40 protein-coding genes and 1 rRNA gene (1 of these 41 running past the window's edge) are annotated in these 44,809 nt (G+C 74.2%); 27 read left to right on the forward strand and 14 right to left on the reverse strand.

Going from position 1 to position 44,809, the window contains the following annotated elements:
• Positions 1-340, reverse strand: partial view of a phosphotransferase gene (locus tag G446_RS18265; protein WP_084779271.1) — the 5' portion only. The gene continues 884 nt to the left of window position 1, outside the view; 340 of the gene's 1,224 nt are visible here — the first part of the coding sequence; the start codon lies at positions 338-340; its stop codon lies off the left edge, out of view.
• Positions 341-591: 251 nt separating this feature from the next.
• Here G446_RS18265 and G446_RS0114050 point away from each other — a divergent pair, with 251 nt between their 5' ends.
• From G446_RS0114050 to G446_RS0114080, 7 genes are all read left to right on the forward strand, one after another.
• Positions 592-1,866, forward strand: a complete 1,275-nt coding sequence (locus tag G446_RS0114050; protein WP_026410596.1) for a TadA family conjugal transfer-associated ATPase — start codon at positions 592-594, stop codon at positions 1,864-1,866.
• Positions 1,866-2,717, forward strand: coding sequence for a type II secretion system F family protein (locus tag G446_RS0114055; protein WP_026410597.1), 852 nt, complete (start codon positions 1,866-1,868; stop codon positions 2,715-2,717). Before G446_RS0114050 ends, G446_RS0114055 begins: the two co-directional genes overlap by 1 nt.
• Positions 2,714-3,646: a type II secretion system F family protein gene (locus G446_RS0114060; RefSeq protein ID WP_026410598.1), complete on the forward strand. Its 933-nt coding sequence runs from the start codon at positions 2,714-2,716 to the stop codon at positions 3,644-3,646. The genes G446_RS0114055 and G446_RS0114060 overlap by 4 nt, the downstream gene beginning before the upstream one ends.
• 68 nt (positions 3,647-3,714) lie before the next feature.
• Positions 3,715-3,978, forward strand: coding sequence for a hypothetical protein (locus G446_RS0114065; RefSeq protein ID WP_156916707.1), 264 nt, complete (start codon positions 3,715-3,717; stop codon positions 3,976-3,978).
• Positions 3,968-4,420: a TadE/TadG family type IV pilus assembly protein gene (locus tag G446_RS18270; protein WP_245574729.1), complete on the forward strand. Its 453-nt coding sequence runs from the start codon at positions 3,968-3,970 to the stop codon at positions 4,418-4,420. Before G446_RS0114065 ends, G446_RS18270 begins: the two co-directional genes overlap by 11 nt.
• Complete coding sequence (locus G446_RS0114075; RefSeq protein WP_026410600.1) at positions 4,417-4,851, forward strand: hypothetical protein; 435 nt, start codon at positions 4,417-4,419, stop codon at positions 4,849-4,851. Before G446_RS18270 ends, G446_RS0114075 begins: the two co-directional genes overlap by 4 nt.
• A complete protein-coding gene (locus G446_RS0114080) occupies positions 4,848-5,312 on the forward strand; it encodes a hypothetical protein (protein ID WP_026410601.1) in 465 nt (154 codons plus the stop codon). Before G446_RS0114075 ends, G446_RS0114080 begins: the two co-directional genes overlap by 4 nt.
• Positions 5,313-5,385: 73 nt before the next feature.
• Here the strand turns inward: G446_RS0114080 and G446_RS0114085 are convergent, their stop codons facing one another.
• The gene (locus G446_RS0114085; protein ID WP_026410602.1) at positions 5,386-5,736 is read right to left on the reverse strand and encodes a CBU_0592 family membrane protein; all 351 of its coding nucleotides are present in this window, start codon (positions 5,734-5,736) and stop codon (positions 5,386-5,388) included.
• An 85-nt stretch (positions 5,737-5,821) separates the two neighbouring features.
• On the opposite strand from G446_RS0114085, the gene G446_RS0114090 reads away from it, so the two are divergent.
• Together G446_RS0114090 and prfB are read left to right on the forward strand one after the other, a co-directional pair.
• Complete coding sequence (locus tag G446_RS0114090; RefSeq protein ID WP_026410603.1) at positions 5,822-6,733, forward strand: LysR family transcriptional regulator; 912 nt, start codon at positions 5,822-5,824, stop codon at positions 6,731-6,733.
• 84 nt (positions 6,734-6,817) lie between these two features.
• Positions 6,818-7,939, forward strand: coding sequence for a peptide chain release factor 2 (gene prfB / locus G446_RS0114095; RefSeq protein WP_026410604.1), 1,122 nt, complete (start codon positions 6,818-6,820; stop codon positions 7,937-7,939).
• Positions 7,940-7,978: 39 nt separating this feature from the next.
• Here prfB and G446_RS0114100 read toward each other — a convergent pair whose 3' ends face one another.
• Positions 7,979-8,800, reverse strand: a complete 822-nt coding sequence (locus G446_RS0114100; RefSeq protein WP_026410605.1) for an alpha/beta fold hydrolase — start codon at positions 8,798-8,800, stop codon at positions 7,979-7,981.
• Positions 8,801-8,890: 90 nt separating this feature from the next.
• Complete coding sequence (locus G446_RS20710; protein WP_156916708.1) at positions 8,891-9,370, reverse strand: TetR/AcrR family transcriptional regulator; 480 nt, start codon at positions 9,368-9,370, stop codon at positions 8,891-8,893.
• Positions 9,371-9,617: 247 nt separating this feature from the next.
• On the opposite strand from G446_RS20710, the gene ettA reads away from it, so the two are divergent.
• The 6 genes from ettA (at position 9,618) to G446_RS0114135 (ending at position 15,624) form a co-directional block, all read left to right on the forward strand.
• Positions 9,618-11,300, forward strand: a complete 1,683-nt coding sequence (gene ettA, locus G446_RS0114110; RefSeq protein WP_026410606.1) for an energy-dependent translational throttle protein EttA — start codon at positions 9,618-9,620, stop codon at positions 11,298-11,300.
• Between the two features lie 31 nt (positions 11,301-11,331).
• A complete protein-coding gene (locus G446_RS18965; protein WP_026410607.1) occupies positions 11,332-11,958 on the forward strand; it encodes a restriction endonuclease in 627 nt (208 codons plus the stop codon).
• Positions 11,959-12,118: 160 nt separating this feature from the next.
• Positions 12,119-12,544 carry a DUF4418 family protein gene (locus G446_RS0114120; RefSeq protein WP_026410608.1) on the forward strand — a complete coding sequence of 142 codons (426 nt, stop codon included), beginning with the start codon at positions 12,119-12,121 and terminating at the stop codon, positions 12,542-12,544.
• A gap of 53 nt (positions 12,545-12,597) precedes the next feature.
• Positions 12,598-13,722: an FtsX-like permease family protein gene (locus G446_RS0114125; RefSeq protein WP_245574730.1), complete on the forward strand. Its 1,125-nt coding sequence runs from the start codon at positions 12,598-12,600 to the stop codon at positions 13,720-13,722.
• Positions 13,723-13,736: 14 nt separating this feature from the next.
• Positions 13,737-14,945: an ABC transporter permease gene (locus G446_RS0114130; RefSeq protein ID WP_026410610.1), complete on the forward strand. Its 1,209-nt coding sequence runs from the start codon at positions 13,737-13,739 to the stop codon at positions 14,943-14,945.
• Position 14,946: 1 nt separating this feature from the next.
• On the forward strand, positions 14,947-15,624 hold the full coding sequence (locus tag G446_RS0114135; protein ID WP_026410611.1) for an ABC transporter ATP-binding protein: 678 nt from the start codon (positions 14,947-14,949) through the stop codon (positions 15,622-15,624).
• Positions 15,625-15,658: 34 nt separating this feature from the next.
• Here G446_RS0114135 and G446_RS0114140 read toward each other — a convergent pair whose 3' ends face one another.
• Both G446_RS0114140 and ptsP read right to left on the reverse strand, forming a co-directional pair.
• Positions 15,659-16,654, reverse strand: a complete 996-nt coding sequence (locus G446_RS0114140; RefSeq protein ID WP_026410612.1) for an acyl-CoA thioesterase — start codon at positions 16,652-16,654, stop codon at positions 15,659-15,661.
• Complete coding sequence (ptsP, locus tag G446_RS0114145; protein WP_026410613.1) at positions 16,651-18,348, reverse strand: phosphoenolpyruvate--protein phosphotransferase; 1,698 nt, start codon at positions 18,346-18,348, stop codon at positions 16,651-16,653. The genes G446_RS0114140 and ptsP overlap by 4 nt, the downstream gene beginning before the upstream one ends.
• A 226-nt stretch (positions 18,349-18,574) precedes the next feature.
• On the opposite strand from ptsP, the gene G446_RS0114150 reads away from it, so the two are divergent.
• Together G446_RS0114150 and malQ are read left to right on the forward strand one after the other, a co-directional pair.
• The gene (locus G446_RS0114150) at positions 18,575-18,805 is read left to right on the forward strand and encodes a PTS sugar transporter subunit IIB (protein WP_026410614.1); all 231 of its coding nucleotides are present in this window, start codon (positions 18,575-18,577) and stop codon (positions 18,803-18,805) included.
• 226 nt (positions 18,806-19,031) lie between these two features.
• On the forward strand, positions 19,032-21,227 hold the full coding sequence (malQ, locus tag G446_RS0114155; protein ID WP_026410615.1) for a 4-alpha-glucanotransferase: 2,196 nt from the start codon (positions 19,032-19,034) through the stop codon (positions 21,225-21,227).
• A gap of 46 nt (positions 21,228-21,273) precedes the next feature.
• Here the strand turns inward: malQ and G446_RS0114160 are convergent, their stop codons facing one another.
• The 3 genes from G446_RS0114160 to G446_RS18285 all read right to left on the reverse strand — a co-directional run bounded on the left by G446_RS0114160 (position 21,274) and on the right by G446_RS18285 (position 22,924).
• Positions 21,274-21,732 (reverse strand): PTS sugar transporter subunit IIA, encoded by a 459-nt coding sequence (locus G446_RS0114160; RefSeq protein ID WP_026410616.1) that lies wholly within the window; start codon positions 21,730-21,732, stop codon positions 21,274-21,276.
• On the reverse strand, positions 21,729-21,959 hold the full coding sequence (locus G446_RS0114165; RefSeq protein WP_026410617.1) for a PTS sugar transporter subunit IIB: 231 nt from the start codon (positions 21,957-21,959) through the stop codon (positions 21,729-21,731). The genes G446_RS0114160 and G446_RS0114165 overlap by 4 nt, the downstream gene beginning before the upstream one ends.
• A 170-nt stretch (positions 21,960-22,129) precedes the next feature.
• Positions 22,130-22,924: a GntR family transcriptional regulator gene (locus tag G446_RS18285; protein WP_051286043.1), complete on the reverse strand. Its 795-nt coding sequence runs from the start codon at positions 22,922-22,924 to the stop codon at positions 22,130-22,132.
• A gap of 280 nt (positions 22,925-23,204) precedes the next feature.
• Between G446_RS18285 and G446_RS18290 the strand changes: the two genes are divergently transcribed.
• Positions 23,205-24,698 carry a PTS transporter subunit EIIC gene (locus tag G446_RS18290; protein ID WP_051286046.1) on the forward strand — a complete coding sequence of 498 codons (1,494 nt, stop codon included), beginning with the start codon at positions 23,205-23,207 and terminating at the stop codon, positions 24,696-24,698.
• Positions 24,699-24,859: 161 nt separating this feature from the next.
• On the opposite strand, the gene pepN is transcribed toward G446_RS18290, so the two are convergent.
• From pepN to G446_RS0114190, 3 genes are all read right to left on the reverse strand, one after another.
• Positions 24,860-27,439: an aminopeptidase N gene (gene pepN / locus G446_RS0114180; protein ID WP_026410618.1), complete on the reverse strand. Its 2,580-nt coding sequence runs from the start codon at positions 27,437-27,439 to the stop codon at positions 24,860-24,862.
• A 70-nt stretch (positions 27,440-27,509) separates the two neighbouring features.
• Positions 27,510-28,598 carry an LCP family protein gene (locus G446_RS0114185; protein WP_245574731.1) on the reverse strand — a complete coding sequence of 363 codons (1,089 nt, stop codon included), beginning with the start codon at positions 28,596-28,598 and terminating at the stop codon, positions 27,510-27,512.
• 15 nt (positions 28,599-28,613) lie between these two features.
• Complete coding sequence (locus G446_RS0114190) at positions 28,614-29,576, reverse strand: hypothetical protein (protein WP_026410620.1); 963 nt, start codon at positions 29,574-29,576, stop codon at positions 28,614-28,616.
• A 257-nt stretch (positions 29,577-29,833) separates the two neighbouring features.
• Between G446_RS0114190 and G446_RS18295 the strand changes: the two genes are divergently transcribed.
• A complete protein-coding gene (locus G446_RS18295; protein ID WP_051286044.1) occupies positions 29,834-30,988 on the forward strand; it encodes a glycerate kinase in 1,155 nt (384 codons plus the stop codon).
• On the opposite strand, the gene G446_RS0114200 is transcribed toward G446_RS18295, so the two are convergent.
• Entirely contained in the window at positions 30,975-33,068 is a 2,094-nt protein-coding gene (locus G446_RS0114200; protein WP_026410621.1) for a M13 family metallopeptidase, read from the reverse strand. The two genes, G446_RS18295 and G446_RS0114200, sit on opposite strands and share 14 nt — an antisense overlap.
• An 84-nt stretch (positions 33,069-33,152) precedes the next feature.
• Between G446_RS0114200 and G446_RS0114205 the strand changes: the two genes are divergently transcribed.
• The 3 genes from G446_RS0114205 to G446_RS0114215 all read left to right on the forward strand — a co-directional run bounded on the left by G446_RS0114205 (position 33,153) and on the right by G446_RS0114215 (position 36,013).
• Entirely contained in the window at positions 33,153-33,611 is a 459-nt protein-coding gene (locus G446_RS0114205) for a ribose-5-phosphate isomerase (RefSeq protein WP_026410622.1), read from the forward strand.
• A gap of 39 nt (positions 33,612-33,650) precedes the next feature.
• Positions 33,651-34,625, forward strand: coding sequence for an Fpg/Nei family DNA glycosylase (locus G446_RS0114210; RefSeq protein WP_026410623.1), 975 nt, complete (start codon positions 33,651-33,653; stop codon positions 34,623-34,625).
• 74 nt (positions 34,626-34,699) lie between these two features.
• Entirely contained in the window at positions 34,700-36,013 is a 1,314-nt protein-coding gene (locus G446_RS0114215) for an alpha/beta fold hydrolase (protein WP_026410624.1), read from the forward strand.
• 40 nt (positions 36,014-36,053) lie between these two features.
• On the opposite strand, the gene G446_RS19615 is transcribed toward G446_RS0114215, so the two are convergent.
• Positions 36,054-38,444: a L,D-transpeptidase gene (locus G446_RS19615; protein WP_084779273.1), complete on the reverse strand. Its 2,391-nt coding sequence runs from the start codon at positions 38,442-38,444 to the stop codon at positions 36,054-36,056.
• Positions 38,445-38,672: 228 nt separating this feature from the next.
• Between G446_RS19615 and gatC the strand changes: the two genes are divergently transcribed.
• The 5 genes from gatC to G446_RS0114245 form a co-directional block, all read left to right on the forward strand.
• Entirely contained in the window at positions 38,673-38,978 is a 306-nt protein-coding gene (gatC, locus tag G446_RS0114225) for an Asp-tRNA(Asn)/Glu-tRNA(Gln) amidotransferase subunit GatC (protein WP_026410626.1), read from the forward strand.
• A complete protein-coding gene (gene gatA / locus G446_RS18300; RefSeq protein WP_051286045.1) occupies positions 38,975-40,543 on the forward strand; it encodes an Asp-tRNA(Asn)/Glu-tRNA(Gln) amidotransferase subunit GatA in 1,569 nt (522 codons plus the stop codon). Before gatC ends, gatA begins: the two co-directional genes overlap by 4 nt.
• A 1-nt stretch (position 40,544) precedes the next feature.
• Complete coding sequence (gatB, locus tag G446_RS0114235) at positions 40,545-42,041, forward strand: Asp-tRNA(Asn)/Glu-tRNA(Gln) amidotransferase subunit GatB (RefSeq protein ID WP_026410627.1); 1,497 nt, start codon at positions 40,545-40,547, stop codon at positions 42,039-42,041.
• 176 nt (positions 42,042-42,217) lie between these two features.
• Entirely contained in the window at positions 42,218-43,603 is a 1,386-nt protein-coding gene (locus G446_RS0114240) for an NAD-dependent malic enzyme (protein ID WP_026410628.1), read from the forward strand.
• 1,066 nt (positions 43,604-44,669) lie between these two features.
• Positions 44,670-44,809 (forward strand): 16S ribosomal RNA (locus tag G446_RS0114245); the annotation flags it as partial.

Here is a 44,809-nt window from a genome sequence, read left to right on the forward strand (position 1 = left end):
CCACGGCCCGGCCGATGCGCCGCAGGACCCCCGCCTCCGACTCCAGCAGGTCCCACTCCTCATCGGTGCGGGCCTGGAGCACCTCCCAGTGGCGGCCCTGGGTGTCGATGACGCCGACGACGCGCAGGGCGGGCGACTCCTCCTGGGGCAGGGTCAGGCGCACCGGGTCCAGGCCGGGCACGGCGACGGCGGCCAGGGCGGCCAGGGCCAGCGGGGAGGGGTCGCGGCGCAGCTCGTGCACGGCGGCCGTCCGCTCCCGCCCCGCCCCGGTATCCTCGCCGCCGGAGGGCGCGGCGGACTCGTCGACGGTCTGGTTCGGGTCGGACGGGGAGCTCGGCATGGCCCAACCGTAGGCGACCGCGGGCGCAAGAGGACACTTTTCCGCTCCATTCGGTGCGTCGGGGCCCGCCGCCCGGCGCGCGGCCCCGAGTTATCCACAGGATCGGCCGACCCCCTGGTCCGGGGCGGCGCCGTCGCCTAGGGTAGAGGCGCGATCCCGCGCAGCGGTGCGCGGGGCCGCCATGTCCCCACGGCGCCCAGGCGCCCCGCCCCGGGTCGACCGGCCCCTCACTCCCACGAGGTCTTCCGCCCATGGATGCTGCCACGCTGCTCCACACGGAGATACGCGAGCTCGTGCGCCGGCGCGGCCTCGACCCCCTCACCCAGACCGAGGCCCTGGAGGACCTCGCGGCCCAGGCCGGGGCCGACTACGTCCGCCGGGCCGACGCCGGACTCGTCCCGCCCCTGCCCGACCCGGCCGGCGCCCAGGCCGCCGCCGTCGACGCCCTGGCCGGCATGGGCCCCCTCCAGCCCTACCTCGACGACGAGTCCATCGAGGAGATCTGGGTCAACTCCCCGGGCCGCGTCTTCGTGGCCCGCTCCGGCCGCCCCGAGCTGACCACGACGATCCTGGAGGACGAGCACCTGCGGATCCTCGTCGAGCGGATGCTGCGCGCCTCGGGCCGGCGCCTGGACCTGTCCAGCCCCTTCGTCGACGCCCAGCTCCCCGGCGGGGAGAGGCTCCACGTGGTCATCCCGCCCATCACCTCCGGGCACTGGGCCGTCAACATCCGCAAGCACTCCTCCCGCGCGGCGCGCACCGCCGACCTGGTCCGCATGGGCTCGCTGACCCCCGCCGCCGCGGCCTTCCTCGACGCCTCCGTCCAGGCCGGGCTCAACATCCTCGTCTCGGGCGCCACCCAGTCCGGCAAGACCACCATGCTGCGGGCCCTGTGCGGCGCCATCCCCGCGGGCCAGCGGATCATCACCTGCGAGGAGGTCTTCGAGCTGGCCCTGCGCAACCGCGACTGCGTGGCCATGCAGACGCGCGCGCCCAGCATCGAGGGCGTCGGGGAGGTCACGCTCAGGCGGCTGGTCAAGGAGTCGCTGCGCATGCGCCCGGACCGCCTGCTCATCGGCGAGGTCCGGGAGGCCGAGGCCCTCGACCTGCTCATCGCCATGAACTCGGGGCTGCCCTCCATGTCCACCATCCACGCCAACTCCGCCCGGGAGGCCGTCATCAAGGCCTGCACCCTGCCGCTCCTGGCCGGGCAGAACGTCTCGGCGGACTTCGTGGTGCCCACCGTGGCGGGCGTCCTGGACCTGGTCGTCCACCTCGGCCTCGACCCCGAGGGGCGCCGCCGGGTGCGCGAGATCGCCGCCCTGTCCGGCCGGGTCGAGGGCGGCGTCGTCGAGCTCGCCCGGGTCTTCGACCGCGACCGGAGCGGACGCCTCGTGCGCGGCCCCGGGGCGCCCGGCTGCCCCGAGCGCTACGCCCGCGCCGGCCACGACCTGGCCGCGCTGCTGACCGGGGCCGGCGCCGCGCCCGGACCCCGCCCGGTGGTCGTCGGCGGGAGGCGGTCCTGATGGGCGCCGTCGCCGGGCTGCTCGCCGGCCTGGGCCTGGTCCTGGTCCGACTGGCCCTGACCACCCCGCCGCCGCAGTGGCGCTCGGAGCGCTCGCGGCGCCTGGGCGACCTGCTCGTCCAGGCGGGCGCCGGGGGGACCAGCCCGGCGGCCTTCCTGACCGGCACCGCGGTCCTCGGGCTCGTCGTCGCCCTCGTCTTCCTGGGCGTGTCCAGGGCCTGGACCATCGCCGTCGCCTTCGGCGTCCTGGCCACGGGGCTGCCCTACCTCCTGCTGTCCTCGCGCGCCCGGGCGCGGCGCACCCGCCTGCGCGAGGCGTGGCCGGAGGCGGTCGACACCCTCGTGTCCGGCGTCCGCGCCGGCATGAGCCTGCCCGAGGCGCTGGGCGCCCTGGCCGAGCGGGGGCCGGAGGCGGTGCGCGCCCCCTTCGCCGCCTTCGCCGCCGACTACGCCGCCACGGCCCGCTTCGGCGTGAGCCTGGACCGCCTCAAGGACCGCTTCGCCGACCCCGTCGCCGACCGGATCATCGAGGCGCTGCGCCTGGCCCAGGAGGTCGGCGGGGCGGAGCTGGGCGCCCTGCTGCGGGCCCTGTCGCGCATGCTGCGCGAGGACCTGCGCACCCGCGGCGAGCTGCGGGCCCGCCAGTCCTGGACCGTCAACGGCGCCCGGGTCGCCGTGTGCGCCCCCTGGCTCGTGCTCGCCCTGCTGTCCACGCGCCCGCAGGCGGCGCAGGCCTACGCCACCACCGCCGGCGGCCTGGTCCTGCTGGTCGGCGCCCTGGTCTCCGCGATCGCCTACCGCCTCATGCTGCGCCTGGGGCGGCTGCCCGAGGAAGAGCGGGTGCTGCGATGAGCGCGCAACCGATCGGGGCGGGCGCGGGGCTCCTGGCCGCCGTCGGGATCCTCCTGGCCCTGTCCGCCCTGCGGCGGGGCCGCATCGGGCTCGCGCACCGGCTGGCGCCCTACGTCCACCGGCGCGCGCGGACCTCGGGCCTGCTGCGCGCGGCCGCCCCGCCGGAGGACTCCCGCACGGTCCTCGCCGCCCTGGTCCGCGCCCTGGTCCGCGCCGCCCGGGTCCTGGAGCGGGGCGGCTCCTCGGCCGCGTCGGTCAGACGGCGGCTGGAGCGCGCCGGCGGGGCGCTGGGGTACGAGGAGCTGCGCCTCCAGCAGCTGGTCTGGGCGGGCGCGGGCCTGGTGGCGACCCTGGGCGGCGGCATGCTCCTGGCGCTCGTGCGCCCGGTCAACGCCCCGGCCCTCATCGCGGCCTCGCTGCTGGCGGCCCTGGCCGGGGCGGCGGGGCGCGACTGGTGGCTCAGCCGGGAGGTCGAGCGGCGCCGGGCCCGCATCGAGGCGCAGCTGCCCGACGTCGTCGAGCTCCTCGCGCTGGTGGTGGGCGCGGGCCAGGGGCCGGTCGCCGCCATTGAGCGGGTCGTGGCCCTGGGGCGCGGCGCGCTGGTCGACGAGCTGTCGCTGGCCCTGGCCGAGGTGCGCGCCGGCACCGTGCTGACCACCGCCCTGGTGCATCTGGAGCAGCGGGTCGCCTCGCCCCGGGTGGCGCGCCTGTCCGAGGCGATCGCGATCGCCCTGGAGAGGGGCACGCCCCTGGCCGACGTCCTGCGCTCCCAGGCGGCCGACTCCCGCGAGGCCGCCCGCCGCGAGCTCATGGAGGAGGGCGGCAGGCGGGAGATCGCCCAGATGGTCCCCGTCATCTTCCTCGTCCTGCCCATCACCGTCGTCTTCGCCCTCTTCCCGGGCCTGTTCGTCCTGCGGATAGGCCTGTGAGGCCGCTCCGCCCGCAACCCCCGTCATCCCCCGTCCGCAATCGACCCGGCCACGACAAGGAGAACGCCGTGAACGCCATATCCCCCGCCCGCCGCGAGCGCCGCGCCCACCCGCACCGCCCGCGCCATCCGCGCCTCGCGCGCCTCCGCCCGCGCCCGCATGCGCGCCGCCGCCCGGCGGCGGCCCTGGCCGCCGAGCGCGGGGACGTGCCCGGCTGGGTGCTCGTGACGCTCATGACCGCCGGCCTCGTCGTGGCCCTGTGGGCCGTGGCCGGTCCGGCCCTGACCCAGGTCTTCCTCGACGCCATCGCCAAGGTCACCGGTGCGATCTGACCCGCCCGCGGCCCGGGGCGCGCGGATCCGGGGCGCGGGGGCGGGCGAGGAGGGCTCGGCCGTGGTCGACTTCGCCCTGGTCGGCGCGCTCGTCGTGGCCGTGGCCCTGGGCCTGCTCCAACTCGCCCTGGGCCTGCACGTGCGCAACGTCCTGATCGACGCCGCCGGGGAGGGGGCCCGGCGCGCGGCGCTGGTCGGGGGCACGACGGCGGAGGCCGAGGCGCGGGTGCGGGCCCTGGCCGGCGCGGCGCTGAGCGAGGACTGCGTCCAGGCCGTCGAGGTCCGGCGCACCCGCGCCGGGGGCCTGGCGGTGGTGGAGGTGCGCGTGGCCGCCCGGCTGCCGGTGCTCGGTCTCCTGGGGCCCGGCGGGGGGCTGGTGGTCACCGGCCACGCCGTCGACGAGGCGGCCCTGGCCGACCCGCCCGGGGCGGGGCGGGGATGAGCGCGCCCGGCCCCCGCTCGCGCGGGGCGGAGGAGGGCAGCGCGACCGTCGAGTTCATCGGCTGGACGGTCGGCGTGGTCGTGCCCGTGCTCTACCTCATCGTCGCCCTCGCCCAGGTCCAGGCGGCCTCCTTCGCCGTGGCCTCCGCCGCCGACGCCGCGGCCCGCGTCCTGGCGGTCGACGCCGGGCCCGGGGCCCTGGCGCACGCGCGCGCCGCCGTCGGACTGGCCCTGGGCGACCAGGGGATCGACGCCGATCCGGCGCAGTGCCTGAGTGTGGAGTGCGCCGAGCCCGGCTGCGGGGGAGGGGTCGTGCTGCGCGTGGAGGCGGGGGTGTCGCCGCCCCTGCTGGAGGGCCTGGTCGGCGAGGCCGTCGTCGTCCACAGCGAGCGCGCCGTCACCCCCGCCGGCGCGCGGGGGCCGCGGCGATGATCGCGCGGGCGCGCGCCGCCGCGGCGCGGGAGGAGGGCCGGACGCTCCTGCTGGGCGTCGGCCTGGTCGCCGTCGTCCTGGCCCTCGTGCTCGTCGTCGCCTCGGCGACGGCGATCCACCTCGATCTCAAGCGGCTCACGGCCCTGGCGGACTCCGCCGCGGCGGCGGCCGCCGATGCGGCGGAGCCGGACGGCTACTACGGCGGGGCGGGCGGCGGGGCCCCGCCCGGTCTGACCGAAGCCGGGGCGCGCGCGGCGGCGCAGGCGGACCTGGGCCGCCAGCCCGCCGCCGGCGGCCTGGAGGGCGTGGAGGTCGCCGGCGTCGAGATCGTGGACTCCGCCACCGTCGTCGTCACCCTCAGCGCCCGCTCGCGCCCGCCCTTCCTGCCGTGGGGCGTCATCCCCGCCCGGGGGTTCACCATCCGGGCGGCCGGCTCGGCGCGGGCGGTCGTCTCGCCGTGAGGCCGTCCCGCGCCCGGCCCGGGGGCGGGCGCGCCGTCCCGCCGGCTCAGCGGCGACGGCGGGACGGGGCGGGTCAGGCCGCGCTCAGGCGGGAGCGCCGGCCGCGGTGCAGGCGGGAGCGGTGCAGGCGGGAGCGCACCCCCGCGCCGCGGCGCCGGGCCAGCTGGGCGATGCGGGCGCGCTTGACGGTCAGCAGGACGTTGACGCCGACGATGATGAAGAAGACGTTGGCGATGGCGCTGGGCCAGGCGCCGGTGCGGGCGCAGTTGATGAGCAGCAGCGCGGAGGCGGACAGGTTGAGCGCCTGGTACCTCAGCGAGTCGCCGGCGATGCGCCCCTTGGAGACCAGGGCGTAGGCCAGCAGGAACTCGGCGGCGCCGATCCAGCCGCCGATGGAGATGAGGACGGGGAGCACATCGTTCACGGAAGGGAATACTGTCCCTCCGGTAGGTGAAGTTCAATCGCAGGAAACTGTAGCCGGACTGTAGAAGAACTGAAACGATAGTCACATGAGGATAACGCCGTCGCGCCTGTCCGTCCTGCTCGCCGTCCATCGGGCCGGGGGCATCGTCGCCGCCGCGGACGCTCAGCACCTGACCCCCTCGGCCGTCAGCCAGCAGATCAAGCTGCTGGAGAGGGAGGCGGGCGTGCGCGTGCTCGACCGCGAGCCCACCGGGGCCGTGCTCACCGACGCCGGACGGGTGCTCGCCGGGACGGCCGAGCGCATCGAGGCCGAGCTCGCCTCGGCCCAGCGCGAGCTCGCCGAGCTCGACGAGTCCGCCCCCGCCGGGCACGTGCGCATCGGCTCCTTCTTCACCGCCATCCGCGCCCTGCTGCTCCCGCTGCTCACGGTCGTCGAGCGGACCATGCCCGGCGTGGTGATGACCATCGAGGAGACCGAGGAGCGCAGCGGCCTGGCCCGGCTGCGGCGCGGCGAGCTCGACCTGGTCCTCCTCGAGCGCGACGAGCGCACCCCGACCGACCCGCCGCGCCCCATGGCGGACGTGCCCGTCCTGGACGAGTCCTGGCTCGTCGTCGTGCCGCCCGGGCAGGCCGCGCCCCAGACGCTGTCCGACCTGGCGCGCGTCACCTGGATCGCCCTCGACCCCTCCACCGCGGGCGCCTACGCGCTCGACAGGCTCTCGCGACGGCTGGGCACGCCCCTGAGCACGCGCCACGTCGCCTACGACTACGACGTCGTCCTGGCCATGGTCAGCCTCGGCCAGGGCCACGCCCTTCTGCCCGAGCTCGCCGTCGTCTCCGGGCGGGTGCCCGACGGCGTGAGCCTGGCCCGGCTGCCGGGGCTGGGCGCCCGCCAGATCGTCGTGCGCCACCGACGGACCCGCTCCGACCCCGGGCCCGCCACGCGCGCCGTCCTCGACGAGCTCCTCATCCGGGCCGCCGCCCTCGGGCTCGGCTGAGGGCGGGCCGGCCGCCGCCGCGCCGACCGGGGCGAACGGGCCGGTCGGCGCGGGCGCGGGGCCGCCCTGGCGTAGACTCGCCGCGTGGCCACCGACTTCTCCGCCGAGATCGAACGACTCCGACACACCTACGCCTCCATCGCCGCGGTGACGGACCCCGAGGCGCTGCGCGCGCGCATCGCGGAGCTGTCCGAGGCCGCCGCCGCCCCCGACCTGTGGGACGACCCCGAGGCCGCCCAGGCCGTCACCTCCGACCTGTCCCACGCCCAGGCCGAGCTGGGGCGCGTGCAGGAGATGGGCTCGCGCATCGACGACCTGGAGGCCATGGTCGAGATGGCCGGGGAGGAGTCCGGGCAGGACGCCGACGACCTGCTCGCCGAGGCCGCCGCCGACCTCGCCGCCATCTCCAAGGACCTGTCCGAGCTGGAGATCCGCACCCTGCTGAGCGGGGAGTACGACCAGCGCGACGCCGTCGTCACCATCCGCTCGGGCGCGGGCGGCGTGGACGCGGCCGACTTCGCCGAGACGCTGCTGCGCATGTACACCCGCTGGGCCGAGCGCCACGGCTACCCCGTCAAGGTCCTCAACACCTCCTACGCCGAGGAGGCGGGGCTCAAGTCCGTGACCTTCGAGGTCCACGCCCCCTACGCCTACGGGACCCTGAGCGTCGAGGGCGGCACCCACCGCCTGGTGCGCATCAGCCCCTTCGACAACCAGGGGCGCCGCCAGACCTCCTTCGCCGCCGTCGAGGTCATCCCGCTCATCGAGTCCACCGACCACATCGACGTGCCCGAGACGGACATCCGCGTCGACGTCTTCCGCTCCTCCGGGCCGGGCGGGCAGAGCGTCAACACGACCGACTCCGCCGTGCGCATCACCCATATCCCCACGGGACTGGTGGTGTCCATGCAGGACGAGAAGTCCCAGATCCAGAACCGCGCCGCCGCCATGCGCGTGCTCCAGTCGCGCCTGCTGCTGCTCAAGCAGCAGGAGGAGGACGCCAGGAAGAAGGAGCTGGCCGGGGACGTCAAGGCGTCCTGGGGCGACCAGATGCGCTCCTACGTCCTCAACCCCTACCAGATGGTCAAGGATCTGCGCACCGGCTACGAGGTCGGCAGCCCCGACGCCGTGTTCGACGGCGATATCGACGGCTTCATCGACGCCGGCATCCGCTGGCGCAGGCAGCAGGAGCAGGGCGGGCGGTGAGGGGCCGGAGCCGTCCCCGCTCCGGGCGGATCGGCCCCGTCATGATCCCCCCGCCGCGCCCCGGCCCGGCTCGACGCCGTCGGCGTCGCCGGTCCGCCGGCAGCGGGCCTCGACCCACTGCCCGACGCGCCGCGTGAACTCCTCGGGCCGGCACAGGCTCGAGGGGTCGAAGGAGTCCGCGATGACGTCGAACTCGGAGTTCGCCAGCGCCTCGTGGGTGCGCCGCATCATCTCCACGGCGAGGGCGGAGTGGTCGCCGACCAGGCACAGCGCCGGTGTGCGGCAGGAGCGCAGGAGCCGTTCGTAGTGCACGGCGTTGACCGCGCGGCGCTGGAGGATCAGGTCGCGGGGCCGCGCGGCCAGCAGGGCCCGCGCCATCGCCTCGCCCGCCCGCGGCCACTTGCCGTAGGCCGCGCGGATGCCGGCCGCCAGGGTCCGCGCGGGCGCGAGCCGCAGCGCGAGCGGCTGGAGCCTCGCGGGCGCGAGCCGGAACCACTCCGGGACGGTGCGGGCGCGGGTGTCGCACAGGCTGTCGCAGATGACCGCCGAGGCCGCGAGCGCCCCGTGGCGCAGCATGAGGGTCTGGACGAGGACGCCGCCGTAGGAGATCCCCACCAGGTGGGCGCGCTCGACGCCGAGCCCCCGCAGCGCCCCGGCGATCGCGTCGGCCTGGTGCGTCAGGACGTCGTCGACCCGCAGGTCCGGCAGCGAGGGCGATCGCCCCGTTCCCGGCACGTCGAGGCTCACGCACCGGAACCGGTCGCGCAGGGCCTCGACCTGCGGGGCGTACATGGTGTGATCGCACCCCAGGCCCGGGATGAAGACGACGGTCGGCCCGCGGCCGACGGACTCGATGAACATGACACTCCCACTACGAACGTAGTAACTACGATCGTAGTATATCTCGCGGGAGGATTCGGTGCCGGAACCGGCCTCGCGACGGCGGGCCGGTCACGCCCGCGGCGCGGCGCCGGCGCCGGTCCGGCGACTCAGCGCGTCGATCAGCTCGCGCACGCTCGTCGGCTCCGGGCAGATGGCCCGGGCGAGCTCGAGGCCGGTGAGCAGCGCCGCCAGCGCGGGAGTGGTCAGCGGGATGTCGTCCGTCCTGGCGCCGTCGAGCCGCTCGAGCATCTCCGCGCGGATCGGGGCGATGGCCCGGCGCAGCCCGGGGTCGCGCTGGGCGAGGATCACGAGCTCGAGCCACGCCAGGGACAGGTCCTCGTCCACGGCCCCCTCCGGCGCGGCCAGACGGCGGCGGGCGATCTCGCGGGCCACGGCCCCCACCAGCTCGTCGCGGCTGCGGAAGGCGTTGCTCGTCGTCCCGTCGGGCACGCGGGCGGCGCGGTCGACCGCCCGGTGCGTGAGGGAGTGCGGGCCGCCCTCCTGGAAGACGGCCACCGCTGCGGCGAGGACTTGTTCTCGACGTGTCATATTCCCCTCCGCTGCGCCCCTTCGCCCTTCACTGTACGAGAAAAGGGGTCGCGGCGGAGGGTGAGGGGGCGCAGCGGGGGAGAGGGGCGCGGCGGACGCGTGCACCGCCTCACTCCCGGGCCCGTCGCCGCGGCCCGCCCGCTCGCCTAGGCTTGGCCGCAGTGCGCGCGGAACCGTCCGGGCAACCGGTCGCCGTCGTCGCGCAGGCATCCATCACCCGCACTCCGACGAAAGGCGCGGCGAAGCAGTGGCCGAGTACATCTACCAGATGATCAGGGCGCGCAAGGCGCACGGCGACAAGGTCATCCTCGACGACGTCACCATGGCGTTCCTGCCCGGCGCCAAGATCGGCATGGTCGGCCCCAACGGCGCCGGCAAGTCCTCCATCCTCAAGATCATGGCCGGCATCGACCAGCCCTCCAACGGCGAGGCCCGGCTGAGCCCCGGCTACAGCGTCGGCATCCTCATGCAGGAGCCCGAGCTCGACGAGGGCAAGACCGTGCTGGGCAACGTCGAGGAGGGCGTGGCCAAGATCAAGTCCAAGCTCGACCGCTACAACGAGATCTCCGCCGCCATGGCCGATCCCGACGCCGACTTCGACGCCCTCATGGAAGAGATGGGCGCGCTCCAGACCGAGATCGACGCCGCGAACGCCTGGGACCTGGACTCCCAGCTCGAGCAGGCCATGGACGCCCTGCGCTGCCCGCCGCCCGACGCCGAGGTCAAGAACCTCTCCGGCGGCGAGCGCCGTCGCGTGGCCCTGTGCAGGCTGCTCCTCCAGGCCCCCGACCTGCTCCTGCTCGACGAGCCCACCAACCACCTCGACGCCGAGTCCGTCCTGTGGCTGGAGCAGCACCTGAAGAACTACGCGGGCGCCGTCATCGCCGTCACCCACGACCGCTACTTCCTCGACCACGTCGCCCAGTGGATCGCCGAGGTCGACCGCGGCCACCTCTACCCCTACGAGGGCAACTACTCCACCTACCTGGAGACCAAGGAGAAGCGCCTGGAGGTCCAGGGCAAGAAGGACGCCAAGCTCGCCAAGCGCCTCAAGGCCGAGCTGGAGTGGGTGCGCTCGTCGGCCCGGGGCCGCCAGGCCAAGTCCAAGGCGCGCCTGGCCCGCTACGAGGAGATGGCCGCCGAGGCCGAGCGCACGCGCAAGCTCGACTTCGAGGAGATCCAGATCCCGCCGGGCCCGCGCCTGGGCGGCCTCGTCCTGGAGGCCAGGCACCTGACCAAGGGCTTCGACGGGCGCACCCTCATCGACGACCTGTCCTTCACGCTGCCGCGCAACGGCATCGTCGGCATCGTCGGCCCCAACGGCGTGGGCAAGACCACCCTGTTCAAGACGATCGTCGGCCTGGAGGGGCTCGACGGCGGCGAGCTCAGGATCGGCAAGACCGTCAAGCTGTCCTACGTCGACCAGGACCGCGCCGGCATCGACCCCGAGAAGACCCTGTGGGAGGTCGTCTCCGACGGCCTGGACCACATCAGGGTCGGCAATGTCGAGATGCCCTCGCGCGCCTACGTGGCCGCCTTCGGGTTCAAGGGCCCGGACCAGCAGAAGCCGGCCGGGGTCCTGTCCGGCGGCGAGCGCAACCGCCTCAACCTGGCGCTGACCCTCAAGGAGGGCGGCAACCTCATCCTCCTGGACGAGCCGACCAACGACCTGGACACCGAGACCCTCTCCAGCCTGGAGAACGCCCTGCTGGAGTTCCCCGGCTGCGCCGTGGTCATCACCCACGACCGCTGGTTCCTCGACCGCGTCGCCACCCACATCCTGGCCTGGGAGGGCACCGACGAGGACCCGGCCCGCTGGTACTGGTTCGAGGGCAACTTCGCCTCCTACGAGGAGAACAAGGTGAGGCGCCTGGGCGCCGAGGCGGCCCGCCCCCACCGGGTCACCCACCGCCGGCTCACGCGCGGCTGAGCCGAACACGCACGATTGAGTCGAGCAGGATATGAGTGCTTCCGGACCCTCGTGGACCGCCGAGGACGCCGCGGCCGATTGGATGCGCCGGCACGGATTCCGGGACGCGACCGTCATGAACGGCGGAGTCGACACGGGCGTCCACGTCATCGCCTCGCGCGCCGTGGCCCAGGTGAGGACCAGCCTCACCCCCGTGGGGCCCGAGGACCTGTCGCGCCTGGTGCGCGACTCCCGGGGGATGCCGGGGTGCCACCGGATCCTCTTCTCCCTCTCCGGCTACTCCGAGGCGGCGAGGAACTACGCGGAGGAGCACGGCATCGCCCTGCTGGTGGTGGGGCGGAACGGCTCCGTTGTCCCGGCCAACGCGTGGGGCGAGAACCTGTCCGGCTCGCGATTCGGGGGCGGTCCCCTCGCCATGCGTCCGCAGGCCCCCGCGGCCCTCGCGGCCCCGATGGCCCCGGCCAGGGGCTCGGGCTGGAAGCACCCGGTGACCTGGTACGCCATCGGGGGGTTCTCCCTGGCGGTGGCGATTGCAGGGGTGTCGAACATATCCAAGGGCGAGGATGTCGCCGCAACGATCGGCGTCATGCTGTTCTTCGTCATCCTGGCGTGGGTGTCGTTCCGATACGCGCGGGGGCTGGAGCGACGGCGGCGGTGACCCGGCCGTCGGGGCGGCCGCGGTCTTCCGGAGTCCGGGCCCGGCCCCGGCCCGGGGGTTAGGTTGGGCTACGCTTGCTCCGGTCGCGGCGGCCGCCCGCCGTCCACATCGCGGCGACCGCCCGCCGTCCACAGCAACGCTCACAGCAAGGAGAGTCCCCATGCCGAAGAAGAGTCGCCTCGTGCTGCTGATCCCCGCGACGCTCAGCCTGCTCCTCGTCCTGGGGGTGACGACGGTCTTCTCCGCGTGCCATCAGAAGCCCGACGGCACCTGGATGCACTGCCACAGCTGCCAGAACACCGTGGCGGCCTCCGGCGGCGGCCTCCTGGTCCTCTTCGGCGCCTCCTCCCTCATCACCAACCGGGCCGCCAGGCTCGCCGTGCAGGCGGTCGCGACCATCGGCTCCGCGGTCGTGTTCTTCATCCCCGGCGTCATCTGCCCGATGTGCATGATGCGCACCATGAGGTGCTACACCGTCTTCCAGCCCTACGTGAGGATCATGTCCGCCCTCATCGCCGGCTCCGGCGTCGGCGTCCTGCTCGGCTCGCTCAGGCGCCCGCGGGTCCCCGCCCGGGCCCACCGGTGAGCGGCGACCTGTCCCTGCGCCGAGTCCCGCTCAGGACCATTCGCGCGCACCCCGTGCGCACGGCGGTCGTGCTCGTCCTCGGGCTCGCCCAGGCCGCCTGCGTCTTCAGCGGCCTCGTGCTCGTGCAGGGCGCGAGGCAGGAGCTGTCGCTGGCGGAGCGGCGGCTCGGCGCCGATATCGTCGTGTACCCGACCGCCGCCCTCCAGAAGATCGACAAGGACGACCTGACCATGCTGGGCACCCCGGTGGAGTGCTACCGGGAGCGGTCGATGCTCTCGCGCATGAACTCCAACGACGACATCGAGTCGGTCTCCTACCAGATCTACATCGCCGACACCGCGGCGGACGGGGGGAGGACCTGGATCGTGGGCTACGAGCCGCAGACGGACTTCGTCATCGCGCCCTGGCTGGAGGAGGGCGACGACGCCGCCCCGGGCCCCGGCGTCGTCGCCGGCAGCGACGTGGACGACGCCGGCTCGGGGACCGTCACGCTGTTCGGCCGGCCCTGGCCCGTCACCGCCCGCCTGGCGCGCACCGGCTCCGAGCTGGACCGCGCCGTCCTGGCCGACATGGACACCCTGGGCCGGCTCATCGACGCCTCCCTCGACGCCGGCATCGACACCTACACCTCCCTCGACCCCCATCGCGACTACTCCGTGGCGCTGGTGCGCGTCGCGGACAGGGGCCGCACGCAGAGCGTGGTCGACTGGATCAACATCTACGTGCGCAAGGTGACCGCCGTCGGCGGCGGGGAGCTGCTCACGGGCACAGCCTCCGCCATCCGCGGCCACTCGGGCGCGATCGCCGCCCTGGCGGGCCTCGCGTGGCTGATCGTGCTCGCCGCCCTGGCCACCGCCCAGTCCATGCTCATGAACCAGCGCCGGGGGGAGCTGCGCGTGTGGCGCACGATCGGGGCGTCGCGCGCCACCATCGAGCGCGTCATGGTCCACGAGGCGCTCGTGGTCCACGCGGCGGGGGCCTGCGCGGGGGTGGCGCTCGCGCTTCCCCTGCTGGCCGCCTCCGGGCCGGCGACGGGCGGGGCGCTCGCCCCGGCGCGGGCGCTCCCCGCGGCCGGCGCCGCACTGCTCGTCTCACTGCTCGTCGGGTGCGCGAGCACGTGGCTGACGGTCAGAAGGGCCGCGCGCGCACTCGACGGCCAGGAGCTCCTGACGCCATGAGGCGGGATGATCGCATGCTCTCGCTCAGAGGGATCGCATGGATGAATCTGCGCGGCCACCCCGCGCGGACGGCGGCGCTGATCGTCTTCACGGCGCTCATGACGCTCGTCGTCTTCGGCGGCGCCCTGGTCGTCCAGGGGGTCCGCCAGAGCCTGGAGACGGTGCGGGCCCGCCTGGGCGCGGACATCCTCGTCGTCCCGGACGACGCCGGGAGCGAGTTCGACGCCCAGACCGCCCTGATCCAGGCCGAGCCGGGGTACTTCTACATGGGGGCCGACGTGCTCGGACGGGTCGCCGCGACCCCGGGCGTGGAGCGGGCCTCGGCCCAGCTGTTCCTGGCCTCCACCCGGGAGAGCTGCTGCTCGGCCCGGCTCCAGATCATCGCCTTCGACCCGGCCACCGACTTCACCGTCCAGCCGTGGATCGAGGACGCCCTGGGCGAGGGCGCCATCGGCGAGGGGGACATCGTCATCGGGAGCAATGTGACGGCCGGCGAGGGCGGCACCATCCGCCTGTTCGGCAACGACCTGCGCGTCGTCGGGCAGTTCGCGCCCACGGGATCCACGCTGGACGACGCGGTCTACATGAACTTCGACACCTTCGGCGCCGTCGTGAAGTCCTCCGTCGACAAGGGCCTCAACAAGTACGGGCCCGCCGCCTCCGGAGACGTCATCTCCTCGGTGTCGGTCGAGGTGGGGCCCGGCCACGACGTCGACGCCGTCGCCGCCGATATCGAGAGCCGGGTGGACGGCGTCACCGCCGTCACCTCCAAGACCATGGTGTCGGGGATCGCCGACGGCCTCGCCGCGATCTCGCGCACGGTGGCGGTGCTGATCGCCATCGTCTGGGCGACCGGCCTGACCATGACCGTCCTGGTCTTCACCCTGACGATCCGCGAGCGGCGCGGGGAGTTCGCCGCCCTGATGGCGGTGGGGGCCGGCCGCGGCGTGATCGCGCGGATCGTGGTCGGGGAGGCCATGACGGCCGATCTCATCGGCGGCGCCGCCGGCATCGCGGTCTCGGGGGTGCTGCTCGGCTCGTTCCGCACCCTGGTCGGGCAGGTGCTCGGGGTCGGCTTCGTGCTGCCCCCGGCGGGGGCGGTGGCGGCGCTGGCCGCGGCCTCACTGGCCTGCGCGGGGGCCGCCGCGGGGCTGTCCTCGTGGGTCGCGGTCAGGAGCATCAACCGGATGGACCCGAGCCTGGTGCTCAGGGAGGGCGAGTGACATGAGTGACGCGAGGATCGAGGCCAGGGGCGTGGCGAAGGACTACCCGCGCGCGGGCGCCTCCGGCGGCGTCCTCACCGCGGTGCGGCCGCTGGACCTGGAGCTGGGCTCGGGGAGCCTGACGGTGATCACCGGGCGCTCCGGCAGCGGCAAGAGCACCCTGCTGAGCATGCTGGCCGGCATGCTCGCGCCGACGTCGGGCACCGTGCTCCTCGACGGCGCGAACCTGTACTCCCTGGACGAGAGGTCCCGCTCGCGCCTGCGCAACGCGAAGATCGGCCTCGTCCCGCAGGGGCACACCGCCCTGCGCGCCCTGAGCGTGCTCGACAACGTCCTGCTCCCGTCGGTCCTGTACTCCCGGCGGCGCCCTCCCCGGCAGCGGGCGGAGGACCTCCTGGAGGCGGTGGGCATCGCCGAGCCGGCGCGGGTCGGGCCCCACGAGCTGTCCGGCGGCGAGCTGCGCCGCATGGCGGTCGCCCGGGCCCTGCTCATGGAGCCGGTCGTCGTGCTCGCCGACGAGCCCACGGCGGGCCTCGACGAGGAGAGCACGGCCGCGGTGCTGGAGCTGCTGCGCCAGACGGCGCAGGAGGGCGCGGCCGTGCTGGTGGTGACGCACGAGGAGGGAGCGGCGCGCTTCGCGGACCGCGTGCTCACCATGGACGCCGGGGAGCTGCTCTAGGCGGGGGCGGGGCCCCGCCGGTCCGTCGGCCCGCTCAGCCCCCGCCCCCGTCGTCGCCCGCGACGCGGATCCGCCAGCGGCCCGGGCCGCCGCCCGCCGGCGGGCCCGACGCCGCGGACGACGGCGTGCGCACCATGCCCTCCTGGGCGATGGTGGACACGAGCCGCCCCGAAGCGTCGAAGACCTCCGCGCGCGCCATGGCCCGCCCCCCGGTCGAGGAGGGGGAGTCCTGGACGAGCAGCAGCCAGTCGCCCACGTCCACGTCGCGGTGGAACCACTGGGCGTGGTCGAGGGTCGCCAGGCTCATCCCCTCGCTGCGCCAGCTCAGCCCCTGGCTGCGCAGCGCCGGCTCGAGCATGACCTGGTCGCACATGTAGGCCAGCAGGGCCCGGTGGACGGTCTGGTCCGCCCCGGCCGGCACCCGGCCGCGGGCGCGCGCCCACAGGCGCTGGCGGCCGACGCCGCGCCCGTCCGGCCGCAGGTAGACGCCCCCCTCGACGTGGCGCAGGTCGAAGGCGGCGGTGCGGCCCAGGAACCTGGCCACCGGGTGGTCGAGCGTGCGGAAGATCTCCAGGGAGCTGACCAGTTCGTCGGGGCCGGGCACCTCCGGCGGGTCCAGCTGGACGTCGGCGCCGGCCTGGCGCTCCTGGAAGGAGGAGATCATGGCCAGGATGGGCACCCCGTTCTGGGAGACGGTGGTGCGCCGCTGGGAGAAGGACCGTCCGTCGTGCAGGCGCTCGACGTCGAAGCGCAGGGGATCGTCCGGCTCGCCGCCGCGCATGAAGTAGGCGTGCACGGAGTGCGGCAGGCGCGCGCCGTCGCCGTCGTCGATCATGGTCGCCGCGGCGGCCAGCAGCCCCTGCGCGACGACCTGGCCGCCGTAGATCCGCCCCGAGAGCTGGGGCAGGGACCGCCCCGTGAAGGAGTCCGCCCCGTTCCCCCCGTCCGGGTCCCCGGTCAGCGCCAGGACGCGGGTGACCGCTCCCAGCGGCTCCTCGACGGCGGGGGGAACGGGGTAGGGGGTCGTCACAGACCGAGCTCCTCCAACACCGGCAGCTCGGCGCGCACCGCCGCGCGGGCGTCCTCGGCGGTGCGCGAGTCGATCGCGATCTGCGCCAGGCGCCGGCAGTCGGCCAGGTCGACGGACTTGAGCACGGCGTCGACGTCGGGCAGGGCCCGGGCGGTCATGGACAGGCTGGCCACGCCCAGGCCCACGAGGACGACGGCCAGGGCCGGGTCCGCGGCCGCCTCGCCGCACACGCCCACGGGGCGCCCGTGCGGCGCGGCGCCGTCGCAGGCGGCCTTGATCAGGCGCAGGACGGCGGGCTGCCAGCCGGTGGACAGGTAGGCCAGGGAGGACAGGAGGCGGTCGGCGGCCATGACGTACTGGGTCAGGTCGTTGGTGCCGATGGAGGCGAAGTCGGCGTGCTCGAACATCTTGTCCGCCATGAGGGCGGCGGAGGGGACCTCGATCATCATGCCGGCGATCTTCAGGCCGTGGGCGCGGGCCTGGTCGGTGAAGGCCTTGGCCTCGTCGGCGGTGGAGATCATGGGGGCCATGACCCACACCTTGGCGCTGGTGACGGCCTCGGCCTTGGCCAGGGCCTGGAGCTGGTGCTCCAGGACCTCCGGGTCGCGGCGGGCGGTGCGGTAGGCGCGCACGCCCAGCGCGGGGTTGGCCTCGGTGGAGTCGGTGAGGAAGGGCAGGGGCTTGTCCGCGCCGGCGTCGAGGGTGCGCACCACGACCTTCTTGCCGGGGAAGGCCTCCAGCACGCCGCGGTAGGCCTCCACCTGCGCCTCGATGGTGGGCTCCTCGGGCTGGTCGAGGAAGCAGAACTCGGTGCGGAACAGGCCCACGCCCATGGCGCCGGCCTCGGCGGCGCTGCGGGCCCCGGCGGCGTCGCCGACATTGGCCAGCAGCTGGACCTCGTGGCCGTCCCTGGTGGCGCCGTCGCCGTTGAACACGCGCACGCGGCTAGCCAGCTCGCGGGCGCGGCGCAGCGCCTCCTCGCTGGGGTTGAGGGTGATGCTGCCCTTGGTGCCGTCGACCAGGACGATGTCGCCGTCGGACAGCCGGTCGGTGACCTGCTCGCCGGTGCCCACGATGGCGGGCATGCCCAGGGCGCGGGCGAGGATGGCGGTGTGGGAGGTCGGGCCGCCCTCGGAGGTGATGAAGGCGACGACCTTCTCCGGGTTGAGCAGGGCGGTGTCCGCCGGGGCGAGGTCCTTGGCCACGAGGACGAAGGGCTCGGGCAGACGCGGGATGCCGGGCATGGGGGAGTCGGTCAGGACGGCGATGATGCGGTCGCGCACGTCGGCGACGTCCCGGGTGCGCTCGGCCATGTAGCCGCCCAGGGACTTGAGCATGTCGGCCAGCGTGCCGGCGGCCTCCCACACCGCGCGCGCCGGCACGAGGTGGCGCTCGCGCACCTTGGCCTGGGCCGAGGTGGTCAGGGTCGGGTCGGCGGCCATCTGGGCGGTGGTCTCCAGCAGGGTGCGCCCGTCGCCCTTGGCCTCGGCCGCCGAGAGCTCCAGGCTCTTCTTGACGGTCTGGGCGGCGGCGGCGATCCGGTCGCACTCGGCGTCGAGGTCGGTGCCGGCGGGCAGGGTCTCGATGGCGGGCTCGGGGATGCCCGGCGCCATGCGGGCGACGGGGCCGGCGACGAGCCCTGGGCTCACGCCGATTCCGGTCAGGGCGGTGGGCTGTGCGTCTGACGTGGCCATGGGTACTCCTCAACGGTGACGGAGGCGGGGTCGCGCTCATTGTGCCCTGTTCGGGCCGGGTTCGGGAGGTTTCCGCCACAGGTGAATCACGTGTGACACATTCGGGCGGGCGCTCCGGACCCGCCCGGCGGGGCCCGCGGGCGGCGCGGCGGGCGGTTCGGGGCGCGGGGGGATCCCGATCTGGGATAAAGTGATGGCGGACACTCACGACCAGCGAGGAGAACCTATGAGCACCGCATCGGACATCGTCAAGGGCCTGGGGGGCCGCGACAACATCACGGATCTGGAGCCCTGCATCACGCGCCTGCGCGTGGAGGTGGTTGACCAGGAGAGGGTCGACGAGGAGGCCCTGCGCGCCGCCGGCGCCTTCGGGGTCGTGCGCTCCGGCCGGGTCGTCCAGGTCGTCGTCGGGCCGACGGCGGACACCCTCGCCTCCGAGATCGCCGAGCTGGACTGACCCCGGCCGGTCGTCGGCCGGTCCGCCCGCCATCGCGCCGCGCCCGCCTCGTTGGCCGGCGCGGCGCCTCATCGTGTGCAACGCTTGCAGCAAGATATCATGTCTGCTGCCGAGCCCGACGCGCCGACGCCCGGAGCCGGCAGCCCCCAATCCGCACAACGGGGCCCCGATGCGGCGGTCCCGCCCCACCCGCGCGTCAGCGCCTGATCACAAGGCCGTTCCCGCTATGACCGACTCCCGTTCCGCATCCGAGCCCGCCGGCGAGCGCCTCAGGCAGCTCGCCGAGGCCCACGGCATCTCCACCGAGTACTGGGACTTCCACGGCAATCTCGCCTCGCCCTCGCGCGACACCCTCGTCGCCGTCCTGCGGGCTCTGGGCGTGGCCGCCTCCACGCCGGTGGAGGTCGAGCACTCCCTGCGCGAGGCCGGGCTCGCCCCCTGGCGCCGCGTCCTGCCGCCCGCCGTCGTCGTGCGGGGCGGGATCCAGAGCCCCGTCGTCGTCCACGCGCCCGACGGCGCCGCGCTGCGCCTGCGCGTGCAGCTGGAGGACGGGGACCAGCGCGAGCTGTCGCAGACCGAGGACTGGACGCGGGCCCGCATGGTCGACGGCGTGCGCACCGGGCAGGCGACCTTCATCATCCCCGCCGACCTGCCGCTGGGCTGGCACGAGCTCATCGCCGAGGTCGGCGCGGTCGACGGGGACGAGGGGGCCGGCGGGACCCGCGGGAGCCGTCCGACGCCGGCCCGCACCGTCACCGCCGCCCTGGCCGTCACCCCCGACCACCTCGACCTGCCCGCCGCGCTGGGTCAGCGCGGCTGGGGCGTCATGGCCCAGCTCTACTCCACCCGCTCGCGCGGCTCGTGGGGGGTGGGCGACGCCGACGACCTGACCGAGCTGGTCAGCTTCCTGGGCGATGAGGGCGCCGACTTCCTCCTCATCAACCCCCTGCACGCGGCCGAGCCCGCCGGCCCCATGACCGCCTCGCCCTACCTGCCGGTCACCCGCCGCTTCGTCAACCCCATCTACATCCGCCCCGAGTCCATCGGCGAGGTCTCCCGCCTGTCCGGGCCGCGCCGCTCCCTGGTCCAGTGGGCCCTGGAGGAGGTCCAGGACGCCAACCTCTCCGCCGAGCCGATCGACCGCGACGCCGCCTGGAAGGCCAAGTGCGAGGCCCTGGAGGTCATCTTCGCCGCCGGGCGCAGCCGGGCCCGTCAGCGCGACTTCGAGCGCTTCCGCGCCGAGCAGGGCGAGGGGCTGGAGCGCTTCGCCCTGTGGAGCGCGCTGATCGAGAAGTACGGGCCCCAGGAGGACTGGCCGGCCTGGCTGCGCGACGCCGGCTCCGCCCACGTGGCCAACGAGGCCCGCGTCCTGTCCGACCGGATCGACTTCTTCGCCTGGCTCCAGTGGATCGTCGACGAGCAGCTCGGCCGCGCCCAGGCCGAGGCCAGGGCCTCGGGGATGGCCCTGGGCGTCATGGACGACCTCGCGGTGGGCATCCACCCCCGCGGGGCCGACGTGTGGAGCGACCCGGAGGCCTTCGCCCGCGGCATCCAGGTCGGCGCGCCCCCGGACATGTACAACCAGCTCGGCCAGAACTGGTCGCAGCCGCCGTGGAACCCCGTCCACCTGGCCGCCAGCGCCTACCGGCCACTGCGGGACATGGTGCGCACGGTGCTGCGCCACGCGGGCGCCCTGCGGGTGGACCACATCATCGGGCTGTTCCGCCTGTGGTGGATCCCCGAGGGCATGGGCGCGCACGAGGGCGCCTACGTGCGCTACGACTACGAGGCGATGATCGGCGTGGTGCTCCTGGAGGCCCACCGCGCCGGCGCCGTCATGATCGGGGAGGACCTGGGGACCGTGGAGCCCTGGGTGCGCGACTACCTGGCCGCCCGCGGGGTCCTGGGCACCGCCGTCCTGTGGTTCGAGAAGCAGGAGGACGGCTGGCCCAAGCAGCCGGGCGGCTACCGCCGGCTCTCCCTGGCCACCGTCACCACCCACGACCTGCCGCCGACGGCGGGCTACCTGGCCGACGAGCACGTGGCCCTGCGCGAGCGCCTGGGCCTGCTCACCGACCCCATCGCCCAGGTCCGCGCCGAGGCCCGCATCGAGCGGGACCGCATGCTGGCGCGCCTGCGCGAGCACGGCCTGCTGGACGCCAACCCCTCCGAGCGGGAGATCGTCGAGGCCCTCCACCGCTACATCGCCCGCACGCCGGCCGCGCTCGTGGGCGTGGCCCTGGTCGACGGCGTCGGGGAGCGCCGCGCCCAGAACCAGCCGGGCACGGACCAGGAGTACCCGAACTGGAAGCAGCCCCTGGCGGACGGGTCCGGCGAGGTGGTCCTCGTCGAGGACCTGCCCGGCAATATGCGCCTCCAGAGCCTGCTCGCCGCCGTGCGCGACAGCTTCGGCCAGGAGTGACCCCGCGGGGCCGGCCCCTTCCCCCTCCGGACCGGCCCCGGGGGTCTCAGGCCCAGGTGAAGGCCGTCATCTTCGGTGACAGGGCCGTTCCGGGCGGCGCCAGGACCAGGTCCGACTCCCCGGCGTCCAGGGCGACGACGGGCACGACCGGGCTGAGGCCCTCGGCCTCGATGCGCTCGGGGCTGAACGAGATCACGGGGTCCCCGGCCTCGACGGACTCGCCCTCGGAGGCGTGGACGGTGAAGCCCGCGCCCCCCAGGCTCACGGTGTCCAGGCCCAGGTGGACCAGCACCGCCCGCCCGCCCTCGGCCGCGACGACGAAGGCGTGGGGGTGGACCTTGATCAGGGCGCCGCGCACGGGCGCGAGGGCCGTGACCCGCCCCCCGGTGCGCTCGGGCTCGAGGGCCAGCCCCGGGCCCACGAGCCGGCCTGCGAAGACCGGGTCGGGGACGTCCTCGATGCCGATGACCGTCCCGGCCAGGGGGGCCCGGACGGTCAGGGTCACCGCAGGTCCTCGATGTCCTCGGCCAGGGTGTCGGCGCTGGGGCCGACGACGACCTGGACCGTCCCGCCCCGGCGGACCACGCCGTGGGCGCCCGCCGCCCTCAGGGCGGCCTCGTCGACGAGCGAGCCGTCCTCGAGCTCGCAGCGCAGACGGGTGATGCAGGGCTCGATCTCCACAATATTGTCGAAGCCGCCGAGAGCGTCGACGATATTCCGGGCCTGGGACATGGGGTTCTCCTGTCTGGGAGCCGGCGCGGGCCGGGCGAGGTGAGGGCGGCGGGCGGGTCCGAGCGGGCTCCGGCGCCTGGCACGGAAGTGGTCCATACCAGCGGTCATCGTACATGCTCGCGGTCCGCTGTCCAGCGGGCCCGGGCGGGCCGGGCGCGGGCGGGCGGGCGTCACGCGGCCGGCTCCGGATCGGCCGGGAGCGCGGCGGGCGGCGCCCCGGATCCGGGGCGCCGGCGGCGCGGGCCGGGGGCGGCCACGGGCACCCACAGCGTGTAGCGGTCGGCCCGGTACAGGGAGCGGGAGTAGTCCACGGCCAGCTGGTCGTGGAAGGTGCGCCGGGTGATGTCCAGGGCGGGCGCCCGCTCGGGCACGCCCAGGAGGGCCGCCTCCTCGGCGGTGGCCGCGCGCCCCTCGATCATGTCCTCGCCCCACTCGGGCGCCAGGCCCGCCCTCGTCAACTCGCCGTAGACGGAGAAGGTGAGGGGGCCGTCGAGCAGGCGGGGCAGGAGGCGGGCGGGGATCCAGTTCTCCTCGATGGCCATGGGCGTGGAGTCGGCCGTCAGCAGGCGGCGCAGGTGGTGGACGGGCGCGCCGTCGTCGAGCTCGAGGGCCTCGGCGACGACGGGGGAGGCGGGCGCGGTCGCGGCGATGAGGAAGACGGCGCCCGGGATCATGCCGCGCCGGCGCATCTCCTCGGTGAAGGAGGTCAGCCGCAGCTGCAGGTCCACCTTGGGGGAGGCCACGAAGGTGCCCTTGCCCTGGTGGCGCTTGAGGACGCCGTCGACCACGAGGGTGTCGACCGCCTGGCGCACGGTCATGCGCGAGACCCCGAAGAGCTCGCACAGCTCCCGTTCGGAGGGCATGGGGGCGCCGGGCTTCAGGCCCTGGGCGATGAGGGCCAGGAGGTGCTCGCGCACGACGACGTACTTGGCTCGCGACCGGAGTGCGGATTGGGCGGGGGTCATCGGTGTCTCGGATCAAGTGGTGGGCCGGTTCGTCCTCGAACGGCCTCGTTGGGCTCTATTGTGCCCCTGCGCGGGCCCGGCGGCGCGCGGAGCCGGCTGGAGGACGGTGAAACAAATGAGGGGCCGCTTGACAAGCGCCGCGGCGTCGACTTGTCTTAGGCCCCAGTGGTCCAGATGTGTGCTGCGACACCCGACTGGGCCACTGGTCCCTACCCCCCTCCAAGGGGTACTCACAAGCCGCGGCCCCACGGCCGCGGTGTCCCGAAATCTGGAGAACAACGTGTCAGACAAGAAGAAGTCGAGCGGCGCCTTCGCCGTCGCCCAACGGCTCGGGCGCTCGCTCATGCTGCCGATCGCGACGCTGCCGGCGGCCGGTCTGCTCATCCGCCTGGGCCAGGAGGACATGCTCGGCGCCAAGGGCCTGGCCCAGCACCTCGCCTGGATGCAGCCCGTGGCCGACGTCATGGCCGCCGCCGGCGGCGCCGTCTTCGACAACCTCCCGCTCATCTTCGCCGTCGGCGTCGCCGTCGGCTTCGCCAGGAAGGCCGACGGCTCCACCGGCGTGGCGGCGCTCTTCGGCTACCTGGTCTACCGGGGCGTGACCTGGGTCATGGCCCCCATCGTCATGGGCAAGCCCGGGCCCCTGGAGGCGAAGCAGCTCGAGTGCCTCCACGGCCTGGACGCGAACACGGACAAGATCGCCCAGGTGGGGCCCTGGAACCAGGGCGTGAAGGTGTGCAACCTGGCCACCCAGACGCCGATCAACTACGGCGTGCTGGGCGGCATCATCATCGGCATCACCGCCGCCCTGCTGTGGCGGCGCTTCTACCGCGTCAAGCTGCCGGACTGGCTGGCCTTCTTCGGCGGGCGCCGCTTCGTCCCGATCGTGACCTCCGTGGTCGCCATCGTCATCGCCCTGGTGCTGTCCTTCATCTACCCGGCCTTCAACTGGCTGCTCAACGAGAAGATCGGCGGCTGGCTCGAGAGCGCCGGCGCCCCGGGCGCCACCGGCTTCGGCGCCCTCGCCGCGGCCTTCGTCTTCGGCACGGTCAACCGCCTCCTCATCCCCTTCGGCCTGCACCACCTGCTCAACTCGCTGCCGTGGTTCCAGCTGGGGCAGTGCACCAATGCGGACGGCGACGTCCTCCACGGCGACAACACCTGCTTCCTGGCCGGCGTCAACGGCACCAACGACTGGACCGGCTCCTTCATGACCGGCTTCTTCCCGATCATGATGTTCGCCCTGCCGGCCGCCGCCCTGGCCATCTGGCGCACGGCCCGGCCCGAGAGGCGCAAGGCCACCGGCGCCCTCATGGTCTCGGTCGCCCTGACCGCCTTCCTCACCGGCATCACCGAGCCCATCGAGTACGCCTTCGCCTACGTGGCCTTCCCGCTGTACGCGGTGCACGCGGTGCTCACCGGCACCTCGCTGGCGGTCGTCAACACCCTGGGCGCCAAGGACGGCTTCTCCTTCTCCGCCGGCGCCATCGACTACCTGCTCAACTTCCGCAAGTCCGCCGACCTGTCCGGCGGCGTCCTGCAGGGTCCGATCATGATCGTCATCATCGGCCTGGTCTACGCCGTCATCTACTACTTCGTCTTCAGCTTCCTGATCAAGAAGCTCGACTTCAAGACCCCCGGCCGCGAGGACGACGACGTCGACTCCTTCAAGGAGGCCCAGGCCGCCGCCGCCCAGTCCACCGGCCAGGCCTCCCAGGCCGCCGGCGCCTCCGGTCAGGGCGGCGGGAAGAAGGCGCGCAACAAGCAGCGCTGAGCGCCTCCGCCCCCTCACCGGATCGGATCCGCCCGGTATCGCCCGGTCGCCGTCCGGCGCGGCGGACGGCGGACGCGGCGGGCCCCGGCCCCCTCACGGGGCCGGGGCCCGCCGCGTTCATCGCGCGATGCGCCGGGGCGCGGCTCAGGGCGCTGCGCGCCTCAGCCCCGGGACTCGCGCTCGCGGGCCTGGACGAGGGCCGCCCGGCGCGTGTCGTCCAGGTTCTCGCCCACGATCCGGCGCAGGGCCGCCGGGGCGCCCGGGTGCTCGGCGAGCCAGGCCTCCAGCGCCCCCGCCGGGTCCGCGCCCTCCAGGCCCACCGTCGCCGTCGACCACAGCTCCGACAGCAGGTTCTCCGCCATGTGGAAGGTGCGGGTCTCCCAGATGACCAGGATCCGGCGCGCGTACTCCTCGACGAAGGGCGCCAGCAGTTCGGGGCGGCGCTCGACGTCGTTGAAGCCCCGCAGCGTCTTGACCTGCGTCTCATTGGGCATGGTGGCGTTCTCCATGAGCTCGCGCCAGACGGCGGCCTTGGCCTGCGGCGTGGGGACGGCGGCGCGGGCCTGGGCGGCCCGCTCGCGCCCCGTGGTGGTCCGGTCGCGGGCCTCCTCGGCGGCGATGGCGGCCTCGTCGGCGCGCCCCGCGGCCACCAGGCCCACGAGCAGGTCCCAGCGCAGGTCCTGGTCCACCGCGAGGCCCGCGAGCGCCTCGGACCCGTCCAGCCAGGCGGCGACGGCGCCGGTCTGCTCCTCGGTGACCGCGTGGGCGGCCACGGCGCGCACCAGCTGGAGCTGCTTGTCGCCGCCCGGCTCGGCCGCCCGGGCCAGGTCCAGCAGGTCCTGGGCGACCCGCGGGGCCCGTTCGGCGCGCACGGCCGGCGGCAGGTAGGAGCTCAGGCAGGTCGCGATGCGGGCCAGCAGCCCCTGGACGACGGAGGAGTGGGTCTCCACCGCCAGGGCGGCCAGGGCGGCGTCCAGGTAGCGCGAGGCGGGCAGCTCGCCGTCGCGCACCATGTCCCAGGCCGAGGCCAGGACGATGGAGCGGGGCAGGGAGTCGGCGAACAGGGCGATGCCCTCCAGCCCGGCGGCCAGGGAGGTCTCGTCCGGGCGGACTTTGGCGTAGGTGAGGTCGTCGTCGTTGAGGACGAGGACCTCGGGACGGCGGGCGCCGACCAGTCCGGGCACCGGCGTGCGCTCCCCGTCCACGTCGAGCTCGAGGCGGCCGGTGCGGCGCAGCGCGCCGTCGACCCGCTCGTAGGAGCCGATCGCCACCCGGTGCGGGCGCAGGGAGGCGGGGGAGCCGGCCGGGATCTCCTGCACGACGGCGGCCGAGGAGATGACGCCGTCGTCGTCGGCGGCGACCTCCAGGCGCAGGGTGGTCACGCCCGCCTCCTGGAGCCACAGCCGGGTCCACTCGCCCAGGTCGCGGCCGGAGGTCCTCTCCAGCTCGGCGAGCAGGTCGGCCAGGGTGGCGTTGGCGCGGGCGTGGGCGGCCAGGTAGTTCTTGATGCCGGCGAAGAAGTTCTCCCGGCCCACGTAGCCCACCAGGGCCGCCAGGACGGAGGCGCCCTTGGCGTAGGTGATGCCGTCGAAGTTGACCTCGACGTCGTGCAGGTCGTTGATCTCGGCGGACACCGGGTGGGTGGAGCTGAGCTGGTCCTGGTTGTAGGCCCAGCCCTTCTCAATGGTCTGGAAGGTGGTCCAGGCGTCGGTGAAGCGCGTGGTCTCGGCGGTGGCCAGGGTGGAGGTGTACTCGGCGAAGGACTCATTGAGCCACAGGTCGTTCCACCACTTCATGGTCACCAGGTCCCCGAACCACATGTGGGCCAGCTCGTGCAGGACGGTGACGGCGCGCCGCTCCACGCGCGCCTCGACGGGCCGGGAGCGGAAGACGTAGTCGTCGCGGTGGGTGACGCACCCGGCGTTCTCCATGGCCCCGGCGTTGAACTCGGGCACGAAGACCTGGTCGTACTTGGCGAAGGCGTAGGGGGTGCCGAACAGGTCCTCGTAGTAGGCGAACCCCCTGCGGGTCATCTCCAGGATCTCCTCGGCGTCCAGGTGCTGCTCCAGGGAGGCGCGGCAGTACACGCCCAGCGGCACCACGCGCCCGTCGTCGGCCCGGTACTCGCCGGTGGCGCCCCGGTAGGGGCCGGCGACGACGGCGGTGATGTAGGAGCTGATGGGCTCGGTGGGGGCGAAGACGAAGGTGGCGGCCCCGTCGCGGCGCGCGGGGGCGGGCGTGGGCGAGTTGGACAGGACCGTCCAGCCCTCGGGCACGCTCACCGTGAAGGCGAAGGGGGCCTTGAGATCGGGCTGCTCGAAGACGGCGAAGACGCGCCGGGCGTCGGGCACCTCGAACTGGGAGTACAGGTAGGTCTCGCCGTCGGCCGGGTCGGTGAAGCGGTGCAGGCCCTCGCCGGTGCGCATGTAGGCGCAGTCGGCGACGACGGTCAGCTCGTTGTCGGGCGCCAGGTCGCCCAGCACGATGCGCGAGTCGACATAGGTCTCGGCCGGGTCGAGCTCGCGGCCGTTGAGGACGATGGAGCGCACCCGCGGGGCGATCAGGTCGATGAAGGTGGTGGCGCCGGCGGCGGCGCGGAAGCGCACCGTCGTGGTCGAGCGGAAGGTCTCCTGGGCGGCGTCGGCGGCGCGGGACAGGTCGAGGGCGACGTCGTAGGCGTCGACGGCGAGCAGGTCGGCGCGGGCGGCCGCCTCCTCGCGGGTCAGGTTCTGACCGGGCATGAGTGCTCCTTGTCGTGGGTGGGGTCGGCGAACGGGCGCCATCCTCTCACCCGGCCCGGCGTGCGCCGGCTCATCCGGCCGGTCGGCAGCGGCCGGGGACGTAGCCGTAGCGGGCCAGGACGGCGTAGGTCTGCGGCGTCGGGTAGGCGACGAAGGTGTTGTTGACGACGGGGGCCGGGACGTCGACGACCTCGACGGAGTCGGCCCCGACCCCCAGGGCGGTGCGGGCCAGGCCGATCAGGCCGGTCAGGCCCGTGGAGGAGTCGACGCCGAGGTTGCCGGTCAGCGTCCAGGCCAGGGAGTGGGCGGCCAGGGGATTGTGGGCCCGCTCGCGCAGGCCGGTCATGACGGCCCGCATGACGACGCCGGTGTAGCGGCTGCGGCGGGCCGCGCCCTCCTCCTCGGACAGGGCGACCCAGTCGCCGTCGCGCCGCACCCGCGGGTGCCGGGAGCGCACGAGGGCGAGGGCGTCGATGCCGTTCAGGTGCTGCGCGCCGGCCTGCGGCAGGTCCAGGCCGGAGGACTCGTCGCGCACGGGCTCGTCGACCTCGACGTCGACGCCGCCGGCGGCGTCGACGATCCGGGCGAATTGGGCCATGTCGACCGTGATGAGGTGGGTGGTGGTCACCCCGAGCTCGCTGCACAGCAGGTCCACGGTGCTCTGGGGGCCGGAGAGGTAGGAGACGGCCAGGCGCCTCCGCTCGGAGAAGCTCGGCCCGATGGTCAGGTCCCGGGGGATGACGAGCACCGTCAGCCCGTCGGGCCGGGGCTGGAGGAGGGCGATGACGTCGGCGCGCTCGCCGTCGTCGGCCTCCGTGGCGGCGCCGTAGCGGTCGGGCCCCGCGGGCGCGTCGGCGCGCGAGTCGGTGCCGATGATGAGCCAGGTCTCGGCCGGGGCCGCCCCCGCCCCGGGGGTCTGCGGGCCCGGGGCGGGGCTGGGCGCGGTCAGGTCGAGGCGCTCCAGGCGCGCCGACAGGGCGGTGACGTCGGCCAGGACCAGGGCGAGGGCGCAGACCAGGATCGGGACGAGGACGGTCAGGACGGGGCGCCGACGGCGAAGGGCGGCCGCCCGGGCGCGCATGAGCGCGATGGCTCTGCGCACCCGGGCGGCCGGCTGCTCGGGCGCGGGCTCCGGGTCGGACGCCCGCACCCTGGTCACCGGGGGAGGGACCCGTCAGGCGGCCCGACGGCGGGCGGCGAGGATGCCGCCGGAGGCGAGCAGGCCGCCGGCGACGACGGCGATGCCCAGGCCCGCGCCGGTGTTGGCCAGGCCGGACTTGCCGTTGGCGGGCTTGGCGGCGGCGGTCGTCGGGGCGGCCGGGGCCGGGGCCGGGTCGGCAGTGGTCGGGTCGGCGGTCGGGCTCGGGCTCGGGTCGATCGGGATGTCCTCGTCCTGGATGTTCCACCAGCCGTTGACCACCTCGATCGGCTTGCTCACCAGGCCCTCGCCGTACGTGGAGCCCCAGATCTCAATGAGGTACTTGCCGTCGGGCAGGTCCGTGGGGACGTCGCCGGCGTAGGTCACGCGGCCGGTGCCGTCGGCGGTGACCGTGAAGAGGTTGCGGACGTGGTTCTCGGTGTCGGCGTTGACCAGGTAGCCGATCACCTCCTCGCCGGGGGTGAAGCCGGTGAGGTCGATGTCGAAGCGCTGGTGGTCGTATTTGCCGTCGCCGTCGGTGTCCGAGGAGACGATCGCGGCCTTGCCCTCCACGTCGGTGGAGTCGATCTCCAGGTCGGCCTGCTCGCCGCTGGTCGTCTCGTTGTTGTAGTTCATGCAGCCGAAGTTCACGACGCCCGCGGAGGGGTCGCTCAGGCCCTTGTCCTTCACAATGCCGGGGATGTCGAGATCGACCGACCAGGTCCCGTCCTCCTTGGCGGTAACGGCGCCCTCCGCAACCGATTTGGCCGCCTCCTTGGGAGTGAAGACGGCCCAGGTGACGGTGGAGGGCTTGCCGTTGACGGGGGCGCAGCCGGTGCCGGTGACGGTCACCGGCTTGTCGGGGGCGGTGCGGATGACGTCGCCCTTATCCAGGTGGAGACCCGACTCGTCGGCGGCGACGGGGCTGGCGAGGGCGGCGCCCGCCGCCACGAGGGCGAGGGCGCCGCCGAGTGCGGCGATGGAGCGTCCAAGACGCATGTGATCCTCCAGAGAGATGGGAGTTGTCGGAAGATGCCGGGGATGACATCCTTCATCCTTCCGCAAGGAAGTCTCGCACCCGGCGCAGCGCGCTCACAAGGCCCTGACGGCATATGTCACGATTGTGTCTCGAAGACCGGGGCGTTCCACACGATAACACATGCCGCAGTCGGCGCGGGGTCTCATGGGAAGACCTCCCCGCGCCCCGCCGCTCGCACGCCCCGCCGCCCAGGCCGCGCAGATGAGGAGGAACGGTCATGAGGATCGTCCTGGCCCCCGACTCCTTCAAGGAGAGCATGACGGCGCGCGAGGCCGCCCGGGCCATGGCCGAGGGCGTGAAGGACGCCGATCCCCGCGCCCGGACGGTCCTCGCCCCCATGTCCGACGGCGGGGAGGGCTTCGTCGACGCCGTCGCCGCCGCCTGGGGCGCCGACCTCGTCGACGCCGACACGGTTGACGCGCTCGGCCGGCCCATCCGGGCGGTCTACGGCCTGAGCGGCGGGCGCGCCGTCATGGACGTCGCCGGCTGCGCCGGCCTGGAGCTCATCGCCCCCGCCGACCGCGACGTCCTCAGATCCAGCACCGCGGGCCTGGGCCTGCTCATGAGGGACGCCCTGCGCCGCGGCGCCCGCACGATCCTCCTGGGCATCGGCGGCTCGGCCACCAATGACGCCGGAGTCGGCATGCTCCACGCCCTGGGGGCCGGGCTGCTCGACGCCGACGGCCGCCCACTCGCCCCCCGCCCCGACCAGCTCGACCGGCTCGCGGCCATCGACGCCTCGGCCCTGGCCCCGCTCCTGGGCGGCGCGACCATCAGGGTCGCCTGCGACGTCACCAACCCCCTGACCGGGCCGAATGGCGCCACCGCCGTTTTCGGCCCCCAGAAGGGGGCGACCGCCGACCTCGTCCCGCGGCTCGAGCGCGCCCTGGAGCGCGTCGCGCGGGTCAGCGGCCACCGGGACCAGGCGGACGCGCCCGGTTCGGGCGCCGCCGGAGGCCTCGGCTTCGCGCTGCGGGCCTTCCTGGGCGCCGAGCTCGAACCGGGCGCCGAGCTCGTCGCCCGGCAGATCGCCCTGCCCGAGGCGGTGCGCGGCGCCGACCTCGTGCTCACCGGCGAGGGGACCGTCGACGCCCAGACCCCGGCGGGCAAGACGCCCGCCGGAGTCGCCCGCATCGCCGCCTCGGCCGGGGTGGACTGCGTCGTCCTGGCCGGGCGCGTCGGCCCCGGGGCCGAGCGCCTCCTGCGCTGCGGGGCGACCGAGATCATCGGCATCGGCCCGCCCGACGAGCCCCTGGCGCGGGCGCTGCGCCGCGGCCCGGACAATCTGCGCCGGGCGGTCGGCCAGTACCTGCGGCGCCGGCGCACGGACCCCCGCCCGCCGGCGGGCCCCGCCCGCCTCACCAGATGGTGACCCGCTCCTGGGGCGCCAGCCACAGCGCGTCGTCCTCGCCCACCCCGAAGGCCTCGTAGAAGGCGTCGACATTGCGCACGATCCCGTTGCAGCGGAACTCCGCCGGCGAGTGCGGGTCGATGGTCAGCAGCAGGCGCGCGCGGTCCTCGCGGTCCTTGCCCCGCCAGATCCGCGCCCAGGAGTAGAAGAAGCGCTCCAGGGCGCTCAGCCCGTCGATCACCGGGGCGTCGTCGAAGGAGCCGATGCCCCCGCGCCCCAGGGCCAGGCCGTAGGCCTTGAGCGCAATGCCCAGGCCCCCCAGGTCGCCGATGTTCTCCCCGATGGTCAGCGCCCCGTTGACGTGGGGCACCTCCTCCACCGGAGTGCCCTCCCGCCGGGCGGCGGCCACGAGCGAGGCCGGCCGGTAGGCGTCGTACTGGGCGATGAGCGCCCGCGTGCGCGCCCTGAAGGCCTCGCGGTCCGCCTCGGTCCACCAGTCCTCGACCCTGCCGGTCCCGTCGAAGGCCGAGCCCTGGTCGTCGAAGCCGTGGCCGATCTCGTGGCCGATGACCGCGCCGATGGCCCCGTAGTTGACGGCGTCGTCGGCCCCCGGGTCGAAGAAGGGCGGCTGGAGGATGGCCGCGGGGAAGACGACCTCGTTCATCGTCGGGTTGTAGTAGGCGTTGACCGTCTGCGGGGTCATGTGCCACTCGGCGCGGTCCACCGGGCCGGCCAGCCTGGTCAGGTCCCGGGCCAGGTCGAAGGCCTCGACGCTGCGCACCGAGGCCATGAGGTCGCCCGGGGCGACGACGACGCCGGAGTAGTCCCGCCAGGTGTCGGGGTAGCCGATCTTGGGGGTGAAGCGCGACAGCTTGTCCAGGGCGCGCTCGCGGGTGGCCCCGCCCATCCACTCCAGGGAGGAGATGGAGGCCCGGTAGGCCTCGATGAGGTCGGCCACGAGGCGCTCCATGGCGGCCTTGTGCTCGGGCGGGAAGTGCCGGGCCACGTAGACCTCGCCCAGGGCCTCGCCCAGGCACCCCTCGACGAGCCCCACGCCCCGCTTCCAGCGGGCCCGCAGCTCGGCGACGCCCTGGAGCCGCCGGGAGTAGAAGGCGAAGCTCTCCTCCACGAAGTCGCTCGACAGCAGCGGGGCGCGGCCGTGGACCGCGTGCCAGGCCGCCCAGGCCCGCAGGTCCTCCAGTGGGGTGGAGCGCCAGACGCCGGCGGCGTGCGCCAGGTAGTCGGGCTGCTTCACGATCGCGCGCGACAGGAAGGGGCCCATCTTCGCCCCGGCCGCCGACGCGGCCGCGGCCACGCCCTCCCGCCAGGCCCCCCAGGGCAGGTCCGGGGCGGAGGAGACGATCTCGTCCCAGGTGCGCGGGTTGTTCATCTTCTCGACGTCGCGGCAGGTCACCCGGTCCCAGTGGCCGGCGGCCAGGGCGGTCTCGAGCGCCATGACCCGTTCGGCCAGGTCCTGCGCCGTCGCCCCCAGGCGGGCCGGCAGCCCGGCCGACTCCGCCATGCGGGCGATGTGCGCGACGTAGTCCCGGCGCAGGTCGGCCTGCGCCTCCTGGCGGTAGTAGGACTCGTCGGGCAGGCCCAGTCCGGCCTGCCCCACCCAGGTGGTGTAGTGATCGGGGTCGTTGAGATCGTTCTCGACGTCGACCCGGATGACGCCGGAGAACCCCGTGGCGATCCCGGCCCCGATCGCGCGCGCCAGCGCCTCCTTGTCCGTCGCGCCCAGCAGCGGGGCCAGCTCCGCCTCCAGCGGGGCGGCGCCCAGGGCCTCGATGCGCCCGGCGTCCATGAAGGCGGCGTAGAGCGCGGCGATCTTGCCCCGCGGTGTCGTCGGGGGCCCGGCGTCGGCCGGAATCTCGGCGGAGAGCTCGTCGAGAATGGCGCGGCAGGCCTCCTCCGCGGCGTCGCGCAGCACCGTGAAGGAGCCGGTGGAGGGCCGGTCGGCGGGGATCTCGGCGCGGGCCAGCCAGGCGCCGTTGACGTGGCGGAACAGGTCGTCCTGGGCGCGGACCGACTCGTCGACGGCGGCGGTCTCCAGGACTCCGGCGAGGACGGCGGGCGCGGGGGAGGGGGCTGAAGTCATGGCGTCCAACCTAGCGGCGCGCGCAGCGCGCGCCCAGACGCCGTTGATACGATGCAATATGTTCGCGTGAGGCACAATCGGCGCATGCGCATTCACATCGGCACCGATCACGCAGGATTCGAGCTCAAGACCCGCCTCGTCGAGCACTGGCGCTCCCGGGGGCACGAGGTCGTCGACCACGGCGCCTTCGAGTACGACCCCGCCGACGACTACCCCGCCTTCTGCTTCGCCTGCGGCGAGGGCGTGGCCGCCGACCCCGGCAGTCTCGGCGTGGTTCTGGGCGGCAGCGGCAACGGCGAGCAGATCGCCGCCAACAAGGTCCCGGGCGTGCGGGCGGTCCTGGTGTGGTCCGTGGAGACGGCGCGCCTGGCGCGGGCCCACAATGACGCCAATGTCGCCGGTTTCGGAGTGCGCCAGCACTCGGCCGGGGAGGCGGTGGAGATCCTCGACGCCTTCCTGGCCGAGCCCTTCCCGGCCGAGGCCCGCCACCAGCGGCGCCTCGACCAGATCAGCGCCTACGAGCGCGCCCGCCCCCGCGCCTGAGCCTGGCGGGGGCGCGCGCCGTCGGCTACGGTTCCGCCCATGCCCGAGGGCCACACGATCCACCGACTCGCCGCCGCCCTGAGCGAGCTCTACGCCGGCCGGCGCCTGGCCGTCTCCTCGCCGCAGGGCCGCTTCGCGGCCGGGGCCGCGCGCCTGAACGGCCTGGTGCTGCTGGGCGCCCGGGCGCACGGCAAGCACCTGTTCCTGCCCTTCGCCCCCGCGGCGGACCTGCCGCTCGACGACGGGGCCGTCGTGTGGCTGCGCGTCCACCTGGGCCTGTACGGCGCGTGGACCTTCGACGGCGACGCCGAGTTCACCGCCCCGCACGCCATCGGGGCGCCCCGGCGCCGGGTGGGCGAGCGCGGCGAGCACGCGCTGCGCCACGGCGGCGGCTCCGCGCTGTCGGGCCTGTCCGGAGGCGACGACGCGGCGGCGCCCGCGCCGGGGCTGTGGGAGCCGCCCGAGCCGCGCGGGGCGGTGCGCCTGCGCCTGGCGGGCGAGCACGGCGTCGCCGACCTGACCGGACCGGCCGCCTGCGAGCTGCTCGACGCCGAGGGCCTGGCCGCCGTGCGCCGCCGGCTCGGCCCGGACCCGCTGCGGGCCGACGGCGACATCGAGGTCTTCGTCGCCGGGGTGCGCAGGCGGCGCCGGCCGATCGGCGAGCTGCTCATGGACCAGTCGGTCATCTCCGGGGTGGGCAACATCTTCCGCGCCGAGACGCTCCTGCGCTGCGGGGTGAGCCCCTTCCGGGCGGGCAGCCGCCTGTCCGCGGACCGGGTGCGCTCCCTGTGGCGCGACCTGGTCCCGCTCATGGAGTACGGCGTGGCCACGGGCTTCATCACCACCGTCGAGGCCGCCGACGTGCCCGACCCGCTGCCCGAGGGGGACGAGGAGGCCGCGCGCTGGTACGTCTACCACCGCACCGGCCGCCCCTGCCTGCGCTGCGGCTCCCCCGTGCGCGAGAGGACGACGGCGGGGCGCCGCCTGTTCTGGTGCGCCGCCTGCCAGCACTGAGACCGGCCGGATCCGGTTCGGGTCCGCGGCGCGCTCGCGCGGACGGACCCGGCCGCGGCGATTACGGTTGGGCCGTGAGCACGCCCTCCATCCGCCTGTCCTCGGGCCCCTGGTCGCCCGCCACCGCCGGTCTCCTCACCCGCGACCACCACCTGACCGTCCCCTTCGACCGCTCCGGCGACGGCGATCGCCGGCCCGACGGCTCAAAAACCCTGAACGTCTACGCCCGTGAGATCGCCCTGGCCGAGGGCGGTGCGGCGCCCGTCGACCCGACCGCCAGGCCGCCGCTGCTCTTCCTCCAGGGCGGGCCCGGCTGCGAGGCCCCCCGGCCCTCGGCCGACGCGGGACTGGGCTGGATCGGCGCGATCCTGGAGCAGTACCGGCTCATCCTCGTCGACCAGCGCGGCACCGGCGCCTCCACGCCCGTCGACCGTCCGGACGCCGGGGGAGACGCCGCCGGCACGGCCCGGCTGCTCAGCCACATGCGGGCCGACGAGATCGTCGAGGACTGCGAGGACCTGCGCCGGGGGCTGGGGATCGAGCGCTGGAGCGTGCTGGGGCAGTCCTTCGGCGGCTTCTGCGCCACCCGCTACCTGTCGGCGCACCCCGAGAGCCTGGAGCGAGTCCTGCTCACCGGCGGCCTGCCCGCCGTCGGCCACTCGATCGACGAGGTCTACGCCCTGACCTTCGAGGCCATGCGGGCGCGCAGCGAGGAGTTCTACGCCCGCTACCCCGGCGACCGCGCGCGCTTCGCGGCCCTGGTCGAGCTGGCGTCGGCCGGGGCGCTGACCACCGCCGCGGGCGACGTCGTCGGGCCGGAGCGGCTGCGGTCGCTGGGCTCCGCCCTGGGGGCGAGCGGCGGCACGGACGCCCTCCACCACCTCCTGGAGCGCGACCCGCGCTCCTGGGCCTTCCGCTGCGACCTGGGCGCGATGCTGCCCTTCGGCGGGCGCAATCCGCTGTACGCCGTCCTCCACGAGTCCTGCTGGGCCGACGGCGCCCGGACCCGCTGGGCGGCGCAGCGGGTCCGGCCCGCCTGCTTCGAGGCGGACCCCACGCTGCTGACCGGTGAGCACGTGCGCGCCGACTTCTTCGAGGAGGATGCGACGCTGCGGCCCTGGCGGGAGGTGGCCGAGCTGGTCGCCCAGTGGCAGTGGCCGGGCCTGTACGACCCGGCCGCGCTGCGCGACGGCGGCGTGCCGGGGGCGGCCGCCGTCTACGTCCGGGACGTGTACGTGCCCTTGGCGACGTCCCTGGAGACCGCGGCCCTGATCCCGGAGCTGCGCACGTGGGTGACCAGCGAGTTCGAGCACGACGGGTCGCGGGCCAGCGGGGGAGGGGTCTTCCGGCGCCTGCAGGCGCTGGCCGCCGGCGCCGTCCTGCGCTGAGGACGGCGCCGGCGGCGCGTTGTCGGCGGCTGTCGTCGACTCAGTGGCTGACGACGGTGGTGCCCTCCTCGGCCCAGTTGTAGATCCACTCCGCCTCGGAGACGGGCATATTGATGCATCCGTGCGAGCCGGAGTAGCCGAAGCTGGAGCGCCACGGCGCCCCGTGGAAGGCGTAGCCCGAGTAGAAGTAGGACACCCAGGGCACGTCCTCGGTCACGTAGGTGGAGCCGTCGGCGTTCTCCCCCTGCATCGTCTGCACGCGGTGCTTGAGGTAGATGTGGTAGGTGCCCGTGACGGTCGGCGTCGCCGGGGCGCCGTCGACGATGCTGACCGGGCCGTGGACGACCGTGGCGCCCTCGTAGGCGGTGACGGTCTTGTTGGACAGGTTGATGTCGATCCACTTCTCCCCGGGGGCCGCCTGGTAGATGAGGTTCTCCGCCCCGTCGGCGATGGTCTTGTCCTTCCAGGTGGCCTCGATGACCTCGGTCTCGAAGGCTCCCGAGTAGGGGCTGCCCGAGCCCAGCGCCCGGGTGATCGCGGTGGTCAGGGCGTCCACATTGGTGACCTTCGTGCCGTTGACGGCCTCGACCCTGATGCCCACGACGGCGCCGCTGGAGTTGACGTTGCGCTCGCCGTTGACGGGCTCCTCGGCGACCTCCTCGCTCTGGGACTGGACCCAGGCGGAGACCTTGGCGGAGTCCACCGAGAGCGTGGGGACGGTGCCCTGAGTGCTGGTCACCGTGATCCAGGAGGCCTTGGTGGCGTCGTCGGCGGTGAAGGAGTTCTTGCCGTCGGGCGTCTTGATCGTCACGTCCTGCTCGACCCAGTGGTTGGCCTGGTCGGCCACGGTCTGGGCCTGGGCGTCGGAGACCGTGGGGGCCTGCGTGACGTAGTTCAGGGTGATGCTCTGGGGCTGGAGGGAGGTGGCGGCCCGCGTGGCCGCGGCGACGGCCGCGGCGGTGTCCAGGCTGACGCCCTCGGAGCCGGGAGTGGTGGTGAAGGAGGTGCCGTCCTCGTCCAGGACGACGGCGGCGTCGGTCGCCTTCGCCCGGTCGTCGGGGATGAGGCCCATGGTGTAGGTCTCGGCGGTGGCCTGGTCGCTGGTGATGACGACGGAGACGTCGTGCGACGTCACGAGGGCCCTGAAGCGGTCGAAGACGTCGGCCGAGGCGGCCATGGCGGCGTCCGCCGTGGCCTCGGCGTCGACGGTGGTGCCCAGGTCGGCCAGGGCGGCCGTGGCGCTGACGTCGCCGTTGATGGTGACCGTGGCGGCCGCGGCGCGCTTCTGGACGAGGGAGACGATCTGCTCCCGGCTCATGCCGGCCACGTCGACCCCGGCGACGGTGGTGCCCGGGACGGCGAGGGTGGCGTAGTGGGAGGCGTAGGCGTAGCCGCCGCCGGCCAGTGCGCAGACGAACAGCAGCGCCGCGGCCGCGACCCAGATGGGCCAGCGGCGGCGCGCGCGCCCGGCGGGGGCCGCGCTCGCGCGGTTCTCGGCCTCCGGGGCTCTTCGGCCCTCCCAGCCCTTCCAGCCCTCCTGCACCGCCTCGTCGCCGGCGGGCGGCGCCTCGGGGGCGGACGCGACGGCGGAGGCGGGGGCGACCGACGGGGGCAGGCCGCCGGAGTCGGCCGAGGGCGCCAGGGCGGGCAGCGCCCGGCCCCCGGTCGGGCCCGGCTCGGCGGGGGTCAGTGCTGAACCGGCGGCCAGGGCGTCGGCGGCGAAGAAGTCATGGCCGGCGCCGGGGACCCCGTCATCCATGTCGGTCGGGGCGGCGAAGTCGGGCGCCGGGTCGCCGGGCGGGGCGGGGGCGCCCGCCCCGGCGGCGTCGGGTATGGAGACGGGGGTCGCCGCGGCGTCGGGCGCCGGGGCGGCGGAGCCGGGCGCGTCGTCGGCCGAGACGGCGTCGACGGCGATGGGCGCCGGGGCGGCGTCGACGGCGGCGGAATCGGGCGCGTCGTCGGCCGAGACGGCGAAGTCGGGCGTGGGGACGACGGGGCCCGCCGGGGCGGCGGAGCCGGGCGCGTCGTCGGCCGGGGCGGCGTCGACGGCGATGGGCGCCGGGGCGGCGTCGTCGGCCGAGACGGCGAAGTCGGGCGCGTCGTCGGCCGAGACGGCGTAGTCGGGCGTGGGGACGACGGGGGTCGCCGCGGCGTCGGGCGCCGGGGCGGCGGAGCCGGGCGCGTCGTCGGCCGAGACGGCGTAGTCGGGCGTCAGGGCGACGACGTCCGCCACGATGTCATCGGCCGAGGCGGCGGCGGGCGCCGGGGCGCGTCCCGCGGCGTCGTCGGGCGTGGGGGCGCTGAGGACCGGGGGCCGACGCACTCCGGTGGTCTCGCCGTAGGGCGTGCTCAGGACGGTGGTCTTCGCGCCTTCGAGATCGAGATCTTCCTCGGGCGCCTGCTCGAGGGCGGGTCGTTCTTCGTCGTGCATTGCTGTCCCTGTCTGCAGGTCCCGGCCGGGCTGACCGGGACGCCAACTGAGGACTCTCGCGGCAAGCGCGGAGCATCCATGGCCCATCACAGTCGGGTATCGGTCGAAAGTCAATGAACTGACGAGGCGATGGGGCTGTGAGATCGTCCATGCGCCCGCCGCGGCGCCGCGGACCGCCGGTTCGGGCGGCGGCTGGACCGGTCGCGCGGCGCGGTTAGACTCGGATCCATGTCTGCCATCTCCTCCGCCGAGGTCGCCCGTGTCGCGGCCCTCGCCCGCGTGGCCCTGACGCCCGAGGAGGTGACGCGCCTGGCCGGTGAGCTCGACGCCGTCGCCTCCTCCTTCGCCCGGGTCACGAGCGTGGTCACCCCCGATCTGCCCGCCACCTCGCACCCGGTCCCCCTGACCAATGTGCTGCGCGAGGACGTGCCCGGGCCGACGCTCGACGTCGATGAGCTCCTGGCCGGCGCGCCGGCCAGCCGGGACTCCATGTTCCTCGTGCCCCGGATCCTCGGAGAGGACTCCGCCTCATGACCGCCACCTCCCTCATCCGGGCCACCGCCGCCGAGCAGGCGGCCGCCCTGGCCGCCGGCGAGGTCTCCTCCCGCGAGCTGACCCGGGCGCACCTGGATCGCATTGCGGCGGTCGACGGCGTCCTGGGCGCCTTCCTCGACGTCGACGCCGCCAGGGCCCTGGCCGACGCCGACGCCGCCGACGCCGCCCGCGCCGCCGGGCGGGCGACCAGTGAGCTGACCGGCGTGCCGGTGGCCGTCAAGGACCTCATCGTCACCCGCGGCCAGGTCACCACCGCCGCCTCGAAGATCCTGGCCGGCTGGGTGCCCCCCTACGACGCGACCCTGGTGACCAACCTGCGCGCGGCCCGCCTGCCGATCCTGGGCAAGACCAACCTCGACGAGTTCGCCATGGGCGGGTCCACCGAGCACTCGGCCTTCGGGCGCACCGCCAATCCCTGGGACACGGGCCGGATCCCCGGCGGCTCCTCGGGGGGCTCGGCGGCCGCCGTCGGCTCCTTCGAGGCGCCGGTGGCCGTGGGCACGGACACGGGCGGCTCGATCCGCCAGCCCGCCGCCGTCACCGGCACGGTGGGCGTCAAGCCCACCTACGGCACGGTCTCGCGCTTCGGCGTCATCGCCATGGCCTCCTCCCTGGACACCCCCGGCCCCATGGCCCGCACGGTGCTGGACGCGGCCCTGCTCCACGACGTCATCGCCTCCCACGACCCGCTGGACTCGACCTCCCTGGCCGACGCGCCGCGCGGCATGGCCGCCGTCGTGCGGGCCGCCCGGCGGGGGCGGGACCTGAGCGGCCTGCGGGTCGGCGTCATCGCCGAGCTCGACGGCGGCGAGGGCTACCACGAGGGCGTCATGGACTCCTTCCACGCGGCCCTGGGGCTGCTCGAGGCGGCGGGCGCGGTCGTCGAGACCGTCTCCCTGCCCCACCTGGAGTACGCCCTGGACGCCTACTACCTCATCATGCCCGCGGAGGCCTCCTCCAACCTGGCCCGCTACGACGGCATGCGCTACGGCCTGCGGGTCGAGCCCGAGACCGGGCCCGTCACCGCCGAGACCGTCATGGCGGCCACCCGCGGGGCCGGCTTCGGCGACGAGGTCAAGCGCCGCATCATCCTGGGAACGCACGTGCTGAGCGCCGGCTACTACGACGCCTACTACGGCTCGGCCCAGAAGGTGCGCACCCTGGTGCAGCGCGACTTCGCCGCCGCCTGGGAGGGCGCCGACGTCCTCGTCTCGCCCACCGCCCCGATCACGGCCTACCGCTTCGGGGAGAAGGACGACCCGCTGGCCATGTACAAGCTGGACGTGACCACCATTCCGGCGAACCTGGCCGGCATCCCGGCCATGAGCCTGCCCTCGGGGCTGAGCGACGACGGCCTGCCGGTCGGCTTCCAGGTCCTGGCCCCCCAGCGGGCCGACGACCGCCTCTACCGCGCCGGCGCGGTGCTCGAGGCCGCGCTGGAGGAGAGCTGGGGAGGGCGCCTGCTCGATCGGGCCCCCGCCCTGGAGGAGTCGGCGACCGCCGTCGTGCGCGACGGGGCCCGGCGCAATGAGAAGGAGGCCTGAGATGGCTGACGAGCTGATGGACTACGACGAGGCCGTGCGCCGCTACGACCCGGTCGTCGGCCTGGAGGTGCACGTCGAGCTGAGCACCGCGACCAAGATGTTCGACGCCGCCCCCAACGCCTTCGGGGGCGAGCCGAACTCGCGGGTGACCCCCACGAGCGTGGGCCTGCCCGGGTCACTGCCGGTGGTCAATGCCAGGGGCGTGGAGTACGCCATCCGCATCGGCCTGGCCCTGGGGTGCGAGATCGCGCAGTCGTGCCGCTTCGCGCGCAAGAATTACTTCTACCCGGACCTGGCCAAGGACTTCCAGACCTCCCAGTCCGACGAGCCCATCGCCTTCGACGGCGCCGTCGAGGTCGAGCTGGAGGACGGCTCCTTCTTCACCGTGCCCATCGAGCGCGCGCACATGGAGGAGGACGCCGGGAAGAACACGCACGTCGGCGGCGCCGACGGCCGCATCGAGGGCGCCGACCACTCGCTGGTGGACTACAACCGCGCGGGCGTGCCCCTGGTGGAGATCGTCTCGCGCCCCATCGAGGGCGCGGGGGAGCGGGCCCCCGAGGTCGCCGCGGCCTACGTGCGCACCCTGCGCGACGTCTTCCGGGCGCTGGGCGTCTCCGAGGCCCGCATGGAGCGCGGCAATGTGCGCGCCGACGTCAACGTCTCCCTGCGCGAGAGCCCCGACGCGCCGCTGGGCACCCGCACGGAGACCAAGAACGTCAACACCTTCCGCGGGATCGACGCCGTCGTCCGCTACGAGATCCGCCGCCAGGCCGCGATCCTGGCGGCGGGCGGCGAGGTGCTCCAGGAGACCCGCCACGGCCAGGCGGACGGCACCACCCGCGCCGGGCGCGTCAAGTCCGACGCCGACGACTACCGCTACTTCCCCGAGCCGGACCTGGTGCCGGTGGCGCCCGCCCGCGAGTGGGTCGAGCAGATCCGCGCGGCCCTGCCCGAGCTCCCGGCGGCCCGGCGCCGCCGTCTCAAGGCCGAGTGGGGCCTGGCCGACGACGAGATGCGCGACGTGGTCAACGCCGGGGCCCTGGACCTCATCGAGGCCACCGCGGCGGCCGGCGCGAGCGGTCAGGCCGCCCGCAAGTGGTGGATGGGCGAGCTGGCCCGGGCCGCCAAGGACCGCGGGATTGCCCTGGAGGAGCTGGCGGTGTCCCCGGCGCAGGTCGCCCAGCTGCAGGGCCTGGTCGACTCCGGGCGCCTGACCGACAAGCTGGCCCGCCAGGTGCTCGAGGGCGTCCTGGCCGGGGAGGGCGACCCGGGCGCCGTCGTCGAGGCCCGCGGGCTCGAGGTCGTCTCGGACGAGACGGCGCTGCTGGCCGCCGTCGACGAGGCCCTGGCCGCCCAGCCCGACGTCGCCGAGAAGATCCGCGGCGGCAAGGTCAAGGCCGCCGGCGCCATCGTCGGCGCGGTCATGAGGGCGACTCGCGGCCGGGCCGACGCCAGGCGCGTGCGCGAGATCGTCATGGAGCGCGTCGCCCGGTAGGCGGCGGTGTCCGCGCGCGGAATGTCCGCGCCCCTCCGGGGGCGGCGGTGTCTCGCTCGGCGGAATTCGCAAATTCGATATCGGGGACGGCCCGGGCCTCCACTAGGCTCGAAGCGATTTACGAGAACTCGCGTCCGGCGCGGACCGCGCGCCGGACGCCCGATGGAGGAACATTCATGGTTCAGCCAAGCCCCAGCTACACCGTCGCCCTGCGCCTGGAGGTCCCCGCCTCCCAGAAGGCGGTGGCCACCCTCGTCGACACGACGGCGGCCACCGGCGCCATCGTCAACGGTGTGGACGTCGCCGACGCCGACGGGAACCGGCTCATCGTCGACCTGACGGCCGACACCCGCGACTCCGCCCACCGCGCCGAGCTGGTCAGGGCGATCGGGGCGATCGAGGGCGTCACGGTCAATAACGTCGGCGACTCGACCTTCCTGGCCCACGTGGGCGGCAAGATCGCGATCACCTCGAAGTACCCGATCCACAACCGCCGCGACCTGGCCCGGGTCTACACCCCCGGCGTGGCCCGCGTGTGCAAGGCCATCTACGACCACCCCGAGCGCGCCCGCCAGCTGACCATCAAGAAGAACACGGTCGCCGTCGTCACCGACGGCACGGCCGTGCTGGGCCTGGGCGACATCGGCCCGTCGGCCGCCATGCCGGTCATGGAGGGCAAGGCCGTCCTGTTCAAGCAGTTCGGCAACGTCGACGCCTGGCCGGTGGCCCTGGACACCAAGGACCCCGAGGAGATCATCGCCATCGTCAAGGCGATCGCCCCGGCCTACGGCGGCATCAACCTGGAGGACATCGCGGCGCCCAAGTGCTTCGACATCGAGGCGCGCCTGCGCGAGGAGCTCGACATCCCGGTCTTCCACGACGACCAGCACGGCACGGCGATCGTCACCCTGGCCGCCCTCATCAACGCCCTCAAGATCGTGGGCAAGAGGATCGAGGACGTGCGCATCGTCCTGTCCGGCGTGGGCGCCGCGGGCAGCGCGATCGCCAAGCTGCTCATGGCCCACGGGGCCACCGACATCGTCGGCTACGGGCGCACCGGGGCGCTCGACGGCGCCCACACCGAGGGCATGAACGAGCACCGCAAGTGGCTGGCGGAGAACACCAACCCCCGGCACGTCACCGGGGACCTCAAGGAGGGGCTGGTCGGCGCGGACGTGCTCATCGGCGTGTCCTCGGGGAACCTCCTCAAGCCCGAGGACCTCAAGGTCATGAACGACGGCGCCATCGTCTTCGCCATGGCCAACCCGACGCCGGAGGTCGACCCGATCGGCGCCGCGGACCACGCCGCGGTCGTGGCGACGGGGCGCTCGGACTTCCCCAACCAGATCAACAACGTGCTGGCCTTCCCGGGCCTGTTCCGCGGCCTGCTCGACACCGGCATCACGAACATCTCCACCGAGCTGCTGCGCGCCGCCGCCACCGGCATCGCCGGGGTCATCTCCGACGACGAGCTCAGCCCGGTCTTCATCATCCCCGGGGCCTTCGACACCCGCGTGGCCGAGTCCGTGGCCTCCGCGGTGCGGCGCTTCGCCGAGTCCTGATCGACTTCCCGGGGTGCGGCGGGGGGCGCGGGCGGACTCGCCCGCGCCCCCGCCGCACCCCGGGGAACCGGTTACCGCGCCGCGCGCTCGATACGTCCCGGGGAGGCCCGGACCGCGCGGATCGCCCCGGCGCTCGGAGCAGCGTTTTGTGTCCTGGATCATGCGGCTTCCGGCTTGACTCACCGGGGCAAGACCGGTCTAAACTAACCCCCGCTGCGTCGAGCACGCTCGGTTCCGACCGGGTTGAGTGCTGGGCGGGTTCCGCCTCGCGGAGGCCACCAATGTGACTGGGATCTAAGATCCCGAGGTTGACTGCGGTGAATCGCTTCCCATATGATGGCGGATGTCGCTCGCCGGAGCGAAGGGGGTCGAGAGGCCTTCCGAACAGCGGCTGGGTGTGTTGTTTGAGATCTCGATAGTGTGTCATGTTTTGTGTTCGTGGTTTTGGCGGAGGGGTTGGGGTTTCTCTCTTTTTTTGGGGGGTTGTTCTGGCTTGTCCGTCGTGTTTTCTCGGGCTTCTGGGGTTTTCTGTGTTTCTCGTTCGTTCTGCTCCATGTGTTGGGGTGGGGGGCGGGTTGCGGGGGGTTCCGGGGTTCGGGGTTTGGTGCGCCCGGGTGTCTTGCTTCCTTTTCGTGGGGGGCGGGTCGGTGGCTTGCTTCCTTTTCGTGGGGGTGGGCTTGGGGTGCGCCTGCGCGCGCCCGGTTCCTGAGTTGTCCGGTTCTGGCTGTGGTCGGGGTCGGTGGTCGGGTTCGGGGTGTGCGCGTCGCCCGGCTTCCTGCTGTGTTGTGGTGGGGGTCGGGTTGTGCCCGGTTTCCTGTTCGTGTTCGCGGTGTTGTTGTCGTGTTCGCGGGGGGTTTTCGGGTGTTGTTTTTTCCGTCCGGTGCTTCTCGTGTCTTCTGGTTCTGCGGTGCTTGGTCCTTTGTTGGGTTGTGGTTTCCGCGGGGTTGGGGGGTTGTGGGGGGTGTCGGGTTGGGTTGGGGTTGTTTTTTCTCCGGCTTCTGTTGTACTGGCCCGGGCTTGTTTCCGGTTTCCTTCGTGGGGGCTGGTTTGGGTTTGGGTTGGGTTTTGTTTGGAGAGTTTGATCCTGGCTCAGGACGAACGCTGGCGGCGTGCTTAACACATGCAAGTCGAACGGGCCCGCCCCTGTTTTTGGGGGTGGGTTGAGTGGCGAACGGGTGAGTATCACGTGAGTAACCTGCCCCCTGC

This window comes from Actinomyces dentalis DSM 19115 (genome assembly GCF_000429225.1).
Classification (GTDB): domain Bacteria; phylum Actinomycetota; class Actinomycetes; order Actinomycetales; family Actinomycetaceae; genus Actinomyces; species Actinomyces dentalis.

Coding starts and splice junctions, on each gene's coding strand:
- G446_RS0114130 (WP_026410610.1), top strand. CDS start 13,737: ATGCTCTCGCTCAGAGGGATCGCATGGATGAATCTGCGCGGCCACCCC.
- gatC (WP_026410626.1), top strand. CDS start 38,673: ATGTCTGCCATCTCCTCCGCCGAGGTCGCCCGTGTCGCGGCCCTCGCC.
- G446_RS0114050 (WP_026410596.1), top strand. CDS start 592: ATGGATGCTGCCACGCTGCTCCACACGGAGATACGCGAGCTCGTGCGC.
- G446_RS0114075 (WP_026410600.1), top strand. CDS start 4,417: ATGAGCGCGCCCGGCCCCCGCTCGCGCGGGGCGGAGGAGGGCAGCGCG.
- G446_RS0114090 (WP_026410603.1), top strand. CDS start 5,822: ATGAGGATAACGCCGTCGCGCCTGTCCGTCCTGCTCGCCGTCCATCGG.
- G446_RS0114165 (WP_026410617.1), bottom strand. CDS start 21,959: ATGTCCCAGGCCCGGAATATCGTCGACGCTCTCGGCGGCTTCGACAAT.
- G446_RS0114240 (WP_026410628.1), top strand. CDS start 42,218: ATGGTTCAGCCAAGCCCCAGCTACACCGTCGCCCTGCGCCTGGAGGTC.
- G446_RS0114150 (WP_026410614.1), top strand. CDS start 18,575: ATGAGCACCGCATCGGACATCGTCAAGGGCCTGGGGGGCCGCGACAAC.
- G446_RS0114055 (WP_026410597.1), top strand. CDS start 1,866: ATGGGCGCCGTCGCCGGGCTGCTCGCCGGCCTGGGCCTGGTCCTGGTC.
- G446_RS18295 (WP_051286044.1), top strand. CDS start 29,834: ATGAGGATCGTCCTGGCCCCCGACTCCTTCAAGGAGAGCATGACGGCG.
- G446_RS0114190 (WP_026410620.1), bottom strand. CDS start 29,576: ATGCGTCTTGGACGCTCCATCGCCGCACTCGGCGGCGCCCTCGCCCTC.
- G446_RS0114120 (WP_026410608.1), top strand. CDS start 12,119: ATGCCGAAGAAGAGTCGCCTCGTGCTGCTGATCCCCGCGACGCTCAGC.
- G446_RS0114205 (WP_026410622.1), top strand. CDS start 33,153: ATGCGCATTCACATCGGCACCGATCACGCAGGATTCGAGCTCAAGACC.
- G446_RS0114060 (WP_026410598.1), top strand. CDS start 2,714: ATGAGCGCGCAACCGATCGGGGCGGGCGCGGGGCTCCTGGCCGCCGTC.
- G446_RS0114200 (WP_026410621.1), bottom strand. CDS start 33,068: ATGACTTCAGCCCCCTCCCCCGCGCCCGCCGTCCTCGCCGGAGTCCTG.
- G446_RS0114135 (WP_026410611.1), top strand. CDS start 14,947: ATGAGTGACGCGAGGATCGAGGCCAGGGGCGTGGCGAAGGACTACCCG.
- pepN (WP_026410618.1), bottom strand. CDS start 27,439: ATGCCCGGTCAGAACCTGACCCGCGAGGAGGCGGCCGCCCGCGCCGAC.
- malQ (WP_026410615.1), top strand. CDS start 19,032: ATGACCGACTCCCGTTCCGCATCCGAGCCCGCCGGCGAGCGCCTCAGG.
- gatB (WP_026410627.1), top strand. CDS start 40,545: ATGGCTGACGAGCTGATGGACTACGACGAGGCCGTGCGCCGCTACGAC.
- G446_RS0114210 (WP_026410623.1), top strand. CDS start 33,651: ATGCCCGAGGGCCACACGATCCACCGACTCGCCGCCGCCCTGAGCGAG.
- gatA (WP_051286045.1), top strand. CDS start 38,975: ATGACCGCCACCTCCCTCATCCGGGCCACCGCCGCCGAGCAGGCGGCC.
- G446_RS19615 (WP_084779273.1), bottom strand. CDS start 38,444: ATGCACGACGAAGAACGACCCGCCCTCGAGCAGGCGCCCGAGGAAGAT.
- G446_RS0114080 (WP_026410601.1), top strand. CDS start 4,848: ATGATCGCGCGGGCGCGCGCCGCCGCGGCGCGGGAGGAGGGCCGGACG.
- ptsP (WP_026410613.1), bottom strand. CDS start 18,348: ATGGCCACGTCAGACGCACAGCCCACCGCCCTGACCGGAATCGGCGTG.
- G446_RS0114100 (WP_026410605.1), bottom strand. CDS start 8,800: ATGTTCATCGAGTCCGTCGGCCGCGGGCCGACCGTCGTCTTCATCCCG.
- G446_RS18285 (WP_051286043.1), bottom strand. CDS start 22,924: ATGACCCCCGCCCAATCCGCACTCCGGTCGCGAGCCAAGTACGTCGTC.
- G446_RS20710 (WP_156916708.1), bottom strand. CDS start 9,370: ATGACACGTCGAGAACAAGTCCTCGCCGCAGCGGTGGCCGTCTTCCAG.
- G446_RS18965 (WP_026410607.1), top strand. CDS start 11,332: ATGAGTGCTTCCGGACCCTCGTGGACCGCCGAGGACGCCGCGGCCGAT.